The following is a 57,671-nucleotide window of genomic DNA, read 5'->3' as shown; positions in this document are numbered from 1 at the left end:
CTTGATTCTCTAGGCAAAGATAAAAGCTCTTCTGTCAGTTGTTCAATTGACCGCATAGCTCGTCGCCAAATGCTTAATTACGATCGTAATGTAACAGATTTTAGACCAATAGAAGGTCATCGATCCGGGGTTGATGTGCTTTGCGATCGCGGTGATCAAACAGTGAGCGACCAACAGTATAAAGCCTCTCAATCAGCGATCGCTATGCTCTAATTAATAAAGCATCTGTCCTTTTACCATCGGATAGACATGACCGAAAGCCTCAACCCGACAACATTACCCCCCGCCTTTCCCGATCGCACGCAACTCCCTGACTCCGACGGCACGTTTGTCAAAAACTTCCAAGAACATCCCCAGAGTATCCTACTCACCGACTCCCTGGAAACTACGCTGCAAACCCTCCACCCCGACGGACAATATGCGATCGGGCAAGATTGTGGCATTTACTGGCGCGAAACCGACCCTCCAGAAAAGGGAGCCGAAGCGCCTGACTGGTTCTACGTTCCCAACGTTCCGCCCCTAATAGATGGGGAAATTCGCCGCTCTTACGTGATTTGGCGCGAGTATATTGTGCCATTGATTGCGATCGAATTTGCAAGTGGAAATGGGGCTGAAGAACGAGATAATACTCCTTTATCTTGCTTACCAGAAGGTATCAACCAGAAACCAGGCAAGTTTTGGGTATACGAGCAGATTATTCGCATTCCTTACTATGCGATATACATCATTAAAACGAGCGAATTGGAAGTCTATAACTGGGTGAATACTCGTTATCGCCGTTTGCAACCGAACGATCGCGGACATTACCCGATCGACCTGATAGGAGTAGAGTTAGGAGTGTGGGAAGGTAGCTATCAAAATCAGCATCAGCGATGGTTGCGTTGGTGGGATAATCAGGGGAATTTGTTGTTAACTGGTAGCGAACAAGCTAGACTCGAACGTCTCCATACCGCACAGGAACGCCAACGCGCTGAGGCTGAGCGAGAGCGAGCCGATCGCGCAGAACAAACCCAACGGGATGCGATTCCCCAACTGCTGGCAATGGGTTTAACCGTAGAGCAAGTGGCTCAGGCGCTGTCGCTGTCGGTGGAAGATGTACAGAGATTCGGTTGACAGTTAACTTTGATGATTCAGAAACAAAATCTCTTTTCTCGAATTGCTGGTATTTCTGCGATCGTCCTTTGTGCAGCCGGCGGATTGTTGTACGTCAAAAAACCCGTACAATCTGTTCCCGCCGGCACCAGCACCCGCAGAAATTGTACAAGCTGCGGAAGTGCGCGAGCTCCCCGGACAACTCGACAGCATCCCCCTCTTCAACAGCGACAGTCCCGAATGGGTCAATCGATTTTAGATTTTAGATTTTAGATTTTAGATTGACCCCACGGATAAATGCTCTTTCTTGAGGATTTGAGATTTGCGAATTGGGATTGATTCCACGGATAAATCCGGGGGCTTGTAACATCAAGAAATTCGCTTGTCAAAAAAGAAGGCATTTTGCTCTCAACCTTTCCCCCAGACGGCAAAAAAGTCCCCGCAGCTCACCTGAACTTTGCCTTTCAAGGGCAATTCAACCTGTTTGCTCACCACTTTTCTCACACTCCGCTGAATTCGCGCACTTTGTATATAGGAGCTTTGTTGTACAACCCCAGTTCCGCGCCCGTGACGGTGGAAGTTTTGCAGGCAGCCAGTTACCTGATGGAACCAGACGCGCCGTTCAAACAAAAACCCGCACTAAGTGAGAATCCCAACGGCGAAATATATTCCGGCCCTGGGATTCGCGCTGTCGATAGCGTTTTGCGGGGAATGCGGCAGCCGGATTTTCCCGCAAAACTGCTCGTTGCACCGGGAGAAACCGCATTGTTGATGAATCGCCCTATTCCCGTGCGGGGTCTGGAAAAGCCGATAAATGGTCGTTCTACCTTTGTGCGGCTCAAAAGTAGCGGCAAGGTTTATGCCGCTACTTTGGCAATGTATGCACGTCAAAATGCTGATGGGGGCGAGCGCCCGCCAACTCTGGAAGAATGGCAGCAATTGCTGAATAATGGCGGTTTGGCAGGCCCCCGCGACAAAACCCCGACACCCCCCGGCGCGACTTCGGGAAGCCTGATTTACGGCCGCGCGGCAGGGGTGCAGCAAGGTTCTGGATGGGAAGCGGAATTAGTCGATCGCGATGCTAAAAATCTGGCAATTCCCCAGACTGGAAAAGCGATATCCGGCAGCGATCTCTACCTTGCGCGGGGGCACTTTGGGAACCCAACAAGTGCAAGCCGGAAAAATGCTGGCGCGCTATCGGGACACCGCTTACCAAATTTTTGGGTATAAAGCCCCGTCCTTCTAGGACGGCTTTTATGTTGCTGGAACTGTGTTATGGTTTTTATATTCAGTTCAACAACGTAAATGCTGGTATTTGAAGCCAAGTTAGAAGGAAAGAACGAGCAGTACGAGCGGCTAGACGAAGCCATTCGTACTGCTCGTTTTATTCGTAATAGCTGCATCAGGTACTGGATCGACAACAAAGGAACTGGGCGCTACGAGTTAAGTGCCTATTGTGCAATTCTTGCCAAAGAATTCCCTTGGGCAAGTAAGCTCAACTCAATGGCACGACAAGCCTCTGCTGAAAGAGCGTGGTCATCTATCGCTCGGTTCTTCGACAATTGCAAGAAGGGAAAGCCCGGAAAGAAAGGATTTCCTCGCTTCAAGAAGCATGAGACACACGGTTCTGTTGAATACAAGACTTGTGGGTGGAAGCTTTCAGAAGACAGAAGAAGTATTAACTTCAGCGATGGCTTCAAAGCAGGAAGTTTTAAGCTGTGGGGAAGTCGTGACCTGCATTTTTATCAGTTGAATCAAATCAAGCGGGTGCGAGTAGTTCGTCGAGCTGACGGATACTATGTCCAATTTTGTATTGATGCTGAACGAACCCAAAAGCGAGAACCAACCGGGAAAACAATCGGCTTAGACGTAGGGTTGACCCATTTTTATACAGACTCTGACGGAAATTCCGTTGAGAATCCACGTCATCTGAGAAAGTCTGAGAAGGCACTTAAACGACTTAATCGTAGACTTTCCCAAACCCAGAAAGGCTCTCAGAATAGAGCCAAGGCGAGGCAGCGCCTGAGTAGAAAACACCTCAAGGTAAGTAGGCGGCGTAAAGACTTTGCTGTGAAATTGGCAAGGTGCGTAGTCCAGTCCAACGACTTGGTAGCCTAGGTCGACTTGAAGGTGAAGAACATGGTTAAAAACAAAAAGCTCTCCAAGTCGATATCAGATGCGGCTTGGACAGCTTTTAGAAACTGGATAGAATACTTCGGTAAAGTATTTGGGGTGGCGACTGTTGCAGTACCTCCTCACTACACCAGCCAGAACTGCTCTAGTTGTGGGAAAGTGGCGAAGAAATCACTAAGTCAGAGAACTCACCAGTGTCCTCACTGTGGTTTTGTCTTAGACCGTGATTGGAACGCGGCTCGAAACATATTGGAGCTTGGATTGCGTACCGTGGGGCACACGGGAACCTTTAACGCCTCTGGAGACATCGACCTCTGCTTGAGTGAGGAAACTCCTTCAAGTAAGTCGAGTCGTAGAAAGAGGAAGCCCAAGAAGTAATTCTTGGAATCCCCGTGCGTTCACGCCGGGGAGAATGTCAAGATGTAACTCGCTACGTGCATTTGTGGCACCGTGTCGGTCAAGTTGTGGAACCGATGGTAAAGTTGAGGTTAGCTGCGACAGAAACGCGATCGGTAAAAGTTGATTTTATTTATCCTCCCGATTCCACGCCGCCGCAAGTATTAACAGTGAGAACCTTAGAATAGTTGATTTATTTATTTCAGTCACTACCAGACCCAAAAAATATGTGATTTAATTTCTACATTAGTATGTAGGTGACAATATGTCTTCTTCACAACCCCCGTCAGGGGAAAGAAACCCTCTAGGACTAGATGAATTGATTGCGATCTTGGTTGCCTTCGGCACGATCGGAGCAATTTTCTTTTGGGTAACAGGTAAAAATCCCGATCGATTGAATGCCAGAAATTGGCAATTTCCAGCCCTTTTCTCTCAACCTGCTGTGACGCCCGCGAGCCCGGGAATATTAACACCTGCGTCGCCGAATTCGGATTTGCGAGCGCCCGCTACAACACTGGTTCCCTCAGAACGGGATGTCGCACCTGTGGCACCTTTAGGGCCGGTTTTACCGCAAAATCCTCCGGTGGGGGCGATCGTTGTTCCTCCCAAGCCAATTGCGCGATCGACTCCCGATCCAGCAAAGACCAAACCCAAAGCAGGTAAAGCCAAAGTTGGGCCTGTTAAATTCTCAGATGTTCCTGACAAATATTGGGCGCGTCCGTTCATTGTAGCTTTAGTCGATCGGAAAATTTTTGCTGATTCCACCGACAACAAATTTCGCCCCGACGAACCGATGACGCGAGCCGAACTAGCGCGCTTAATTCAGCGAATGTCCGACGACAAAGAACCGATCCGAAAACCGATTGATTTTAAAGACGTAAAAGACAAGAACCCTGCCGCTCCTGCGATCGACCACACCGTCAAAACTGGATATCTTAAAGGATACCCAACCAATGAGTTCCTTCCCGACAAAAATATTCCCCGCGTCGAAGTCATCGCAGCATTGGCGAGCGGTTTAAACCTGAAACGGTCAGCGAAACCAAGCAAAACTTTACAGACTTATACAGACAGGACAAAAGTGCCGAAATGGGCAGTTGACAAAGTAGCAGCAGCCACGGAAGCTGGTATTGTTGTCAACCATCCGAAGCCCACACTTTTGCAGCCAAACCGAACAGCAACTCGCGCTGAAGTAGCAGCCATGATTTACCAAGCTATGGCCAAAAACGGCAAAGTACCTGCTAAGGCTTCTGAGTATGTTGTGAAGCCTTTAAAGTTGTCCAAATAGTATTTTCACCCCTGATGTAGGGTGCGCACTGCGTACCTTATTATCTAGGACGATGCACACAAATTATGTATAGCCTTTCTCAGTAACGTGAGGTGCTCATAGGGCATAGGGCATAGGGCATAGGGCATAGGACTTGCCCCCATACCTCACTTTTTTGAGAACCGCTATAGGGTGCGCAGTGCCAGCCCTGTCTGGCCTGTTAAATTTGAGCCGGACAAAAAGCATCAAACCAGTATTTCATATCATATCATGTCCGGTCGATTACCCGACCTCAGGTAGGGGCGGGTTCACCAACAATATCTGCCCACAATCGACCATCTCAAAAACCCGCCCGGCCGGGATATTACGGTCAATCGATCGGACATGATATCAAATCCGTTAGCATCGGAATAGTAAATTCGAGTTCACTGTTGACGATTGACGGTTGACGCCGTGAACAGTCAACCGTCAACCGTCAACATCATTCCGGTGTAACCGGAAATGATATCACGTTCCGATTTTTGAGACTTCAATCCAGAAAAATTGCCTGGGAGAGCTTGGGTTCAGAATCAAAACGCTGAAAGTTAATAACCTCGTTACTCACCCTTGTCAACTGGTGCCCAATGCGCTCCCTACACAGTGAACTACGAACCAGCTCGATTAATCTTGAAACACCATAATGCTGCCCGAATAGCAAGCTACCCAAACCTGATTAGTTTCCGGATCGTAAGTAATTCCGATCGGACTTGAATTAACATTCACTTTTTGCAGCACTTTCATATCGCTAGTCCTAACTTTGCTAACAGTATTCGATAAATAGTTGACTACATAAAGCAGTTTTCCATCATCAGAAATCGTCATGCTGCGAGGTGCTTTTCCCGTCAAAACTTTCTTTGCAACTTCACCCGTGTTTAGGTCAATTTTTGCCACATTTCCTTCACCGTTCAAAGTGGCATAAAGATACTTTCCCTGGGGATCTATCGTCAAATGACGCGGCGCATTGCCAATATTTCTCAGCCATTCTACCGAAAAGTCTATGAGATTCACTTTCGCAATATCGGCAGAACCCATGATGGCAACATAGGCATTTTTTGAGTCGGGAGTGACAACAATACCCCGAGGATATGCACCGAGTTTCACGCGCTGGATTTCGAGATTTTTATTGATATCAATTACGCTCAAATCCCAACTGCACCAATTGCTCGCGAGCGCCAAGCGATTGTCAGGCGAAACAGCATTGAATTTCGGAACAGCACCTACAGGAATTACCTTTTCTATTTTCAAAGTTTGGGTATTGATGCGGTACAGAAAACTTTGGTCGTGTTTTGCCGCTGGAGAGCACCTGTCGCTCCCCGGATTCCTAAACCCGGAACCGTACATTTGATAGTTGGATACGTAGGCATATTTGCCGTCAGTTGAAAAAGCAGCTTCTACGGGAGAGCCTTGATAATTGCCTTTGAATTTAGAAAAGCCGAACTTCGACAAGTTTACTGTATCGGGAATAGTCTTGACTAATTTAAAGTTCCTGTCGTAAACTGTGATTGTGTGGCTGTACATCATGTTTTGAGCAAAAAACAAACCCGCTCCCGAATAAACTATTGATTTGGGCGATATCTTGCCGTAAATAGTTTTTTTCAAAGTCATTTTCCCTTGAGTGTTTGCGGGAAGATTTACCCCTTTTTTGGGTGGTGATTCACTGTCTTGAGCCTCGGGAGTTTCTGTTTTAAATGGTGGCAAAGAGGGTTCTTGAAATACAGGTTCTTGGGGCTGAGTTTTAGTTGTATCTTCGAGTTCGTTTGTGTTTTGTGTGGGGGTAGGAGATGGCGAAGGTCGATCGACATTTGGCGATATTTTTCCCGCAGCTTCAATGCTAACCTCTTCCGGCTTACCTTTCAGCGCTGACAAGGTTTTAGGGCCGACAATTCCATCAACTTTCAGGTTGTTGTCTGCTTGGAACTTTTTCACAGCAGCCCGGGTGACAGAACCGTAAAATCCTGTAGCCTTACCGCCAAAATATCCTGCTGTTTTCAGAGTTTTCTGGAGTTGAGCAACTTCCGGGCCTGAATCACCTTTTTTGATGGCGAGTGCGGGATTGACTAAATTTAAAATTGTGAGAGCGATCGTAAAGAAAAGTAAAGGAGTAGAGGCTAAATTCAGGTGCATTTTTGAGTTGGTCGATCGATTTTGACCCGCAGCCGTTTCCCAAGTTTCAGCTAAATGTAGGTAGGCCAGTCCGTCCATAGTTTTTACCGGGTATTTTTGGTGCTATGATACACCAGTTAATACCATTTGAGATTTGAGATTTGAGATTTGAGATTTGAAATTGGGAATGACTGAGGCAATACGGGTTTGCAGCTTGCCTACAGTTGCATGCTTTTTTTAAACTTGTATAACATTGATTAAAGGGAAAATTTTATTATAATCAAACTTAGGGTAAAATATGCGAGCAGTTTTTAATGGTGCAAGCAAGTAGGAGCGATCGACAATGTTGAGTTGGGAACAAACAACCGCCGAATCAACGACAAAAGAATCCAGCCAGACTCTGCTTTCGGACGGTGACGGGGGACTTTGCCAGCGGGCTTGGGTAGAAATCGATTTAGCAGCTTTAACTCACAATGTAAAACAGCTTAAAAATCTCTTATCTCCCCACACACAACTGATGGCAGTTGTGAAAGCGGATGCTTACGGGCACGGTGCTGTTGCAGTCAGTCAAACAGCATTGCAAGCAGGTGCTAGTTGGCTGGGAGTGGCGACAATTCCTGAAGGAATAGAATTGCGAGAAGCTGGGATAGAAGCGCCGATTTTGCTGTTGGGAGCAACCCATACAGCTCAACAGGTAAAGGCGATCGCCCATTGGCACTTGCAGCCGACCATTTGTACTGCCAAACAAGCCCTAATTTTTTCTGAAGTTCTCGCCACTCTCAACCAATCTTTGCCAGTTCACGCTAAGTTGGATACGGGAATGTCTCGCTTGGGCACGCCCTGGGAGGAAGCAACAGAATTTGTGCAATTAGTCAAGCGGTTGCCCAATTTAAAATTAGCTAGCATTTACTCTCACTTGGCGACAGCCGACAGTCCCGATCGCGCAGTGATGAGAGAGCAGCACCAGCGGTTTAAACGGGCGATCGAGCAAATTAAAATAGCAGGAATTAACCCCCCTAGCCTCCACTTGGCAAACTCTGCTGCCGCCCTCGCTGACCGGGATTTGCACTACGATTTAGTGCGAGTCGGTTTAGCTACTTACGGTCTTTATCCAGCTCCTCACTTGCAGTCGAGATCCAATTTGAAGCCCGCAATGCAGGTAAAAGCTAGGGTCACGCAGGTGAAAACAATTGAAGCAGGAACCGGCGTCAGTTACGGCTATCAATTTATAGCTCAGCGGCAGACAAAGATTGCCGTAATTGGTATCGGCTATGCAGATGGTATTCCGCGCAATCTTTCTAATAAAATGCAGGTTTTAGTCAGGGGTCAATTCGTGCCGCAAGTGGGAGCCGTGACGATGGATCAGTTAATGCTCGATGTAACTGATATTCCCGATTTAGAAGTCGGTGAAGTGGTGACTTTGTTGGGTAAAAATGGGGAAAATCAAATTACGGCTGATGATTGGGCAGTAACTTTAGGAACTATTTCGTGGGAAATTCTCTGCGGTTTTAAACACCGATTGCCCCGTGTAGCAGTACACTATTAACAGTAGTCCGGCAGGAGTTTAAACAAGAGCATCATAGCAAAAGTCGGTTTTAAAAGACTCAAGAGTTTGAAGGATAAAATTATCGAATTTAGTCCTCTTTGAGAGGACTTTAGCTATGAGACAGGGGTTTTTAACCCCTGTCGGACTCTCCGACTTATGCAGAAGACTGAGACTGCGTTTACCAAGGCCCCATTCTCAATTCCCAATTCCCAATTAGATATGACAGTTATTCAGACATTTTTACCAATAAGCCAAACCTTGTATTCCCCGATAAATACAGAAAGAATACCGGCCATGGAAGTAGCCCAAGAATTCTCGAAAAAATTCGTAGAATTGGGGTTTAAAATTGTACCTCAACTGCTGTGGGCGATCGGCATTTTGTTAATTACGCGATTTGCGATCGGCGTTGTGGGGCGCGTGACTCGCCGAGCACTGAGTCGCACCGAAGCCACGCTGCGGAAATTCTTAGTTCAAGCTGCTGAAATTACGATTTTGGTAGTGGGAGTAGTCGCCACTTTGAATCAGTTGGGAATTCAAACTACCAGCGTGGTTGCGGTGGTGGGTGCAGCGGGTTTGGCGATAGGTTTGGCGTGGCAAAATACTTTGTCGCACTTTGCTGCTGGGGTAATGTTGATTAGTTTGCGGCCTTTTGAAGTCGGAGATGCGATCGAAGCTGCGGATGTTAAGGGAGTGGTGGACAGCATCGGGATTTTTTCAACAACTGTCGTGACAGACGATCGCATAAAAATTATTGTGCCCAACAATCAGTTGTTTAACGGTACACTGAAAAATACCACGGCAATGGGAACGAGGCGAGTAGACTTGAAGATTGATATTGGCGATCGGCCGATCCGTCCAACTGTAGCTGAGTTATTAGAAATTGCCCACTCTCACCCCCTGGTGTTGGAGAATCCGCCCCCGACTTGTTTAGTAGCCGAGATTACTCCAGATACAACTATTTTATCTCTCCGGCCTTGGTGCGCGTCGGTAGCCTACGAACAAGTGCGATCGCAAGTTCAACAACAGGTCAAAGAAGCAATGAACGCCCACAAAAATCAAGAACAATAGATATCAATTTAAAATATAAAATCCCAAATCGAGCCGAGGTATTTCCCATGAGCAAGTGGTATCCGCAGCAAATTTTGCAAGAACCCGGTGTCAGAATCACCGCCACCGAAAAACAAACAATTCTCAGCAAATTTCCGCCTCCCGACGAAAACGGTGAAATCTATGCCGACGGCGTTTTTGAAGGCGGCGGGGTGCGCGGAGTTGCGTTTTTAGGAGCACTCAGATGCTGCAGCGATTTGGGAATCCGCTGGCGAAAATTGGCCGGCACTTCTGCAGGTGCAATTACTGCTGCAGTATTGGCAACCGACTTGTCAATTGATGATTTAGAGGAGTTGTTAGGACAGCTAGATTACAGCATATTTTTAACTAAAAAAAACAGTCCTCTAATTTTAAACGGCGACCCCGCCGACGACTTGCAATCTCCTGCTTGGACGCTACTTTTCCTCACAGTTAGCCGTCAGATGGGAGAATATTCTGCCCAACCTTTTCGGCAGTGGCTGGAAGCAACGCTCAGTCAAGGTAAACTGCACACTTTTGCCGATGTCAAACAAATCGTCAAAGACCGGGAATTAAAAGTAGTAATATCCAACCTCAGTCGCGGTGAAATGTTGGTGATCCCCGACGACTTACACCGCCGCGACTCGACGGATTCCGATCCTTTGTACGAACAGTTGCGGCTCAAAAGTGCTGAACATTTTAGCGTGGCTGAAGCCGTTCGGTTGTCGATGAGTATTCCCCTATTTTTTGAACCGGGAAAACTGGGCGATGACTTAATTGTAGATGGCGGAATTTTGAGCAATTTCCCCCTGTGGATTTATGACAAACCAGCCGTCGGTTCGACTGCCGCTGTGCCCCGCTGGTTTACCTTTGGGTTTCGATTAGTCGATACTGGAATTGAGAATAAAGTTAAGATTGATACTCCGCTGTCGATGCTGGCGGCGATGTTCAGAACGATGATGAAAGCAAGAGACCGCTATCACCAGCGGGAAATGGATAAGGGCAGGGTTATTAATATTGATGTGACTGAAGCTGGGGTGACGACGACGGACTTTAATCTCGATGCCGATCGCAAGGCTAACCTGTACCGATTGGGATATTTGTATACTAAGAGGTTCTTTTTGAGTTCTAATTTTAGTTGGGAAAAGCACTTGAAGGCTAGGGGCTTTGGGGAAGCCGCGGGCGGTTGAGGTCGCGGATGCTCGACAGAGTAAGGGATTGAGGAATTTTTCAATTGGGGCTTGGCAAGAAGAAGATGTGTGTGCTATAGTTAGTTACTGTCATCTTGGAGAGGTGGCTGAGTGGTCGAAAGCGGCAGATTGCTAATCTGTTAAGGGTGTTAACATCCTTCGAGGGTTCAAATCCCTCCCTCTCCGTTCTAAGTTGTTATAAGTAAGCCCAGCTAAAAAAATAGAATTCCCAGAGCCCCGACTTCTCGAAGAAGTCGGGGCTCTAAAAGCGAGCTCGTTTTACCTTCGTCCTGTACTAAAACCATTACAAACCAGAAATTTTCAAGAATTCATTTTGGAAGCAACGATGAGTATCTGAATCGAAACAAACAAAAAGAATAGACCCGATCGCACTAGATGTTAAAAGAAAGCGACTGGTTTTTGCAAAAGCAATTGCTGCTGCACGATCGGGTGGAAAACCCATTGCTCCCGTTCCAATAGCTGGAAAAGCAATACTCCGCAGTGAATGCTGTAAAGCTAATTTTAAACAACTGCGGTAACATTCTGCTAAGAGGTCTTCCTCTCCCTGAGAGCCACCGCGCCAAGGGGGACAAACCGTATGAATAACCCACGGTGTCGGCAAATTATAGCCAGGAGTAATTTTCGCCTTCCCTTCCTCACAACCACCTATACGGCGACATTCTTCTAGAAGTTCTGGTCCAGCAGCTTGGTGAATTGCACTGGATATCGCACCAGAGTTGGATAGGTGGCGATCGCACGAGTTAACGATCGCATCGACTCCTAAATTTTCAGTAATATTCCCCAAGACAGGGCCTTTGCAATAAGCGTATAAAAGGCTGACATGACCGCTACTGCGAGAAACAGCCCGGGTGTAGCTTTGATGAGTTGACATTTTGCGATATGTAGTATATTGCCGCTCGTGAAGTTGTACTTCTAAGTCGCTGATTGCCTCCGCTTCTGGCGCACTCATGGGAAGATCGGGATTATTGAGCAACTGCTGTTTTGTCTCCTGCAATAGAAGGCTTGCGCGATCGTAATCCCCTCCATCTACCAGTCTGACGGCTTCTTTTTTGGCGCGTCCTGTCATCATTAAAATCGCTTGCTGTCGTACCTCAGAGTTGAAGGGAAATTCCTCTAATCGTTCCGCACTGACGGCGGGTAAGCGCAAGGAAACGCGGATTTTTTGCTCCTGTGGTTGCTCGGGGTCGTTCCAACTGAGGCGAAAATAACATAAATCTACTTCCTCTGTCATCGCTGGCACTTTCAGCCGCACGACTACATCAACTGGATTACTAATTACTAAATTAGGTAAGCGAAACCGACCATTTGGGGTGACATCGAGCTGATTGAGTACCTCAACCAATTCTACTCCAGCTTGTGGCTCAATTCCCAAGGTGACATTTGTGCCAACTGTCGCCATTAAGCCAAGTAATTCTTGTTGAAAGATACTTGGCAGTTGTTCGGGAGATTGAATGTAATAATAATTGCCATCCCCACGCCGCGCCATTGCTTCTAGCAAGTCTTCGTTGTAATCATCACCAATTCCCATTGTGGTAGTGCTGACACCTCGTTTGGTTAAACCGTTTACATCGGAGGCAATTACATCGGGATTTGTTTCGCCCACATTGGCTAGTCCATCTGATAAGAGAATGACTCGATTTAAGTGTTCTGGATTGAGGTGTTGGCTAACTTGAATTCCTCCTTGCATCCATCCGGCGTGCAGTGCCGTACTGTTTCTGGCCTGAATTTTTTTAATTTCCTGCAAAAGGTGTGATTTATCAGTAGCAAGGGTGCTAGGAACTAGGGTTTCTATCTGGTCATCGTAAATCGTGATACTAACGCGATCGCTTGGTAACAACTGTTCGATTGCGTAACTAGCTGCAAGCCGTGCGTATTCAATTTTTTGTCCCATCATAGAACCAGAGCGATCGATTACTAAACCTAAATTAAGCTGCGGTCGCTCAATTGTTTTTTCCGGTGTTGGGGGCGTAATTCTGACTAAAACATCTAGAGTCGTTGAGCGTTCGGAACAAACGGCAGCACGTAGAGGGATAAGCTGTATGTCCATATTTGACCTCTTTTATATCTCGCTATTTAAATGATACAGTAGAGTACAGGTGAATAGAGTACGCTTTAATACCAAGCACCTACGAAACTGTTTTACAAACTGCTGCCACTGTACTCCATAAACCTGCACCCTGCTGTAACTTGAAGCTCCTAATTTAGCGCTGGCATAATAGCAGGCTCCACAAAAATTTTAAGTTTTGTCAATTTACCACCTAAAGTTTAATTAAGTGCTTTCATCGCTTCGACAACTTGCCGCGAGATAAAAGGTAAAATTTCTTCATTCTTGCTATTCTCTTTCCCTTCTGTAAATACAACCAATAAATACGGCCGCAAACCCGGTACTTCAATATAAGCAGCATCGTGACGAACTTGACTTGTCAGTCCCGCTTTTGACCACAATTTTGCTGCTTCTGGCAATCCGCCGCCTAAAAAACCTGTAACTTGATTTTCAGGATCTGCTTTTAATTCTGCTGGGTCTAAACTGCGTTTCATTAAACCCATCATTTCTTGCGATGCTTGGGCAGAAACAGCTACGCCACCGATTATACTGTGCAGCAAACGCGCCGCTGCATTTGTGGTCAGCATATTTCTATTTTCCATTAATTCTCCCAAAACTGCTCGCTCGCGACCGTAGGGGCCGTCACACCAGGTTTTTTGATTGACGTTAATATTTTGTAATTCCGGCCAATCTAATGATTGAAAGTAACGGTTGACGAGGTTTCGCTGCTGTTTCCAAGTTTCAAAGGGGCCTGGTGATAATTCTGGGCCGCTGGTGGTGCCGGTGAGGGCGTCTACTACTAAACTGGTGGCGTCGTTGCTGGAATCAACTATCATATCTCGGACGGCGCGTTCTAATTCTGGCGATATTTGAATCATGCCTTTTTGCGCCCATTCCCAGATGGCAACGAGGTAGAATAATTTGACGATGCTGGCCGGATAAATTCGTTCGGAACCTCGGTTGCTAAAACCTCGCGGTTGATATTTCCAAAATTCTTCTGCACTCAGGGCGCCGCCTGTATTGACTCGCACCGGCGGATCGTAGACTATCCAGGTAATCGCTGTACGATCGCCATTTAATCCTGTAAATTCTGACAATGCGGAGTCTATAATGCTACTGCCGAGGGTTTCTAATTGTTCGTCTTTGTGGAAAAATGTCATGGTTAATGGCTGACGGTTAACGGTTAACGGCTAGCAGCTAATGGCAATCTATCGTTAAATGCGAACAATTAACAGCACACAATTAGCAATTAGCCATGGCCAATTATCAATTATCTGATGTTCTGGAGTACCGGGCGCGATCGCACATAAATATTTACGATTCCCCCAAGTGCGATCGATTAGCAACTCAAGCAGCCCTGGGGCGGCATTTGCGCGTAGTTGACCCCCCCCAGCCCTCCCTTAGGTCAGGGGGGAGAAATGGCATAGACTCGCTTGTTCAGGGGGATACAACGGCTGTGATGGTGCGGCTGTGCGAAGATGATTATCCGGGATGGCTGGATCTTCGAGATGTGGAGTTGCTCGATGTGGCAGAAAAAGTGTATCATCCTCAGGTGCTTTCGGAGGTCCACATCAAGAAAAAATTACCAATTGTAATTACTTTTGCTTGTGAGGCTATGCACCAATCCAATTATTATCTTTGGGGCGGTACAGTCGGGCCAAATTATGATTGTTCGGGCTTGATGCAAGCTGCTTTTGTGGCTGCGGGCATCTGGTTGCCGAGGGATGCTTATCAGCAGGAAGCTTTTACTAAACCTATTAGTATCACTGCTTTAGAACCGGGGGATTTAGTATTTTTTGGTACGCCGGAAAAAGCCACTCATGTAGGATTGTATCTCGGAGATAATCGCTACATTCACAGTTCGGGACAAGCACAAGGTCGCAACGGTATCGGTATCGATGTTTTGTCGGAGGATGGCGATCGAGTCAGTCAAGCTTATTACCGACAATTGCGGGGATATGGTAAAGTTGTAGCCAGTTATCAACCTAGTTAGTTGTTGACGGTTGACGGTTGACGGTTGATGGTTGACGGTTGACTGTTGACTGTTGACGGTTGGCTGTTGACGGTTGATGGTTGACTGTTGACTGTTAACTAATGACTAATGACTAATGACTAATGACTAATGACCAATGACTAATGATTACTGATGTTATCTAACAAAGAAATGGACGCTGCATTATTTTTGGAAAAATTGGCTGCACAGCAGGCGGGCGCTGAGGTTGTTCTAGACGTTTCGGTGGTGGTGCCGGTGTATAATGAGGTGGAAAGTTTGCCTCATTTGATTGAGGCGATCGCCTCTTCTATCCAACCATCTGGACTCAGCTATCAAATTATTTGTGTAGATGACGGTTCTAAGGACGGTTCTGCTGAACTTCTCCAGCAGTTAGCCAGCAGTCGCGATGACCTTTGTGCTGTAATTTTGCGCCGCAACTACGGGCAAACTGCTGCCATGTCGGCAGGTTTCGATCGCGCTCGCGGTCGTGCTATTGTTACCCTAGACGGCGATTTGCAAAATGACCCGGCTGATATTCCGCTATTGTTGGCAAAGTTAAATGAAGGCTACGATTTAGTGAGTGGCTGGCGGAAAAATAGGCAGGATAATACTATTAGTCGGTTGATTCCTTCTAAAATTGCGAACTGGTTAATTGGTCGCGTTACAGGCGTAACTTTGCACGACTACGGCTGTTCTTTAAAAGCTTATAAATCCGAGTTGGTAGCAGACTTGAATCTCTACGGGGAATTGCACCGCTTTTTGCCCGCCTTGGCGTTTATTGAAGGGGCGAGGATTGCAGAACTGCCGGTGCGGCATCACGCCCGCCGTTTCGGTCAAAGTAAGTACGGGATTTGGCGGACTTTTCGCGTGTTGATGGATTTGTTAACTATTTCTTTTATGAAAAAGTTCCTGACTCGACCGATGCACGTTTTTGGACTTTTGGGACTGGGTTCTATGACGTTGGGAACGGTTTTAGGAATTTATTTGTCTTTCCTGAAATTGGCTTTTGGTCAAAGTATCGGGAACCGTCCTTTGCTGATTTTGGCTGTGGTTTTGCTGTTAACTGGCGTGCAGTTATTTTGTTTTGGTTTGTTGGCGGAAGTGATGATGCGGACTTATCACGAGTCGCAGGGAAAGCCGATTTATCGAGTGCGCGAGGTATTTGGTTCTAAATAAGGGGTCGATCCGAATTATACTCAGTGATAAACAGAGGAAAAGTTTTGAGTTTTAAGTTAAATCATTTAAAACTTAAAACTCAAAACTACTTCCTAATCTTCAATTCTCCCATCTAAAATCTAAAATCTAAAATCTAAAATTGATTGACTTTTTGAGCTTGTCGGAGAGATTGAATAGTTGCGATCGCGTGTTGGGAAACTGCATCTATTTCTGCTGCGGTATTGAACCGGCCAATACCAAACCGAATTGAAGCATAAGCTAATTTGTCCGATCGCCCGATCGCTGCTAAAACATGAGATGGAGATATTTTCGCCGAAGTGCAAGCAGATCCCGAAGAAACTGCCGCCGCAGATTGCAAACCCAACATCAACGCTTGACCGTCAACGCCACCTACACTAATATTGAGATTCCCCGGCAATCTCTTAGTCGCGTGACCGTTGAGAACAACATCGCCCAATTCACTCAAATTTTCCCACAAACGCTGCCGCAAATTAACCACTCGTTGTGTTTCCGAATCCATTTCGGCAATTGCCAATTCTACTGCTTTGGCAAATCCGACTATTTGCGGTGGGTAGAGAGTTCCCGATCGCATTCCCCGTTCGTGGCCTCCTCCGTGCATTTGCGGCGCTAGCTGCACTCTCGGTTTGTTGCGGCGCACGTAGAGAGCACCGATGCCTTTTGGCCCGTAAATTTTGTGGGCTGTCAAGGACATTAGATCGATATTCATCTCCTCTACGTCGAGGGGAATTTTGCCGATCGCCTGTGCCGCATCTGTGTGGAAAAGAATGTCATTTCCCCGACAAATTGCTGCAATTTCTGCGATCGGCTGAATGACGCCAATTTCGTTGTTAGCCGTCATCACTGAAACTAAAATTGTCTCGGCCCGAATCGCTTTTATCAAATCGCCTATATCAATCAGCCCGTCGCTTTTCACCGGTAAAACAGTAATGTCAAACCCTAATTTTTGCAAATATGTACAGGGGTCAAGAATTGCATTGTGTTCGGTTTTTACTGTGATAATGTGCTTTCCTTTGCTGAAATAAGCTTCGGCGATACCTTTAATCGCTAAGTTATTTGCTTCGGTTGCACCGCTGGTAAAAACAATTTCTTCGGGGGAAGCATTTATCGCTTCTGCTAAAATTTGTCGTGACTGTTTAACCGCTGCTTCTGCTTCCCAGCCGTAGACGTGGCTGATGCTGGCTGCGTTGCCGAACTGTTCAGTGAAATACGGCAGCATCGCCTCAAGTACACGTTGGTCTACGGGGGTTGTGGCGTGGTTGTCGAGGTATATAGGACGTGCGGACATAGTCGAGTTTTGGTTGAAAAAAGTGCTAGGTTTATTGTAGACGAGCCCCTTGTTCTACTACAAAACTTTATAATTAACAAATATTTGTCAAGATTTATGCGAGCTGACATTCAGGGATTAGAAATTACAGTCGGTGAACTCAAGCACCTGACCGGCGTGGGGCCCGATCGCGTATATCGGCCGCCGACAGCGGCTAAGTTTGCCCGCGAAGCTTTGAAAACAGTTGGTTTAATTGTTTTGGTTCTAATCAGTTGTTGGCTGCTAGTTGCCATATTTCCTAGAGCTTATTTGTTGTGGTTCGCCCTCCACTTCGGTGCGATAGTCGGTTTAATCTTTGAGGATGCGTGGAAAATTCAGTGCAGCCGCCAAAACCAACATTTAATCAATCTTTTTGATGATGTCGATCGCTATAATGGTATAATCGAAGCGATCGAAATTAACGATCGGATAGAAGATGCGGGCAATGCGGCAGTCAAAATAGGCGATCGAGCAAAAGTCATTCAAGCCTTGCAGCTAATCAGAGAGGATTTAGTTAGAGCTTTGAAAACCGAGAGGATTCTCAGGGAAAACAAAAAATTTGTCGCTACTAACTCCGAATTGTTTGCCAATAATTTGAGAACTTTGAATTCCCTGCAAATTAGCGATCGAGCCACCGAACAAGGGCGATTGCTCAACGAAGCTTTGCAGGTAGCCGTGGGAGTTCAAGCAGAAATGAAAAAGTTGCAAGATCGAAACGCTGCTAATTAAAAAAATTGCAAAAGTTAGTAGCGTACACGCCTGAGCGCGCATCTTACCCCGTAGCAACACGCACCTTACTGAACCGCTCGAACTCAAAGACATTTTTAAAATTATGAGTGAGGAGAATTGTTAAAAAAATATCATAATTATTGTAAATTTTTTCCTGTTACGTAACAGGTAAGGATATCTTGGAAAAGTGACGTTAACAACCAGGTCAGTATGTCTTCTGCCAAACCCAAGATTATAGTTCTCGACGACGATCCGACAGGTTCTCAAACCGTGCACAGTTGCTTGCTGCTGACACGTTGGGACGAAGACACCCTGCGTTTGGGGCTGCAGGACAAGTGCCCAATTTTCTTCATACTGACAAATACTCGATCGCTAACTCCGGAAAAAGCAGCCAGTGTCACCCGGGAAGTGTGCCAAAATCTCAAAAAGGCGATCGCCAGCGAAAAAATCGCAGACTTCATAATAGTTAGCCGTTCCGATTCTACCCTGCGCGGTCACTATCCCATCGAAACCGACGCGATCGCCGAAGAACTCGGCCCCTTCGACGCCCATTTTCTAATTCCCGCCTTTTTTGAAGGAGGCAGAATTACCCGCCACAGCGTGCACTACCTAATAGTTAACAGCGTCCCGACACCAGTACACGAAACCGAATTTGCCAAAGATTCAGTCTTCGGCTACAGTCACAGTTACCTGCCAGACTATGTAGAAGAAAAAACCAAAGGTCGCATCAAAGCTGAGGAAGTCGAGCGCATTTTAGTCGCAGACATCCGCTACGGAAGTATAGATCGATTCATGCAGATGACAGACAACCAATGTGCAGTTGTTGACGGCCAAAGCCAAGGCGATTTAGACCTATTTGCCAAACTCATTCTCGAAGCAGTCAGTCAAGGCAAAAAGTTTTTATTCCGCAGTGCAGCAAGTATTTTAACATCCTTAGCTGACCTCGGCCCCCAGCCAATCGCAGCCGACAATATGGCCAAATACGTCAGGGACGGCAAACCCGGTGCAGTAATAGTTGGTTCCCACGTTAAGAAAACTACTGAACAATTGGAACAATTGTTAAAAGAACCCAATATAGTTAGCATTGAAATAGATGTATCTCACTTGCTAGAAGATTCACCAGAGTATCGCACCCAAATGCTCGATGAAATTCTCGAAAAAGTCCGCACTGCTCATAGCGATGGCAAAACGCCTGTAATTTATACCAGCCGCAAAGAACTCGAATTTGACAATGCGGAAATCCGGTTAAAATTTGGAGAAGCGGTTTCTGCTTTATTGATGGATATCGTGCGGGGACTGCCTGCAGATATCGGGTTTTTGATTAGCAAGGGCGGCATTACTTCTAATGATGTTTTGAGTACAGGTTTGTCGCTGAAAAGTGTCAGGCAAATCGGTCAAATTATCGCAGGTTGTTCGGTGGTAAAAACCGAAGCCGACCATCCTCTGTTTCCCAATTTACCTGTGGTTTTGTTTCCGGGAAATGTGGGGGATAGCAATGCTTTGGCTACGGTTTACAAGCGGCTGAGCAAGTAATCAGCAGACAAATCTAAAAAAACAGAACACCCAGAACCCCGACTTCTCTAAGAAGTCGGGGTTCTAACATCGATCGCATTGCAACCATTACTAAAATATGATTTCTCCACGCTTTGCTATTTACCAACACTTGCACAGCAATTTTATCTTTAATTATATCACTATCTTACTTATTGGGACGGCAATATTACAAACAATTAATTCCCGCTCTTGCGCTCGGCTTAGTGGCAATTAGTGCGATGACTTTTACGAGACCTCTGGAGGGGAATCGGGTATCTGTTGCACAAGTAATGTCGAGCCGATCGCCTTTGTGGGAAATTGCTGTGCGCGGGATTCAAAAACGGCCTCTCTTTGGCTGGGGTTTTAACGGATTTGGCATCGCATATCCTTTCGTCGCCAATCCCAATAAGGTTCCTGAAATTGTGAATTTAGGTCAATTTTCTTATGATTGTATTGCCCCAAACGGACAGGTTAGCACTGAAATAATACCGAGTTATAAAGCTCACAATTGGATTTTAGATACTGCTATTTCTACAGGCATTCTGGGTGCGATCGCAATTTTTGCTTTGTGGGGATATTGCTTGCACAGTGCGATCGTGTCCCTAAATACCGACCTATCAGCAGTGGCGATCGGCTATTTAACTTTCATTCTGCCGTGGTTTGAGTGCGCTCAATACGCGCAGGTGCAATGGTTAGCGCTAGATGGCTCCGAATCGAGTTTTCCGAGTCCAAAACTCTCAATCCTGCAATAATAGTCGGCTTTTATCTTGCACCCACCCCTAACAAATGATATTATTATAAGTCTGCCTGCAATTAAAACCTCAGCCAAAAATTAAAAAGCGTACTCGTAACAAAAACTCTTAAAAAAATTAGATTGCCAAAAAAGTCATGCTCGATACTCCACATCTAGGGCTGACCCCCCAAGTCCCACTCCTATCGGTAGCGTTTTGATACTGGTACCTGGCTGAGTCGGAAAACTCAGGACAAATTTTTGCCTCGTAATTTTTAGGTGAAAGGATTAACATATAAGGGTGACAGAACATTATCATCCCCTAAACTCATTAAAAGGTGGCCATTGGTTCAAGCTGATCTGTGGGGCGAGCTTTCAGCACCTACCGGCTGTACGGAATCTCACCTTGGCTTACACCTTAGCAGGCGCTGACTGTATCGATGTCGCGGCAGATCCCGCCGCCGTCGCAGCAGCGAAAGAAGCCCTACAAGTGGCCAGCGAATTACAGGCAAGAACTCAAAACCGCAGGTTTGGCGGCAAAGGGTTGCCGTTGCTGATGGTGAGTTTAAATGATGGGGAAGACCCGCATTTTCGCAAAGCCGAATTCAACCCAGCCGATTGTCCGGCGGACTGCTGGCGGCCGTGCGAAAAAATATGTCCAGCCGAAGCAATAGTTTTTCAGAGGGCTGGCAGTGGTTTTTCCGGGGTGATAGACCAGCAGTGCTATGGCTGCGGTCGCTGTCTGCCGATTTGTCCGAGCCAACTGATTTATACTCGTTCTTACGTGTCTGCTCCCGCCGCGATCGCACCTTTAATCTTGCAATCCGGTGCCGACGCCCTAGAAATCCACACGCAAGTAGGCAGAGAGGCAGATTTTGGGCGACTTTGGTCGAGCATAGCTCCCTGGGTCGGTCAACTCAAGGTAATAGCAATTAGTTGCCCCGATGGAGACGGTTTGATTGATTATTTGCGGACACTATATCAAATAATTTCCCCCCTTCCTTGTCCCCTAATTTGGCAAACCGACGGTAGGCCAATGAGCGGAGATATCGGAACAGGAACTACTAGAGCCGCGGTCAAACTCGGTCAAAAAGTTTTGGCTGCCCAGTTGCCGGGATACGTGCAACTTGCAGGCGGCACTAATGCTCACACTGTCAGCAAGCTCAGAGCCGAGGGACTGATGAAGGATGGCGGGAAAAATTTGTCAGTTCCCCCTGTTCCATACATTGCAGGTGTAGCTTACGGCAGCTATGCCAGGGTATTGCTATCGCCAATTTTAGAACAATTAGAAACAATGCAGACCGATCGAGCCTATGCCGTTCCGGTGGCAGCCGCGCGGTCAAAAGCCGGAGTTCAAACATCTCGGCTACCTCAGCTCGAAGCCGTCCCAGAACTTCTCTCGGAGGCCGTGAGTTTAGCTTGTTCTTTAGTTTCCCAGCTCAAAGAATTTTAGTCATTGGGAATTCGGAATTGGGCATTGGCCAAACAGGCCCGCGCAGGGCATTGGGCATGGGTACTAATGACTAATGACTAATGACTAATGACTAATGACTAATGACTAAAAAGTTGAAAAAGTCACCGAACACATCGAGGCGAATGCAGATTACAGACGACCTCAACAGATTATTAGACATCGTGCCAGATGAGATCCGGCAGCCCTTAGAGCAGCACCCGCAGCGCAACAATCTCATTGAGATTGTCATGGATTTGGGCCGTCAACCTGAAGCTCGTTTTCCATCCTTGGCCGAACCTCTTTCCCAAACGCCGATTTCCAAGGCACACCTCAACTATTGCATCGAGCGAGTCGGCCACTTCGGCGGCGACAACCGAGCCGGTATCGAGCAAACCCTGCACCGAATTAGCGCCCTACGCAACCGCAGCGGCGAGATAATCGGCTTGACTTTGAGGGTAGGCCGCGCTGTGTTCGGGACGATCGGCATTATCCGCGATTTGGTGGAAACCGGTCAGTCAATTTTGATGCTCGGCCGCCCCGGAGTCGGAAAAACCACGGCCCTGCGCGAAATCGCCCGGGTACTCGCCGATGACTTAGAAAAACGGGTGGTAATCATCGACACCTCCAACGAAATTGCTGGAGATGGAGATATTCCCCACCCAGCCATCGGCAGAGCACGCAGAATGCAAGTTTCCCGTCCCGAACTCCAGCACCAAGTCATGATCGAAGCAGTGGAAAACCATATGCCTCAAGTGATCGTGATTGACGAAATCGGCACGGAACTCGAAGCTTTGGCGGCTCGGACGATCGCCGAAAGGGGCGTGCAGTTGGTCGGTACCGCCCACGGGAACCGGCTCGAAAACTTGATGAAAAACCCGACTCTGGCAGATTTAATTGGGGGCATCCAAGCGGTGACGCTGGGAGATGACGAAGCAAGGCGCCGCGGTTCTCAAAAGACGGTTTTGGAGCGCAAAGCACCGCCAACTTTTGAAATTGCCGTCGAAATGCTGGAACGCCAGCGCTGGGTAATACACGAGCGAGTGGCAGATTCGATCGACACTCTGCTGCGGGGACGCGAACCGCACCAGCAAATCAGAAGTGTCAGCGAGACTGGAGAAGTAATCATCGAGCGCGAGTCGCCCGCTCCCCCCGCCCGGTTTCCGGGGATGGCAGCTTCCAGCGGCCAGGCTGCTGTATCGCCAATCCGGCCCGTCACACCGATCTCAGGGTGGCGCAGTGCTGGCAAAATGGTGCCGATGCCCGCTCCAGGCGAGAACTTCCCTGCCAAGAGCGCGCCGGTTTCTGAGACTCGGTATTTCGAGCAACTGCTCGAAGAATCCCTGGCCATCGAACCCGTAGCCCAGGCCGGACGTTTTTCCCAGAATGTCGGCCCTAACGGCGAAGATTTGCCCCTCCACGTTTATCCTTACGGCATAGCTCGCCACCAGCTCGAACAGGTGATTTCTACCCTGAACCTGCCGGTGCTGCTGACGAAGGATATTGAGAGTGCTGACGTGGTTTTGGCTTTGCGATCGAACGTTCGGAACCAGTCGAAATTGAGGCACTTGGCCAAAACTCGCCAAGTTCCCCTGCACACAATTAAGGCCGGCACTATTCCCCACGTAGCGAGAGCTTTGCGGCGCCTGTTGGACATGGATGACCCGGGCACCCCGGAAGTGGCAGACCTCGCCTTATTCGCCCGCAGCGGTTCTTCTGACGAGCTCGAAGCTCTCGAAGAAACCCGCTTGGCAGTAGAGCAAATTGTCATTCCCAAGGGACAGCCGGTGGAACTCCTGCCCCGTTCTCCTAACGTCCGCAAAATGCAGCACGAACTTGTGGAACACTATCACCTGAAATCCCACAGTTTTGGGGAAGAACCAAATCGCCGCCTGCGCATTTATCCAGCTTAAAGTTGCAGATTTGTCTCTTTGAAGGCAGAAGGTAGAAAGCAAACGGCAGAATTTTTTCCTGGCTTCTGTTTTCTACCTTTGGCCTTTGAGATCGTGTCGGCTAAATTCACGATAATTTTTGTCGGGGGGTTGACGCCCGATCTATTAACAAGGGCAGCAGCTAAGCGTCAACCCCCCCCGGCATGAATTTTGGCGTCGATCGAGCGGACATGAGATTATTTGCGTTAGTATATTTTTTATGAGTGCGATCTACTCCCAGGTTTAGCCAATCCCCTATTACCAATTCCAGATAACAGCAGATTATACCTAAATACATTGACGAAAGTTAATATGAATGATGCACAAATTCAGCAATTTATTCAATTAATTGCGACTCACATGGGTTTACAAATTCGCCCGCAAGATCGCTCGGCTTTATCTCAAAAACTTTTGACTCGGATGAAAGCTGTAAAAATAGCCTTGCCCGAGAAGTATTATCAAATGTTAGCCGCTCCCGGTCGGGAGAGTCAAACCGAATGGCGCGAACTTGCGTTGCTGCTGACAACCAACGAAAGTTATTTCATGCGGGACAAAGGACAGTTTTCGCTCCTGGAAAAAGTTATTTTCCCTGAATTGATCGCTCACAAAAGAAAATTGCACGAGACATCCGGAATAAAGCCAACACTGCGAATCTGGAGTGCCGGCTGCTCGACGGGTGAAGAACCTTATTCTTTAGCTATTATTTTAAAACAGCTAATTCCTGATTGGGAAAACTGGCAAATTTTAGTTTTAGGTACTGATATCAATCAAGAAGTAATAGAAAAAGCGCAGCGAGGAATTTACAGCATGTGGTCGTTTCGCTTGGTTGACCCGGAACTGCAAAGGCGGTATTTTGAAAAGGGTAAAATAGAGTGGAAGATCGACAGAAATTTGCGCAAATTAGTCACCTTTAGCTGTGTAAATTTAGTGACAGATAATTACCCGAATGATTCCACAGATATTAATAACATGGATTTGATAGTGTGCAGAAATGTTTTTGTTTATTTTGAACATCAATACATTTCACAGGTATTGAAAAAGTTTGCCAAGACCCTGAGACCTGGAGGATATTTAATGACTGGTCACGCTGAAGTTCACAATCACGTGATGCAAGATTTTCAAGCAAGGGTTTTCCCGGAGTCAGTTGTTTATCAAGCCAAGAATGTCTCAGGCGAGGAACCAGTTAAAAGAGAGTCTTTGATTGCATCAGCATCCAAGCCCTCCGGGACGTTTCGGGAATCAGGAAAGGGAGGGTCCGTTGACTGCGACAGCCGTCAGTTGCTACCGAGGCGAACCGTGCTAGCTAGTTTTGCTAAGAGCAATTTGGCGGATAGGGGGTCGCGGTTAACACCAGATACTGGGTTGGTCAAGATGGTGGGAACTCGCTATGTGGAGGGAGATTGGACGGGTAAAGATGGCTCATTTTCAAATTCCATACCCGAAGAAAAAAAAGAGCCAACAACTTATTTAATGCTAATTTTAGAAGCAAAAAAATGCTTGAAGAATAAAGACTATATTGAGGCGATTGACAAGGCACAACAGGCGCTATCCCTCGAAAGTCAGACTTTTGAAGCTAATTATTTGTTGGCGCAAATTTATGCAAATTTAGGTAAGTATTCTCAGGCGATCGAACACTGCAAGCGAGCTAGCAAAGCAGATGCTATGTCAGTATTTCCTTATTATTTGAAAGCTCAGATAGCCGAAGAACAGGGTGACTTGGAAAGAGCTAAATTTTTCTTGAGAAAAGCTATTTATGTCGATCCGTATTTTGTTTCAGCTTATCTAGAACTCGCGAATATATACCATAAAGAAGGTAAGCTAAATATAGCTATAAAAATGTACAACTCATCTTGCGATATTCTCAAAAAACTACCGCCAAATAGTCCGATCGGGCAGGAGGGAAAAATGACAGCGAGTGAAGTATTGATGGATGTGAAAAACAAATTGGTAAAATTATCTAGCTAACAAAAGTGACGCCCAGAAGCTAAAAGCCCGGTTTCTTTGTAGATGCCTCGCCGCCCAATACGATCGTAGAAACCGGATTTTTTTTCGCAACTCCTAGTAAATAAAGTGTTAGGGTAAATATGGAAACTAAGCCGTATCTTATATTTAAACAGAACGGTTTTCTCTGGGGTGTAGAAGCCTGCTACGTTAGGGAAATTTTCTTTCTGCCGGAGTTGACAGCAATTGCAGAAGCACCTCAAGATATTGTTGGGGCGATCGACCTTCGGGGCGAAGTTCTGCCCGTGATGGATCTGAATCTCCGTTTTGGATACGTTTGGCACGAGTATGCTGTCACAGATAGTACGATCGTCATAGAATGGCAAGAAATTCGAGTTGCCATCATTGTCAATGAAGTTAGCGAAGTTAAGCATATCCCCGCAGACGCGATAACTCCGCAGCTATCTTACGGGCGAGACAAGCCAGAGGCGTCGCATCAATTTTTAGCGGGATTTGCCCGCTGTGAAGCCGATATTATCATGCTGCTCAATCTCGATCGTTTAATTCGATATTCTCCCGACAAAACAGAGGCAGAAATGCTAGTTTCTGCAAGCGGTGCAGGCTCTTGGGCGTCAGCCGGTCAGGTAGATGGCAAAAATTTGCAGTTAGAGAGAGAGCCAAAATTGTTAGCGGAAGATGCTAAAAATTTGAGCCAGCCTCACGTTTTTTGTCCGAATGCTACGCCGGAACAAAAGGCAATTTTTCGAGAGCGAGCTGAGAATTTGAGGCTAGTGGGCGAGCGCGAAAATTCTGCAGCTAATATGTCGCTGGCGGTGGTTGTTTTGAACGGCGAATACTTTGGCATCAATCTAGACGTAGTGCGCGAATTTACTCACATTCGCCAAGTAACTCCCGTTCCTTGCACTCCCGATCGCATTATTGGAAATATGAATTTGCGCGGCGAGATTCTGACGCTAGTGGATATTCGGAATGTTTTAAATATGTCGGCGGATACAAAATCTCTCTCTCAAGCGATCGTTGTTGAAATTGAAGATTTGGTCGTTGGTATAGTTGTTGAGGAAATCTTAAATATTATATATTTAAATGTGGCAGAGCTTGCGGCTATTCCTGCTGCACTAAATTCTGCAAACCGCGAATATCTGCAGGCTACCGCTTTTTACGAAGAAAAAATTATCGCTGTTCTCAACTTGCAGAAAATCCTGACAAAAGGGGGAGTTGTTGTTGATGAGGAGGTTTGAAAAAAGATGTTATACTAAATCAGCTTTTAAACTTACGCCCATATCACCAATGTTATACCATTTTAGACCTTGCTCAAAATGGTGCAAAATATCAGTTTAAAACGAGATTTTTTTAGCTCCGATCCGGCAAATTACTTATAATTTGTCATGGCGTTTCATGTCGCGCAGTCAAACGCAACGCAGTGAAGTCAAGCAATCATTTTTGTCTGAGACGGCTTTTCTGTCCTGTTGCAACCGCGGCGCTGCAGAGAAGTATTTAGACGGACATGATTTTAGCGCCGAATCGGGGTCGCACCTGCACAAACGATGTCCGCGCCGCCCGAAGCTAAAGAAAAGAGGGTAATAGAACAGAATTTGCTATGATACTATTTTCTATTGTTACTGCAGGGCATCGATCGCAAAAGTCGCCGGTTCATTTGAGTTGCCAACGCGGGACTCCCAACCACTATCGCAGGGTCAAAACATTAATAAAGGAAATGCTATCTTAAATTCAGGAAAAAAAGATGTTTGCTAAACTCAAAAATTTAAACATTAGAAACAAAATGCTGCTCGGATATCTAGCGCCAGCAGCTATATACTTAGGGTTTCCCGTAGTAGTTAGTGCTACTACACATGAGGTGTTGAAAACTTTCCAAGAAACGGAAAGGGTACAGCACGTACTCGGAGAAACAACTAATATATCCCTAGGTGCCGAGCAAATGATACGGGGGCTACGTGGGTATTTAATTAATAAAAATCAGGACTTTTTAACGGATTTTAACACAGGTGCAGAGTTGGCTCTGCAGTCGGCGGATAATGTAGCGCCGAACGTTAAAGATCCCGAACAGAGAATTCGTTTGCAGAGGATGCGAGAGCTAGTCAAGCAATATTATGATGGTTCTAACGAAGACATTGTTCGCTTAGTGCTGCAAAATCAGACAGCGACAGCCATCGCTGTATTTAATACAAACAAGTACAAAAATGTAGTAAATGACTTTTTAAAAGTGAACCAGGAATTTCGGGAAAGAGAATTAAGTCTGGTTAACCAAAAAACGAAAATGACGAAGGAAGCTTTAACCTTTTTGGTATCGACCCTGCTGGTTGGTTCGGTGCTGTTAGTGCTGTTTGGTGCGGGTATGGCTTGGCTGATCTCGTCAGGAATTGTTGCAACTATCGATCGCGCAATTAGTTCGATCGCCAGTTCTTCCACTGAGATTGCAGCAACAGTTGAAGAACAGGAACGCATGGCAAGCCAGCAAGCAGCTTCAGTTAATCAAACTACTACGACGATGGACGAATTGGGCGCATCTTCTAGGGCGACTTCCGAGCAGATAGAAACTGCCGCATCTCAAGCAATGCAAGCTTTAAATTTAGCTGGCGTAGGTACAAAAGCTGTCGAAGAAACTTTAAAAGCAATGGCAACGCTGAAAACTAAAGTGGAAGATATGCAAGGGCAAATTATGCAGTTGAGCGAGCAAACCGATCGCATTGGCAATATCTCATCTCTAGTTAGCGATTTGGCAAATCAAACTAATATGTTAGCGCTAAATGCTGCGGTGGAAGCAGTACGGGCGGGCGAACACGGCAAGGGGTTCGGCGTTGTGGCATCAGAAATTCGCAAACTTTCCGATCGCAGTAAAAAATCTGCTACCCAAATTAATCAGTTAGTTGCTGATATTCAGAAAGCGATTAATTCAACGGTAATGGTGACAGACGAAGGAACTAAAACTGTGGAATCTGGGGTGAATATTGCATCAGAAACCGCTGCGGCATTTGCCGGAGTGGCTAATGCAATTAACAACGTGGTTTTGAGCTCTCAGCAAGTTTCGCTGAATGCCAAACAGCAAGCGGTTGCGATCGAACAAGTGGTGGATGCTATGAACTCTCTCAACCAAGCAGCGGCACAAACAGCTTCCGGTATCACTCAAACTAAAGTCGGCACTCAAAAATTGAATGAAGCTGCTTTAGATTTAAAAGCAATTATTTAGAAGAGCGAGCAGATCTGATAGTTTCAAAAAAGAATGCAACTGTAAGCCCGCGATCCAAACCCCAATACTCATTACTCATTCCCCATGATTCAACTCTTTAATCTCAAATCTCAAATCTCAAATGGTATGAGCGCTCAGTTAGAATTTTAATTAGTAGTGGAAAATTAAAGCGATTGTTTTGGCGATCGCGATTCAGGATGTAGTTGAAGCCGTCAACTATCTCAACCTAGTAAGTCAGGAAACTGCCATCGACATTTCTCAAGTAAAAGTCGGCACCGAATACCTAAATCAAGCAGCCCAAAATCTCAAATCAGCAGTGTAGGAATAAGCAAGATTAATTACTAATTCCCAATCATCCATTATTCATTATCAATTTTTAATGACGGATATATTTTTCAAAAAAATTAAACACCGACTACTGCTGCTCATAATTTTAAGTACCTTGATTCCAGTATCTCTTGTAGGCTGGTAGGGAATTTTTTCTTCTGCAGCAGCACTGCAAACCTTAGCATTGAGTCACCTTGGTGAAAGTGTCGCCTCCAGCCGTAACAGTTTGAAAAATATCAGTGACCATATTTTGTGCCTCCGCAAATATCCCCCTTTTCATGAAATGATTAGATGTAGAGAGAGAAATAAAGTAAACCCAGAAACTAATTCAACTTATAAAATAGGGGTTGAGCGAATGCAAACCATATTTTCATCAATGATAGGAGTCAAGCCATATTATATGCAGGGGCGTTACATAAAGGAGAAAGGTAACGAGCGAATGCGCTTAGATTATGGCCGGACAAATATAAAAAATATTCCTGATTGCCAACTGCAAAACCAAGCTCGTAGGGGTTAGTTTTAATTAACTATAAAGCTCAAACCTGGATAAATCTACAGCATATCCCATGTAAATGTGGTACACTAAACTAAGTAGCTCAGCGCCAAAAAATGAAAGCTTATTCGATCGAGTTTCGTGAAAAAATAGTTAAAGCTTATGAACAAGGTGATACATCGATTCGGAAAATAGCTGCCCAATTTGATGTGAGTAAAGGCTTTGTCCAGAAACTATTGAAACAAAAACAATTTACTGGTCATGTTCAACCCAAAAAACAAGGTGGAAGCCTTAAAAGTGTGTTACACTCGCACACAACTCAATTGACCGAGATGGTGGAAAAATATCCTGATAGCACATTGTCAGAATATTGTGAATATTGGCTATCGACGCACAACCAGTCTGTCAGCCCTAGTATGATGTGTCGCGAACTCAAAAAACAAAATTTGACCAGAAAAAAAAACAATACGCAGTAGTCAGTCTGGCGAGGGAACGATTGCAAATTGTGAGGTGCTCCTGATTGGGATTAGGTGAAAAACATCGACCAGAACAATCTCATATTTTTGGATGAAATGGGCATTTTGTTGGGTTAACACGAACCCATGCAGGTTCAAAATATGGTAGTATAGTCTCGGATTTAAAACCATTGTATCCGGGTGCAAAAGTCATAGTTGTCCGAGCAACAGGGTTCATCAGAGGCTCGGGTTTGACAAAGCAACAGGCACCTGCAGGCCCAAAACGCCACACTGCAGTTGATAGCTTCGGCAAGCGTGCTGTGGTGGTCACAGCAGCAAGTGTTCCTGAATGTCTAGCGAGCAAACAGGTTGTCTCTTTGCGTCTACCCGATGGGACAAAGGGTTCCGCGGCTGTATTCGATCGCTTGTCAATCGAAGTGAGGGCCGCTCACGGTTTCTCAAATCGATGATGGATAGCTTGGGATCGATTATTCAGGTGGTTTTACCACCGCAACAAATCCAAGGCTTGGTTTTACGGAAAAAAAGATCGGTGGTTGAACAAAGTTTTAGTTGGCTCAATTAATATCGACGGTTGAGCTAGTACGATCGGCTCTATGATTCGGCCTATGGTCAAGCGATTAGCCTAAAGTGGTTTCCTTTGCCACTTTGGATACAGCCTCTTAGACACTTTGGGCATATTTTCTGAGCAAGCAGCCGAGCAACCTGAGGCTGTTGCCGCCGCAGCTCGCCTAGCTTTAAATCTCGCGGCAGAAGGCACTCAAATGGTTGAGCAAACTCTCAATCAAATGCTGGGTTTGAGAGAAGCTGTGGTGGCAATTTCTCAGCCAAATCAGCAACTTTATGACAGTACAAGTCAGATTGACAATATCTCGACTTTAGCAAGTTTGGTTAGCGGTTTAGCCAGCCAGACGAATATCCAGGCTGTCAACACCGCCGTCGAAGCAGTCAGAGCTGGTGAGTACGGCAAAAATTTGGCGGTGGTAGCAAGCGAAATTCGCTTTCTTACCCGATGAAAGCCAAGAAGCGGCGCAAAAGATTAATGGTATTATTCCAGAGATTAAACGTGCGATCGACTCGAGTGTGAAAGCAACAGAAGAGGTACACAAAATAGCAGCAGGGGTGAAAACAGCACGAGAGACGGCAGCAGCTTTTACGGGTGTTAGGGAAGCTTGCAATCGGGTGCTTGCTAGCAACCAACAAATTTATTTTAATATTCAACAGCAGGCGATCGCTATTCAGCAAGTAGGTGATGCCATGAATTCTCTCAACCAAGCCGCATTTCAAACAGTCAGGGGCATTACTCAAGTCAAAATCGGCACTCAAAAACTTAACGAAGCTGCATTAAATCTCACGTCTGTATTGTAATAAGCAAGTTCGGCAACGAGGAGTGTAGGGGATTTAACGAACTTAATAGATTTAATGGATGGATGTTGAGGGAAGAGGAAAGTTCCGCAACTAGGGGTGTATGGGATTTAATGGATGTAACGGATTTAATCGATAGAAGGAAGAATTAGCGATTACCAATTACCGCTGACCAGTTACCGATGACCAGTTACCGATGACCAGTTACCGATGACCCCTTACCGAAAGATATATATGATTGAAGATGAAGAACTCCGAAATGTATTTAAAATCGCTAGTCAAGAGCACTTGCAGAAACTAGACGATGGATTGCTGTACTTGGAACAACACCCGAGCGACTTAGCTAAGTTAGAAGAATTGCTGCGGGAAACCCATTCTCTTAAAGGCGATGCTGGGATGCTGGAAGTAAAAAATGTAGCATCTTTAGCTCATCAAATAGAGCATATTTTGGGAGGTGTCAAGCGGGGAGAAACTCAACTAGATACAGATATTAGGGATCGACTTTCGCAAGGTTTAGACGCCCTCCGCAAACTCGTTGACGAAGCCGTCACCGGCCAAGATTCCGGCGTCAATACATTTTACGTGCTCGCTACCATGATGGGTGCTTCTAACGAGCCCCAGCCAGTCGCCCCGACGGCAGAGCCAGAATCTGCACAAGTACCAGAAGAAGAATTAGTAAAAACGCAATTTACTGATTCGGAAACGCCGCTACCTGAAACAAACAGTGAAACTTCTTTGGTGACCGATTTATATAATAATTCCTCTTTGTTGACGCTACCATCCGAGCAAGAATTGCTGCGGGAATCTCAAAAATTGCCAGCCGCGTCTGGCTCCGCTGCTGTATCTGCTACTCAACCCACTGTTAACGGTTCTTTGAGTTCGTCTTACCGAATCGAAACAATTCGCGTTGCTACCCAAAATTTAGACGATTTAATGACTCAAGCAGGGGAACTTACTGTTACCAAAACTCGGGTAGTACACCGACTTGCAGCTCTCGAAAAACTCACAACTTTGTGGGAAGATTGGAGCAGAGAAGCTTTGATAAATCGGTTGGCTCTTCATCAGATAGAAAATGAGAAAACCGGGTCTCAACGAAACGCGATAGTCATGCAGTTACAGAATTATTACCAGCGGACTGAAGAACATTTAAAAAGTTTGGGAACTCTAGTAAATCGCTTGAACAATCGAGTTGATGAAGATACTGCCAGACTCGAATTAATTGCAGAGGAATTAGGCTCAGGAATTCGCACTCTCAGACTGCTACCTTTGTCTACTATTTTTAATCTATTTCCCAGAGCAGTTAGAGACTTGGCGAAGCGGGAAAAAAAAGAAGTTGAATTAGTCATAGAAGGTGGGGAAATCCGAGTTGATAAACGCATTTTAGAAGAAATGAAAGACCCTTTAATGCACATGATTCGGAATGCGATCGACCACGGCATCGAAACTGCCGTTGAACGCGAAAAGCTCGGCAAATCTCCCGTCGCTACTCTCCGGATTAAAGGCTACCATACTGCTAGCAATATTGTCATTGAAGTTGCTGATGATGGCCAGGGGCTGAATCTCGATCGCATTAAACAAAGTGCTGTCAAGCGCAAAATTTGCACGCAGGAAGCACTCGCTACCATGACAGAAAGCCAAATTCAATCGCTGATTTTTTCTCCTGGTTTTTCCACCAGAACATTTGTTACTGAAGTCTCTGGTCGGGGAGTGGGTTTAGATGTAGTTCGGACTAATGTTGAAGCACTAAAAGGCAGCATTCAAGTTGAATCTGTCTCAGGCAAAGGATGCAGTTTGCGACTGCTACTCAGCACGTCTATAGCTACTGCAAATGTATTAATTGTAGCTGTAGAAAGTCTTACTTACGCGCTACCAGTTGAGTTTGTTGACACTGCAAAACAGGTTGCTGTTTCTGATATTTTTACTGTGGAATGTAAGGCAACTATACTTGCCGATGGTCAGCCACTATCAGTTGCTTACTTGGCAGATGTACTAGAATTAAATAAGAAACAATGGCTGCCGAAAAATCGGGAATGGAGGCAGGAAAGTGGGAGAGAGCTCAACAGGAAGATGGAGGGAGAATCCCTGAATCCAAATTCTCGGAAAATGTCTTGTATTGTTCTGAAAGTCGGGGATGAAAGAGTGGGATTATTTGTAGATGCTTTGATGGAGGCACAGGATGTGGTGATTAAACCTCAAAGTCAATTGCTGAAACGGGTGCGAAATGTTTCAGGTGCCACGATTCTCGGGACGGGGGAAGTTTGTATGGTACTCAATCCCCACGATTTGATAAAATCTGTACGCCAGCAAGTTTCCTCGGGTGGGGTTTCTGGTGGGCGATCGCCCATGGAGACGGTCAGCAGAAAACAAGTTATACTTTTAGCAGAAGACTCGATCGCCACCCGCACTCAAGAAAAGCGCATCCTGGAAGGTGCGGGTTACGAAGTTGTGACAGCGGTAGACGGATTGGATGCTTTCCATAAATTGAAAACTCGCGATTTTGATGCAGTGATTTCTGACGTACAAATGCCAAATTTGGATGGTTTGGCGCTGACTGTTAAGATTCGGCAGCAAAAAGAATACAGTGATTTGCCAATAATTTTAGTGACATCTTTGGCGTCGGATGAAGATAAAAAAAGAGGAGCTGATGCCGGGGCAAATGCTTATATTCCTAAAGGTACTTTCAATCAAGATGTGCTGGTAGAGACACTAAAAAGGTTAGTTTAGTCATTAGTCATTAGTCATTAGTTATTAGCGATTTCTTATTTACTACCAATTAGCAAGGCCCAAGGCAAGCGTGTCCAGTGCAAAATTTCCAGTGCCTCGATGCCCAATTTCCCATTCCCAATTTCCTATTCCCAATTTCCCCACAAACTGATGTTATCGCCTATTAAACTATTGTTAGTTGAAGATTCTCCAGTAGTTACGCTCATCCTCAAACGAATTTTTGAGTCGTCGCCAGAAATCCAAGTGGTAGGAACCGCTGGCAACGGATTAGAAGCACTAGAATTAATCCCGAAACTTCACCCAGAAGTAATCTGTACGGATTTGAACATGGCACCAATGAACGGGTTAGAATTCACGCAAGAAGTAATGAAGAAATTTCCGCTACCAATTTTAGTAATTAGTGCTTCAGTGCAAGTGGAGGATACTCAGAAGGTATTTCAACTGTTAAAGGCTGGTGCATTGGATGTTTTTCCGAAACCGATTGGCGGGTTGGTATCAGATTACGATCGCCTGGCAAATCAATTAATAGCTAAAATTAAAATACTTTCAGGAGTGAAAGTATTTACACGCCGTCAAAAAATGGTGCAAACAGAAGATAATAACACTGTTATAAAAATCAACCAAGAACCACTGCCTAATTACAAATTTTCTAACGAAAATGTTAAATCTCCAACTATTAAAGTATTGGCAATAGGGGCTTCTACAGGGGGGCCTCAAGCACTGTACGCGATTATTTCTAAGCTTCCGGCTAATTTCCCAGTGCCTGTAATTTGCGTCCAGCACATCAGCGAAGGATTTTTGCAGGGATTGGTTAAGTGGTTGGCTTGTGAATCTAAACTGCAGGTAAAAATAGCTGGTTTGGGGGAATTGCCGCAAGCTGGTATTGTTTATTTACCCCCAGAAAAACGTCATTTAGAATTGGATTCTCAAGGGCGATTTATTTATTCTCAAGCTGATAAATTCACGGGACACTGCCCCTCAATAACGGTAACATTTAAGTCAGTTGCTAAATTTTACGGTCGGACGGCGGCGGGAGTTTTACTAACAGGAATGGGCCGAGACGGTGCTGACGGAATGTTGGCCATCGCCCAAGTCGGGGGGTTGACAATAGCGCAAGACCAAGCTACTTGCGTTGTTTTCGGAATGCCCAAAGAAGCGATCGCCCTGGGTGCGGCCGAATATGTTCTACCCGTCAGTGCGATCGCTCCCCTACTCCTGGCCAAATTAAAAATTTAGGACTTACCCCGCAAATAGTGCAGAATACCCAGTCCCCCGACTTGTTAATGAAGTCGGGGTTCCCGGCGGGCGAGATAAACTTTTTAGTTCATTAATTACTCAAAACCGAACTTTTTTTCTAAGTCCGATTATTTGATTTTGATAAACTTACCAATTACCTCGCGCAACTTATCAGCATCAAACGGCTTAGTTAAATACTCCGTTGCTCCCGCCAAACGCCCCTGTACCTTATCAAAGGCTCCATCTCGCGCTGTCAGCATTATGATCGGCAAGTTTTGAAACTGAGGCAAGCTGCGCACCGTGCGACAGAGTTCCAATCCGTCAATACCAGGCATCGAAACATCGAGCAACAAAACCGAAATTTGTTCGTGATAAATCGTTGACAAAGCATCCACTGCATTGTCGGTCACGAGAACTCGAAACTCTTTGCTTAAGGCCTGTTTGACAAGTCCTTGCATCACGACGCTATCATCTACTGCCAAAATAGTTGGTACTTGACTGCTACTTGCAGACATATTCTTCTCCCTGTTTATTTATAGTTCTAGAAAATACAAAACATAATTCCCGCCGTCATTTTTTGAGAGTTGCCCCTGTGCAATAATTGCCAACCCCCTGGGAGCGTTAGTAGAAATTTTACCCCTGTTTTTTTACCTCAAGCTCGAAAAAAGTGATTGCCAGAGGGGTCGATCGGCGATTACAACAGTTGCCAAATCTGTCTCCGGGCCCAGGAACCCTAGACGGTCGAGTTCGATCAACTATTGTTACAAAGTTTAACATTTGGGCAATGTTTTGTAGTTAATCTCTTAACAGTAGTTGAACCGCAGGCTGCGGCACAGATTCGGTAAAGGACACTGGTATTGTGACACAAACCCATGATTTAAATCTACCAGCAAGCCAGCTACCCATGATTAGACAAGTCTGTTAAAATAAAATTAAACTGATTAAAAAATTCCAGGTAAGCAATCGCCATATATTTGGGAATGGTGCTTCCTCCCAACAGAGGCTCCTAGATTTAGAGAGCCGGAGGTATTCAAAAGCATAGTCAACTAGAAGTAGAATTTATACAGTCTTAGATCAGGGTGATCTAACTCCCATAACTCAAAAGTTTCCCTGTCAGTCAAGAGGTTAGTCTGAGTTCGGCGCAATCCGCCTGCGCGGAACTTGCGATGTGGGCCTCAAGACACAAAATTCATAGCTGGCTTTTCTCGAAAGTATTGAGAAGGGCTGTTGCCAGCCACTAAACGGGCAGTTACAGATGATGAAATCACCCTTGTATCTTGGTAAAAAAGTGTTCAAGCTCCATAATATAGACTTATATCAGCTTCTCGGCTCTGCTCCAGAGGTTTGCTTAGACAATTTGGTCGGCTTGGCAGCTCTGATCGGCCGAACTCCTATTGCTTTCTTGAGCTTGATTGACGGTAACCGCCACTGGTTGAAGTCGCAGTTAGGTATGGATCAAACTTTGGCCCATCGTTACCTGAATTTTTGCGCTCGCGCCCTCGACCAAACTCCCGAAGAGTTCGCCGTTGGCTCAAACTCAAACTCGGAATTTGACCGGGCAACTCCCCTGCAAAAACCGCCAGTTGCTCCCGAATCTGCGATCGAACTCCCTGCAAATTCCTTCAAGGAACGGCCCGCCGCCATTGTCCGAGACGCTTCCACAGACGTGGGATTTGCCGAGCATCCGCTGACTGTTTCCTACCCCTTCGTGAAATTTTACGCCGGAATTCCAGTCGTCACCTCAGGCGGGCAGATGCTGGGAGTGCTATCCCTAATGGACTCCGTGCCCAGAGATTTGACAAAAGAAACGATAGAAGCTCTTGAAGGTTTGGCTCGGCAAGTTGCGAGTTTGGTGGAGCTGCGGTGGCAATTAGTCAAAGCCCAAAAACAGTTGCCAGAGGTAGAAGATATCACCTCCGACAGCGAGCAAATCTCAGAGTTAGTTCGTGGCTCGAACCGATCGAGCTTGTGTTCCGAACAGACGCCACAGAGCGGCACGAGAATATACCGAAGAAAAAAGCTCCCGACGCTCGGGGAAACCGGCAAATCTCAATATTTGTGGGAAAATTCAGGGGGCATCCGGCAGGCTCGCGATACCAAACCAATCCGAGAAATCGTTGCCGGCTCCCGGGACACCTCCGAGCACCAACTAACGGCAGCGTCGCTACAAGAGCTGACGCGCTTGGGATCCCTGCAAGCTAAAATCGGTGCAGCCCTCGGACAAGGCGGGAAAATATCGGCCATCCTCAACCGCTGCACCGAGGCTCTGGTAGATTACCTCGACGCCACAGGGGCGACGATCTGGACGTTCAACCCGCAGACAGAGCGGTTAGAATTGCAGGCAAATTCAGGATTCAGCAGCCAAGAGTGGGAACGGGAAATAGAATATTGGGTGCGGCCAGAACCGGGAAAACTCCAAACGGCTCCTGTGTGCCTCATGTCGAACCCGTCTCTGTGCGCCATTGCCTATCCGCTGATTGTGGAGGAGCGGCTGGTGGGAGTGATGGCTCTGTGTACTAGGTCTTTGGCAAGCGAGGGAGCGCTAGAAGTTCTCGGCTGCATGGCTAACGCCATCGCCGTGGCGATCGATCGCCACGCGGCCCGAGAAGAATTGTTGAGCCGCCGGGAAGGGCTGCTGTTGGGCATCGCCAGCCAGATGCGGAATTCCCTCGACCTCGACAAAATTTTAGATACGGCTGTCAATGAAATTCGCAGCTTGTTGCAGGTTGACCAGTGCTACTTTTTGTGGTACTCGGTCTCGCGGCACGGGCAGCCAAGCTTTGCGATCACCCACGAGGCGGCAAATCCCGAACTGAAAGAGCGGCTCACAGAATACCCGATCAAACAAGTAACGCTGCTGGCCGAGAAAATTAGTAACCGCCAAACGCTCCGGATCGGCGACGCGGCAACAGCAGTCTGCATAGAACCGACCACGCGAGCTTTTTTGACCAGTCTCGGGATTGTTTCTAACCTGCTGCTGCCGCTCAAGACTCGCTCGGGTCAAATGGGTGCTGTAGTTTGCAACCATTACAGCAGCCGCCGTTCCTGGGCGACGAGCGAAGTGGAATTGCTACAAGCGGTGGTGGATCAACTGGCGATCGCGATCGACCAAGCCGAACTTTACGCCCAAACCCGGGCGGCAGCCTTAGCCGCTCAAACTCAAGCCCGCCAACTAACGGAAACTTTGCAGTGTTTGCAGCAGAAAGAAGCTCAGCTCATCCAAAACGAAAAAATGTCCTCTCTCGGTCAAATGGTCGCCGGCGTCGCCCACGAAATTAACAATCCGGTTAATTTTATTTACGGCAACTTGACTTATTGTAAGGAGTACGTGAAAGATGTGGTGGATTTGCTGAACTTGTATCAAAAGCATTACCCCGAGCCTTGCGACGAAATTATCCGCAAAAGGGAAGAAATCGATGTTGATTTCATAGTCCCTGATTTGCTGAAAATTCTGTCTTCAATAGAGATGGGAGCCGAACGCATCCGCAAAATTGTCCTGTCTCTGCGGAACTTCGCGCGACACGACGAAGCCGATATGAAGCCGGTAGACATTCACGAAGGGATTGACAGCACGCTGCTGATTTTGCAAAGCCGCTTGAAGCCAAACGGGTTAATACCCGGAATTGAGGTAATTAAAGACTACGGCGACTTGCCGAAGGTAGAGTGCTATCCCGGACAGCTCAACCAAGTATTTATGAATATTTTGGGGAATGCGATCGACTCTTTGGAAAATCAGCCCGTACCCAAGACGATCAAAATCTCGACGGCGGTGGTGCCCCGAGACTCGGAGGCTGGTGAGTCAGGAAAGTCGAGCCCTCAAGTTGTGCTGATTCGGATTCGCGACAGCGGGCCGGGATTGGCGGAAAAAGCTAAATGTCGCTTGTTTGACCCTTTCTTTACCACTAAGCCTGTGGGCAAGGGTACTGGGCTCGGCTTGTCTATCAGCTACCAGATTGTGGTGGAAAAACATGGAGGAAGCTTGAAGTGTATCTCCCAAGCCGGACAGGGAGCAGAGTTCTGGATTGAGATCCCGCTGCGTCGCCCGGATGCTGTCAAACAATAAACCAGGGGGCGATCGGTTTCAAAAAGATTTTTTAAATTTTATTCTCAAAAGGCTTGACAGATTCCCGTGTCAGGGTGTTACTATAATAAAGGTTGAGACGTTGGGGCGTCGCCAAGTGGTAAGGCAGCTGGTTTTGGTCCAGCCATTCAGAGGTTCGAATCCTTTCGCCCCAGTTAAATTGGGCCCGGTGCGATCAATTATTTCCTAATTGTTTTGCCTCCGGGCTTTGCAGGGGAGAGATCGGGAAAGTTCGATCGTCCGGCTCGCACTGCGGTATCCTTCTGATGAACCAGATTTGACATGAGATGAGTCCTAATACGAACAGAGTCCATCGATTCTACTCGATAACCTGTTGTACATTTAAATTGTATAAGCTGCTGTGCATCTAATTTGACAGTCAATTTTTCTACAATTATTGTGCAACGGGCACTCCTAGCACGTCTATGCATTCAATAGACCTCTTGCAAAAGTCAAAAACTCACCCCCCAAGCTTTGGGGGGAAGCCTGAAAAATTAGGCTTCCGAACCGCGACTTCGGGGAGGGTTGGGGAGGCGTCTGGTGCATTTTTGCAAGAGGTCTAATTTAGATCCGTAGCAGCTTATTTCAATTCCCTATTGTCCACCCCTCGAAGCTTCTCCCCCTAGAACATAACAGACAATCTAGATGTGCAACAGCTTAATTGCTGGGCCCGCGAGCATTTAGCCGATCGAAAACGTATCGGGAAATTGCCGGAAATGCTGTTTCGTCCTTGGCATAAGCCGGATTGTCTGCGAAAACGACTAAGATGTAAATCGCGCGATCGTCTAAAGTTCTGACAAATGCCGCTTCGCTGCGGGATTTGGAAGTATAGCCAACTTTGGAACCAAAATAAATATTAGGTGGTAAAGATTCTCCCAAAAATCCTTGTATCGAGTTGAGAGGGTCTTTTTTCCACGCCTTGGGGTCTAAGTCTCTCGTTAGCAAGTAAGCCATTTTGCGGCTGGCGACGCTAGAAACCGCTTGTCTAGTATAGATTTCATATATTAATCTGGCGGCTTGGTCGGTAGTTACTTGATTGCGAATCGGCTGGGAAGCACCGCCCCGCAATTGCAAGTCGCGACCGATTGGCCCTTCTTGTCTTAAATAGTATATGGGATAATTTTTGGTGCTTATACGAATATCATTGTAGCCTGCTGACTGGAAAAATGTGTTAATTTGAGTGCGCTTTTTCAGCCATGTTTGCAACTCTTCTCCTGCCAGCCGTCCGCCGGATTTTGTATCTGTGATTTTGTCTAAAAGCCTGCTGGCAGCATCGTTGTTGGAGACGCGAATCATTTGTTCTAGGTCGTCTTTAAAGGCTGATTCTCTTTGGGTAATTAGGCCTTTTTCTATGGCTGAGTAAAAGGCTGCCATCCAAAATAACTTGGCAACGCTAGCGGGAAATCTGAGAGTTTGATTTTGATATCCGGCGAAGGTGTGAGTTTGGGAATTGCTGACATCCATTAAGGTAATTGATAGCGATTCTGCGGGCAGCCCTTTGCTGGTCGCAATGTTCACAGCTTCATCAACAATCCCTTGCAATTCTTGAGAGTAAACTGGATTGGGAGGTGTTTTGATATTGTAGCTGAAGGTAGGCTCGCTTTGACGATCGGCTAAATTTTCCGATGTTTGAATTGTCGGCGGCGAGAGTGCTTCTTGAGGCAAGATGGCCTGTTGAGGCAAGATGACTGGCGGTTCTGGGGGACGGCGAATTCTGAAGGGCATTGTGACGAGCCAAAAAAACGCGATCGCCCCGCCAATTAAACACAAAATGTTACGGTATTTTAGCCGAGAAAATTTCGTCCTCACTCGGCGACGAGATGGGACTGGGCCTGGGCTGCTTTGGCGACGGGGCGCGACTAGGCGCTGGCTGCTTGGGCGTCGGGATTGGATTATACCTCTTGCATGAATCTTTGCTCGATCGGTCAACCGCAGATACAAGGCAGATGAACGCAGATTAACGCCGATAATTTCCAGAATTGAGAGCGACTTTTGCAACAAGTCTATTGGGCGTCGGGTCCCGATTGGGCGACGAGATGGGACCCGACGCTCCCTGCTTTGGCGACGAGATGGGACCCGACGCTCGCTGCTTTGGCGTCGGGGCTGGATTGGGCGTTGGGGCCCGATGGGGCGGCGTCGGCGTTCTACTTGCATTACAGTGTTGTGGTATCAAACTCGCACGATCAGTTTATAATAGGGCGGCGTCTAAATGACAAGCGTGTCGATCGAGTCCGCTGTTGCCAATTTTATCTGTCTGCTAGGCTGATTTATACTTCTAAAAATTGTAAAAATTTCAGGATAGCACTCAGTGGAAGCAAAATCCTTGGAAAAACATGAGAAATTTTTGGAGTCTGGCTGTTTTGGGATTTGCGATCGCCGGAGGGAATTATTTTTTGAGCCCTGATGTTTGGGCATTTCAGTCTCAACCTGCTGGGGGAAATCTTGTCTCGCGACAAGCAGAAGGACAGGGCGTGGATATAGTGCCCGAGTTGACAGGAGAAAGGGCAAATGGGGAAGTAACAAACAAGCAAACTGTGTCCAGTTTCCCGAGTATGTTTTGGGACTTCAACAATTTACCGAAAATTTCCTATTCCGAATTGCTATCGGTGCTGGCTAGACGACCAGACTCAAGTAATACAGAGAGAGAAACCGCTGCACAAGCTGAAGACCTAGCACGTTTTAAACAGATTGTACAGTATGCAAAAAAACAAAATTTGCACGATCGCTCGATCGGAGAAATCGTCCAGGCGATCGCCGATAATTTCCAAGGATTGCCCTACGCCGAGGGTTTGCTGGACAAATCCGGCGAAGAAAAGTTGATTGTAACGTTGAATAAATTTGATTGCGTTTTGTTTGTAGAAACCGTTTTGGCGATCGCCAGGGGCGTAGCAGCAAAAGATTACGACTATCAAAGTTTTGTAAATCGCCTAGAAGAACAGCGGTATTTAAACGGTAAAATCAACGGTTATTGTAGCAGATTGCATTATTTTTCCGAATGGATTAACGACAATCAAAAACGGCAAACATTGGAAAACATTACTGCTGAATTAGGCGGAGTACCCATGAATAAAACACTAAATTTCATGAGCCAGCACCGCAGCAGTTACCCGCAAATGGTCAAAGACGAAGCAACTTATCAGTGCATTGTCAGCCAAGAAGCAGACTTAGCCAAAACTACTGTTAATTACATCCCGACAAATCAAATAAAAAGTCTTTATTCTCAGTTAAAACCGGGGGATATTGTAGCGGTAGCGACGGATGTTAAAGGATTGGATGTCACCCACACCGGTTTAGTATACCGCAATGCTGACGGCAATATGGGTTTAATTCACGCTTCGCCGGCTGGGGAGGTGACAGTTGCTTACGACTTGCACAGATATATTAGCAGAGTCAAAAGTGCGATCGGGATTGTAGTCGCTAGGGTGAAAACACCTCATTAAATTGGTTTGTACTCGTAGGGTGCATCAGCTTGGATTATTTTAGCTGCAAATTCAAAATTTCTGTGCTGACGCACCCTAGCAACTAAAGCAATCGGGTTTTTTGCCTTCTTTGCGGGTTGCAAGGCGTCTTTTTGTAAAAAAAACCGGTTTCTGGACCCCCATGCGTAAGCCTAAAATCAATTGACAATTTCACTGCGAGATACCTTACTATTTCTAGCAGGATTTGGCGTTAATTCCGGCGGCGAAACTTGAACACTTCCCCACTCATTCAAAAAGCTTTTCAGCAAAAGCTCTTGCTGAGTGCGAAATGTCTCGACATTTTCCCCGCGATTCATAATCACAAACCACACTGTTTTTTGTTTTTGAGTTGGTAGCGCTCCGCCCAAAGCGCTAACATTATCCAAGGTGCCCGATTTGACCACTGCTAATTTGGGAAGCGGTCGTTCTGACAGTATTCCTTTATCTTTCCCAACTACAGTTAAGACATCAGCAACTGTCATGCTGTAAGGTTCAAGATAGCGTTCTAAAGCTATAAACAACGCGCAAGCAGCCCGCGGAGAAATGAGATTTTCTTCGCTCAATCCCGAACCGTTGACGAGTTGAATTTCTGCGGGAGGAACTCCGGTTGCTGCTGCTGCTTTTTGGGCGACTATTTTGGCGCCCCCGACATTATCAGCTAGCATATCTGCCATCAGATTGTTGCTGTACTGATTCATTTTTTTGATCAGTTCGGCAAGGGGCAAAGAATAATGTTTGACTAAAGGCTGCACGTCATTGGGAGGTGCTGACAAAACTTTGACAGTACCCTCAATTGTTATTTGGGGTTTCGGCGTATTTGGAGGCAGTGTTTGATACTGGGCGGCGGCTTCGCTGGGCCAGATTTCACTGTTCAATCCTTGTTGCAGCAATTCTCCAGATTTGAGGGGATTTAATTCAAAATTCATGTAAAACTTATCGACAATTATCAAATTACCGGTCACTCGCTTGATGCCTTTTTGATGTAAGGCGTTGCCGAGGGCGATGGCCTCTTCCCAAACAAACAACGGATCGGCGCTTCCCTGAACAATTAAGGATCCTTTTAATACGCCGTTTTCTATTTTCCCAGTTGTACCAATTAAAGTAATAAATTGATGTTCCGGCCCGAATTGTTGCAGCGCTACGAGAGATGTTGCTACTTTGGTAATAGAAGCGGCTGACAGAGGAACTGTACCTTGATGATTGGCTAGCAAAGTATTGCCAGATTGCACCCAGACGCCTTGGTTTTCTTTGGCAAAACCTTGTGCTGTCAACCCGTTGAGATATTGCTGGATTTTGGAATTTGTGGGGGTTTCGGGATTGTTAACAGAGACTGTTAAGGGCTGACTTGGTTTAACAGGCGGCGGGTTCGATGCAGCGAGAGGAGAGGGAGATGCAAGTTGGGGTGATTCAGTAGCGGCGCAGCCGGTAATAATTGTGAGAAGGGCGATCGAACTCGCAGCAGTTAAGTAGCGGTTTTTCAGCATTACTTTAATTTTTTCCATCAAATTTACGATCGTCTGTCAGCACGCCCGATGGAAAGTTTAGCACTAGCCAGCGCGTTGTGGAGCCTCCGCATCTGCGTTACCAGACTCCCGAACCGCTGACATTACCTCTCTTCTTCTCCATCTTCCTCCGCGTTCTAGCGCTAACGCGCCGCTTCGCTAACGCGTCGAAAGCGGTTCGTTAAATAGATATTCTTTAAATGCTTCGGGATTTTATCTTCAGCGCCTGGGGCCTTCACCCCAGGCCGATCGCTCTCACAAATTTTCGATAAACTGGTTTATCCAGCCATACTCCCCATACTCAGCGGCACCATCTCACCGTGCATCGTCAGGCCTAATAACATCGGCCCGCCTGGTCGTATCAACTCTCCTGTAAGCGCGCAGCGTTCCTCCTGCTGTGCTGTGGCATTAATGCTAGCTCGAATATCCGATCGAGAAAACATCTGGCGATACTCTCCAGACTTCTGCTGCACGTAATTCCAGAGCAAATCTCGAATCAAAGCTTGATAGCCTTGATTGCCTGCGAGTTCTTTGAGTCTCTCTTTGAGTTCTCTTTCGAGTCGAATGCTGGTGACTTCCATTTCGGTGGTTGAGGTTCTAGGTAGGGTATGCATAATTTTTCTCCGTGACGGGGTGGACATATGTGTAATATCAGTGTAGTATGTTTAAAGCTAGATTTAAAGCTCTCTTACCACTTTCTGCCTGCTGTGAAATTTCTCCCCACCTACTCCACCTATCAACTGAAGTGCGATCGCCCCAGGGGTCGCTCCGAGTCGTTATGGCACGTCTTTAGCACGGGTTTTGCGACAGCCACACCGACCTCGTGGGCGGGCTCTGGCCTAATTAAACCCGGTTATAGTGAATTAGGAGAAATGGCAGAAATAAATTACCACGAGGTAGACCAGGAGGGTCAGCGATTGGCACAGCCACATGGAGATACGCGAAGCGGGAGGTACAGCTAAACGACTGTACCAAGACAGGATGAAAATTTGCATGAACGCAGTTTTTCTAGCCCCCGCTTCTCTGGTAACAGAAGCGGGGGCATTTGATTGGATATTTGAGAAATTCCCAAAGGCTTGGGGAACTCGCAAAAACTAGATATAGCCAATGCAGGCGTTGCACCGAAAATTCCAAATCCCAAATCCCAAATCTAAAATCTAAAATCCAAAATCCAAATGAGGAGGAGCAAGCCATGACCGTAGTAACTGATGTATTGAGGCAATCTGTGGTGGTGTTTTCTCAGAATTACCTACCGATGAGCCGTGTCAACATCAAACGGGCGATCGTACTTTTGGTAACAGGCAAGGCTGAACCTCTGGATTTTAGCATCGGCAACGGCTGGCTGGTGCGATCGCCCAGCACCAGCATCCACGTACCCGAACAAATCCGCTTGACTTTTGGTAACAGGGAACGCCTGTGGAAAGTTCCCCCGGTCAATCGCCGGGAAGTTCTGCGCCGCGACGCTCATTCTTGCCAATACTGCGGTAGCAACCGACATTTGACGCTGGATCACGTCATGCCTCGAGCGAAGGGCGGCCAGCATACTTGGGACAACGTGGTGACTGCTTGCGAACGGTGCAACTCTCGTAAGGGCTCACGAACTCCCATAGAAGCTGGAATGTCTCTGCGAACTAAGCCGAAGGCTCCTATACACCCCACTGTTGCTTTTGCCGAACTTTTTTGGCACGAATACCAAATTGGGGAATAGGGTATGGGGAATAGGGCATGGGCCAAACAGGTAATTGGTAATTGGTAATAGCTAATAGTTAATAGCTAATTCAGTCCTGTAATTGAAAAGGATTTTAGGTCCCAATAGCAAACTTTTCATTCCGACCTATCCGATGCCCAATTCCCACTTCCCGATGCCCTATTTGGCCGATGCCCAATTCCCAATTCCCGATTTCCAATTTTTAACTTTCAATTCCAAATTTAGGGCTGTCAATATGCTGAAGTTGACTTACACTGAAACGGGCTTTAACCTCGAGCGTTTGGCTCAATCTCCCGAACAGTTAGTGGCGCTGCGAGTTGTGCTGGCTATGCGAGTTGGTCAAAGCATCAGCGTCGAACCGAGCAATGCGGCATTTTTGCTGCCCGCGAATTTGGCTGCGCTGTCTCTATTGGAATCTGAGGTGCGCCGAGACGACAACGATGCGATCGACCTTTGTGTTGCTGATGCTGACTTTGTAGAAGTGACTCTGCGCGGTACGTGGATTTCTGGCGCGTCCTCCGGGGCCCACGGCGTGTTTGCGACTGTGTTGGGCGATCGGGCAGAGCTCTTGCTGCTCAAACTCTGGCTCGAAACTCAAGCTGCTGCGGAGGTTGTCGGAGAAGTCGGCGATTAATATCGGATGTTGAACAAGGAAGAGGTTCGAGGGAAGAAGCCAGAGGGAAGAAGCAAGAAAGAAATATTTTCTTCATTTTTCACTGGGACACTCTCTCCCTCGGACCATCTCCCCTCTGCTATAACAGACAATTTATATGCGTAGCATCCCGGCAGATCGCTCATTCTAGGGCGTATAAATTATGTTGAAGTAAATGCCGTTATCTTGCAGATTGTCGCCCCGATCGCTAATTCTCACCAAAGGAAAAGCGTAATCTACGCGCAGGTTCAGCCGCTGTATCGGTTCCCAGATTACCCCCAAACCCACACCTGCTAAAAATGTCTGATTGGTTAATTTATTAGGATTGTTGGGAACATTCCAGACCGTACCCGCCTCCAAAAAGGGAGCCAATTGAAGTTTGGGATTTCCCGAAGCATCGCGCTGCAAAGTAATCCGATCCTCGACCGAAACTCTCAAGCCGTTATCACCAGAACGGGCATTTTGGCGGTAGCCGCGCAAAGATTGCCCGCCGCCTATTACAAATTGCTGTGAAGGCAACAAACTATTAGCTGACAACTGCAAGTCGGACTGCAAAATTAATAAATGTTTGTCATTCAATCGCTGTACTCGCTGCACTTGACCCAGCCAGCTAAAAAATTGTCCGTCTGGATCAGAACCTTCGTATTGAGTAGCATCAAACAAGCTAGTGCCGATCGTAAATTGCGATCGCACGGCCCAAGCACCCTGCGGGTCGCGCCGAATGTAGTCCTGTCCCAGCTTAATTGCGCTCGTAGTGGTGACACCCTTGGACTCCTCGCGGATGCCAAAAGAAAACGGTTCGCCAGCGAGAAAAGTTCTGCCTGTCTGATAAGTAAAACCCGCAGATAAGGCAAATTCTTCGATCGGCGTTCTCCGCAGCGGCTGGCGGTAACTAACTTCAAATAAATGCGATTTTCCCGAAATATCAAACCTGTTAAAAGGTGCTTGTACGATACTGTTGCGATTCGGCGCCGCCCTCAATTGCAAAGTGCCGTTCATCGCATTTAGCGGCAGGCGATAGCTGAAATCGAACACGTCTGAATCGCCGAGCGAGCGGTAATAAGCCGCCCCAAGTTCGTCGCCATTTCCTGTTATATTGCGGTGCCGCAAACTAACTGCCACTCTTTCGGAACCGACGCTGGGAGGCGAGTAATTGTCAATGCTGAAAATAGGTTGAAACGGATTAGCTTCCGAGACTCGGACGATCAGAATGCTCTCGCCTTCTTTATCCCCAGCCCGCAGGCTGGCTTCTACATTGTCAAATAAAGGATCGACTCGCAGCAGCCGGAGTTGGTCTTCTAAGGAAGCTGTGCTTAAAGGCATTCGGGCCCCGAGTCGAAGCCGGCTGCGGATGTAACTTGGATGCAATCTTTTAGTTCCTTCTACCTCAATTCGGGCCAGCTTGCCTTCGATCACTTGAACTTGGACTACCCCTGCGGTGATAGTTTGGGGCGGCAAGACTGCTCTGGAAGTGATGTAGCCTCGATTGAGGTAAATTTCGGTAATTTTGTCGGCGATTTGTTTGAGTTCTTCTAGGGTGGCAGAACGGCCCTCTAACGGCTTGACTAAGGCATTAATTTCGTCTTGGCTTAAAATTGTGCTGCCAACAACTTGAATTTTCTGCACCTCAATTGCTGCATTCGGCAGTGTTGGGGGAACTGGCGAGGGGGGTTGGGGCGATACTGTTGGCGGTACTTGGGGAGGTTCTGGGGAAGGCTGCGGGACGGGTTGCAGAAATCGATCGCGATTTGGATCTGGCACAGGCGGCAGCGGAGGCAGGTTGGGAGGCGGCGAGGGTTGGTTCTGGGCTAAAACAGGATTGCAATGTAGCTGGTTCTGACATTTGGGATCGTTATCAACCAGATTTTTTGCTGCGGGTTCTTGCCCCTGACCGCAATCCGTTTGATTAATTGTGGAACACGCCTCAGCGCTTTTGTCAACCCGATTTTTTGCTGCGGGTTCCAAACCCGTACCACAATCCGTTTGATTAATTGTGGAACAGGTATCGGGCTGGTTCCCGTGAGCGTTGCTTTCTGAAAAATCGGGGATTTGATTTAAGTTTGTTGGAGTTACATCCTGCTTGATTTCCAGTTTTTGCAGTGCTAATACTGCGTTGCCCGTATCTGCTGAGTTGTCAGCGGCGACGGGCAACTGAGAAATATCGTCCGTTTGGGATATAGCTTTATGGGGGTAAAAGCAAGCCATCGGGAGCGCAGTTAGAAGTGAAATCCCCAACCGAAATATTGCAATATTTGCATTCGGGCGCATAATTAATAATTTCTCTAAAATAAGTTGGTCGGCTGCTTGACTATGCCAGTTTATCATTTAGGATTATGCGAAATTTGACCATCAAAATTTCCACAGTCCGGCTTTCAAGATGCCAGGAGCCCGAAGTGCTCATTAGCACAATAATTTTAATTTATTTAGGACGATCGACAAAAAAACCCCCAACACCCAAAAATCATCTGTGGCGCTGCCAAACACCGCGCTCTAAACCGAGTTTTTCCTACTTGCTACAAAAGTTATACCATTTTAGATTTTAGATTTTAGATTTTAGATTTTAGATTTTAGATTTGGCAATGACTTATGGCAATCAGGCTTTGGGGCTTGCCTACTGTTGCATTCTTTTTTGAAACGGGTGTCGAATTATTTTTTTCTTAGAGGTGTTAACTCACTTGGGACTAATGGTTCTTGAGCGATTTTGCCGAGTTGGACAGAGTTCAACACTGCTGACCACTCGTGAGCTAAACTGGCATCGCTGGGAGACTCCATGCGTAATAGAGCTAGAGTTGCCAGGTAGTCGTACCAGAGACCTTGTTGGGCGAAGATGCTGAGCTTGGCGCGTGAGGGCGATCGATCCAACTCTGTTTTCACGTTTGGGGCGAGTGCGGTGCGGTTGATCCACCCGGAAACGAGAGCTTCATCTGTTGTATGGTTTTTTGCGTTGCATTTGATAGTAAAGTACCATTGATAGTTTTTGCCAACCTCCAGGGCTGGCGAGTTGTCGTCGGAGTCGAGGCTGACCCTAACGACACCTGCACGGCTAGTTACCATGCGAAAACTTTTTTTGTATAGTGTTTTGTCCGTTTCGTCTGCTAACTCAAACTCAACTGTTTTGTCGAGGGCTTGGGGAAGGTAGTAGAAAAATGTCGGCTTTGCTGATATGGTTTGCCCCATAGTTGATTGGGGAATCAAGGCAGTTAAGGCAGTTGGGGCGGTGGAGCATTCTAAGCCACGGGTTCCTCCCCCTTCCCGCCTTCCCGGTACTCCCTGCTGCGGCGGTTGAAAGCTATTCCACGAGGCCCCCAATTGCTGGCTGTTCGATCTGCTTCCGCTGGCTTGGGCGGGTAGAACTGTTTGCCAGGTGAGGGGTAGCTGCGGTGGTGAGCGGCGGTGGACGCTGTTGGCGGGGCTGTTGAGAGCCTCTGCTGGTCTTAAGAAACTACCAACGGCAAATGCCTCTAAAGACAGAATTAAGGAAATGGCACCGATATTGAGAGCGTACTTCCAAGCCATGACGAACCTGCCTTCTGATGAACCTAGGAACTTTACCGCACGGTTTTATTCTACCCAAGGTTTTGACGGATTTAGTAATCTGTTGTACTTAATTTATATCTTCAGGCAGATACGATTAGTTTGGTTCCTCCGATCGACATGGAATTCTCTGTAAGGTTTGTCAGTGGTAGCTTAGTAGTTATACTTACTTGCATTCACATCAGCAAGTTCGGTTGAGCTTGTTAAACCCAGCTTTGACCGAAAAGCCAGACGCAAGCCCCGGGCTACCGACATGGAAGTCGGCAGCGGTTTCAACCGCCTGTAGAGTTGAACAAAGCTTTATTAGTTCTCAGGCATTTGCTCAACTTGATGCTATAAATAAAATACAGGAGGTGATATAAAAATGCTTTTAAGTTACCCGTACAAATTCAGACACTGCAATCAACAATTTGAGAAAATATCGGGCTGGTTAGATAGGCTTAGGGCTACCTATAATTGGTGTTTGCGTGATAGAATCGAAGGTGGGCATCAGGAGTTTATTCAGGTACATTGTTGTGACTTAAAAACACGGGTGGAAATTACGCGGTTAACTGGCAGCTTAGTCCGAGGTAATCGACTCTACAACCCCTGGAGAATAGGGGAAGGCACAGCTAAAAAAGAAGGTGAAAAAGACCAATCACCCCAACGGTCTGCGTCATTAATGCCAGATGCAAACTTAATAAATTTAAAAGCTAGTCGCCCTTGGGATCGAAATATTGATGCTGCTGTTTGGCAGTCAACACCAGCCAGGGTTAACGAGTCATTTAATAAGTTCTTTAACGCGGGATTCCCTAAATTCAAGGGTCGCCAGGATTTCAAATCATTTAGCTACAAGCCGGGTTATGTTAAAATTAAGGGTAGCAAAATCTACCTACCTAAAATTTGGTGGATGCGTTTCTCTAACTCGCCTTCTATCCCAGATGGGTTTGATATTAGGATGGTGACAGTTAAGCAGAAAGCCGATGGTTGGTACGTTTCTGTAAGAATTGAAAACAAAACAGTGCCAGATTTTCCCATAATTCCAGACAGTGAGTTCAAAACTATCACTGGATGTGACATGGGGTTGACTAAACGGGTGTACCTATCTGATGGTAGTGCGATCGATCGCCCGGGATTTGCTACTAACAAAAAGACTAAATGTTTAATGCGAGTTAGGCAACAAAAAGTTAGCTGCCAACAAAAAGAAAGTAAAAACGGCAGTAAAGCTCAACTAAAAGTAACGGCTTTGCACAATAAAATTCAACAAAAACGCGAGGCTTACCAGTGGTGGGTTGCCAATAAGCTCATTAAAAAGTATGATGCTGTCGCAGCCGAAGACTTGCCGATCGAGAATATGATGAAACGGTGCCAGCCTATTAAATCGAATACTGGTAGGTTTTTGCCAAATAAGCAATCAGCTAAAAGCGGGTTGAACCGTTCTCTCTCAGACGCTAGTTGGTATGATTTAACCAAAAAACTTGAGTATCTGGCGGCAAAGTCAGGAAAAAGACTTGATAAAGTTAATCCACAATATACCAGCCAAACTTGTAGCAAATGCAGTCACGTCGATCGATATAGCCACAATGGGAAAAAGTTTATTTGTACTAATTGCGGACACATTGATGATGCAAATCGGCAAGCTGCAAGAAACGTGGAAACTAAAGCAAGAGAGGCTTACGGGCTAACTATTGTCAAGGAAATTAGATCGAAAATGGTACGGGTGGACTGCTCGAAACCAGTACAATTCAATCTTTTTGAGATTGAGTTGTGCGAAGGCTTGCCAGATAATACGCTGCCTGAAAAAGGGTCTCGTGGCGTGTGGGCGGGAACCCAGAGGGCATTCAATTGTCTCTCTGGGATGTTGAGAAAGTAATTTCTTAAGAATCTCAGCGTCTTGAGCTCTGAGAGTTTCAAAAATTAGGTTTTCTGTACAATACCGGCAAGAAATTTAGCATGAATCTCGATTCACCTGTTCTCTCGGACAAACAGCCTTCGGGGCTGCGGATGGTAAGACCGATCGGAGTCTTGACACTGCACGGCATTGCTTTTTTAGGAAATAAGTTGTTCGCTGTCGATCGCGCCGAAGGGCTGCTATTGGAGATCGATCCAGAAACTGACAACACTACTGTTTTGAATCCTTATCAAACGGCTAAGTTTGCGGGCGCAACTGGGCTGGCTATTTCGGAAGATACTGTCTGGTTTGCGCGGGATGAGGATATTTGTTGCTGTCGGGGCGCAATTCGGGACGGGGCGATAACTGAACTCAAGCCGGAACATTTTGTTTCACTTTCTTATCCTGCTGACGGGATTGCTGTGTGGAAATCTACGCTTTATGTGACTTGCCAGAGATTAGCCGCGATTCTGGTTTTTGACATGAAAAATGGTCGGGAAATTACTCGGTTTTACGCTCCCGGTATTGGGGTAGAAAATATTACTGTCCGGGATGAGGAACTTTGGGTTTGCGACAAGACTGAGCAAACTGTTTACTGTTTGGAACGGGCAACTGGGGAGATTAAATTTAGCGTGTTGACTCCCTTTGAGTCGCCTTCGGGTTTGGCTTTTCACAAGGATTCCGAAACGGGGGAGGAGATTCTGTACGTGGCTTATGCCGGGGATGAACTTTACATCCGGGATGACCCGAATTCGGAAGATCCTTTTCAGTTGACGAAGCGCGATCGCACTTTTATTCACCCTTTGTATTTTCACTACAATGAAGCCGAGCGCTACGCTCTGTCAAACGGTTTTTTGATGGAAATGTCTTATGTGGAGGAACTGTCTCCTCTCGATGAGGTAGAAATCGAAAATTTGGAGTGGCGGATTGCTTTGCCTTCGGAAACTCACCGGCAAAAGGTCAGGAAAATTACGCCCATCGGAATGCCTTTTACTGAGGAAATTCAGGAAGGGGAACGGGTGGCGGTGTTTAAGTTCGATCGGCTGCACCCCGGGGAACGCCGAATTTTTGGCTGGAAGGCTTTGTTAGAAGTTCGATCGATTAAGTATCAGTTGTCGCCTCGGGATGTCGAAAAGATTCCGAAGCTGTCGCCGGAGTTTGCAGCTAAGTATTTGGTGGATAATGACAATTTGGCGATGGATACGGAGATTGTGCGATCGGCTGCTGTGGCTGCCATTGGCTCGGAAACTAATATTCTGAGGCAGTTACTGAGCATTCGCAATTTTGTTTACGACCAACTTTCTTACGGGATTAGGCCTCACATTGACACTCCCGATATTGTGCTGCGCCGCGGCATCGGTTCTTGCGGCGAGTACGTGGGGTTGTTGTTGGCTTTGGCTAGGTTGAACGGGATTGCTTGCCGCACGATCGGCCGCTACAAGTGCCCGGCTTTTGCTGACAGAAAAGGTGTGGCGCTGGAACCGGATTTCAATCACGTTTGGCTGGAATTTTACATTCCGGGTTTTGGCTGGGTGCCGATGGAATCTAATCCTGATGATATTCAAGACAGAGGCCCTTATCCTTTGCGATTTTTTATGGGTTTGGCTTGGTATCACGTAGAAATTGGCAAGGGAATTCGGTTTCAAAGTCTCAGCAGCGGGGGTCTTCCTTTAAATAAGGAGGATGTTTCCGTGGGGAGTCTGGCAATTAATCATGTGAGGTTTACAATTTTGGAAGAGTTGCCAGCAGTTTGAATCGAGTGTTAACAATTAACCGTTGACGGTCAACACTCAACTGTTAATTGTTAACATTTTTCATCTAAAATCGAAAGTAGAAAATGTAAAATCAGAGGAAGAGGGGTTGTGGAATTTGCGATTGCTAATGTTCTGGTTTTAGTGGCCTTTGTACTGCTGCTGACGGTGACTGGCGGGGTAGCTTATTTGACTTCGGTTGAGTGGCGCGATCGCAGGCGGTTAGATAAGGCTAAACGGAAAAAAAAGTAGCTCTTTGCTGTTGACAAAGTGCATATTTTATGATAATCAACAAGGCAACCAAACCAGGTCGCCTTGTTTTTTGATTTGAAGTATAGCAGAAGTCCGATGTCCGTCGGAAGAAGCCCGATGAAATGTGCAACAATCGCAATGGTTTCAGCAATTTAAAATGTCCTAACCGGCTTGGCGGTTGCTATATTTTCACCGCAGATAAAAGCAAGTTCGGCAACATAAACGTTGTAGGTTTGTAGTGAGGACTTGAGTCCTAGTAGTTTTATGAGGACTTTAGTCCTCACTACATAACACTTTGATTGCAGTCGTTCGATCGCACATAAGATGATTCACGGGCTGGAGACCCGCGCCACAACAAACACACCACAATAAACACAGAGGAAAAAGGGGATTTTGGATTGGGGAGTTTAAGTCCACTGTCTGAAAAATGTATTTTCTTGCCAAGCGGTGGCGGTGCGTTTTTCAAGTGCTGCCATTTCTGTTTGGTTCAGGGGTTGGAATGCTTGGGCGACTTGGAAGTTTTCTTGTAATTGCTTTACGGAGTTCGCGGCGATGACGCAGCAGTGCACGCCGGGAAGTGAAAGCGTATAGCCCATTGCTTGGTGCATTCCATCTAAAACACCGTTCTGAAATAATTGGCCGTAAGCTGGTACTTTCATGGCTATGACGCCGATGTTTTTGGCTTTGGCAACTGGTAAAGCGGTGGTAACAAAGGAGCGCGGATGGTGTTTTTCGGCGGCGTTGAGGCAGATTAATGTTGTGTCAAAAGGATAGCGCTCCAAGCCCGCGACAATGATGGCTGGTTCGTGGTGTCCGGTGATGCCGGCCAAACGAATTATTTTTTGCTCTTTGGCTTCTTCGATCGCCTTTATTGCTCCTTTGTCACTGAAAATTTGGTCTAATTCTGGTTGCAATGAGACGTGGTGCAGTTGCCACAAGTCGAGCCGATCGGTTTTCAATCTTTTGAGCGATTGCTCTAAGTCTCTCCACGCGCCGTCTCTGTCTCTGGCGGAGGTTTTTGTGGCTAGGAATAGGCGATCTCGATATGGTGGCAAAACTTTGCCTAAGTTTTCTTCGCTGGGCCCGTACTCGGCGGCCGTGTCAAAATAGCTAATGCCTAGTTCGATCGCGCGTTCAATTTGCACCGCAGCTTCTGCTTCTCTTCCCGGCTGCGACAGAGGTGTTTGTCCGCCCCCCCCCAAACCGAAAATCGGCACTTTCACGCCGGTGTTGCCTAACAGTCGTTCTGGCATTATTACTGTGGTCGCTGCCTTGTTATTGGGTGCGGCTGCGACTTCCCCTTCCTGCTGTTCGATCGCCTTAGCGCCTGCAAGGCCGCTGGCAACAGCTATACTGCTCAATATAAAATTGCGGCGAGTCTTTTTGCTGGTCATGGTTTCGGTATCCTCAGAATATGTGAGTATAAATTAACCGCCTTTATGTTCGCACGATACATAGACTTTTACCCCTAATCGGATAATTTTCCCCCTATCCGAGGGAGGAGAGGGCTGGGGGAAAATTATCTATGTGCCGATCGACTATTGGTCAATTATCCATGCGCGAATCAGTTCGTTTACCTGTTCTGGTACTTCGTCGTGAGGACAGTGACCAGCTTTGATAAAGTGTTCTGTCAACCCAGGATAGTGTTTGCGAAATTTGGCGCTTCTTTCTGTGGAATTCATCCACGGATCGCCTTCTCCCCACAGCATTAGCAACCGGCATTTTAATTGACTCAGCAATACGTCGATTTTTTCGCCTTGGGGTGTTCGGAATACGGAGGCGAATACTTTGGGGGCACCGGGATCGCAGGAGGGAAGGTAAATTTCTTCTACTAATTGGTCTGTGACGGCGCTTTGGTCGAGATAAACTTTTTCTAGGGTTTTCCGAATTGTCGATCGCTGGCGCACGTACTGGAACAGCAGAAAACTTGCCCAATCTTGCTGAAATAAGGTTTTAGCTACTGCAGATATGGCTTTTTGCAAAGGCGGGGCTTCGGGTGCCGGCTGCGGTTCGCTGAAGGGGCCGGCGCTGTTGATTAATATCAGTCCGGCTGCTGATTCGGGGCGCTGGGCTGCTACACACAAGGCGGCGTAGCCTCCGAGGGAGTTGCCGGCCAGTACGGCGGGCCGGCCGATGATGTTGGTGATAAAGTCGTGGAGTTGGTCGCGCCAGAGCTCGCCGCTGTACTGCAATTCTGGTTTTGCCGATCGCCCAAATCCGATCAGGTCGATCGCCCACACTTCAAAGTCTTTGCTCAGCCCGCTGATATTTTTGCGCCAGTGGTCTGTCGAGGCTCCAAAACCGTGAATTAACAGTAGGGGAGGGCGTTCTGGATGCCGATCGCTGGATCGAACGTAGTACACTGAATGCCCCCGCCACTGCCAGTAAGTGCCGGCTATGGGGGCGGAGGTCATGGCTGGGGTTGCTTGCATAATGTAAAGAAATAATTATTTACTTTAACTATTGTATCGCGACGCTCAGATTTCTAAAATTTGGCAAACGCCCCGGGGCTTGGGCGAGCAAAGGATCAGTCTAGTTGGGCGAGTTGGGTTCTGGCGATCGCCCGCACTCAGAATAAATAAGTTTTGTAACGAATATTGATTTTGTGGAACTCGCAGCAATCCGAGATATTTTGCCCGATCGCATTTTGGAAAATTATCGGGCTTTGGCTACAACACACCTAGGTATGATGATTTTTCTGTGTAGCGGCATGAGCAAGTTGTGGGCAAGGGTCGATCGCCCAGCGGCTGGGAGGGCCGAACCTGATGGGTGAGGGTGAAGGGATCGACTTTTTTATAGTTATTTGCGACCTTTTCAATATGGGGATCGTTTGTGAGGGAGTTGTTGACGGCTTGGGGGAGGCAGCGGATCTCAGCGTTGCGAGGAAAGCAAAAGCCGAAATCAAAAATCTGGCTGCTGGTAGAAGTTATAAGTAAAATTACTGAGGGTTCAGGGCAGAAGTTTCTCAGAATCCCTGAATATTTTGTGACGTTGTTTGCTGTTCTTAATTGCTTCGATACTCTAAGATATAAGTAGAGCTGCGCCGCTCAATTAATTAGCATTTTGAATACTAGGGAGCCAACTATGCAGGGTGTGAACTTTATCCACCTGAAAGTTAGGGAGTTTTCTGAGTGATTGCTATTTCAGCCCGTCCCGCCGGACGCAATTGGATTACGATTAGCTTCGCTTCTACTCTATACCTTTGTCCTATTTTGGATCTGCTCCTAGCAGAGGTGCCAGATTACTGGCAAGCGGAATTGCGGTTGGGGCTTCAAGAAGCTTTGGTAAATGCTGCTAAACATGGAAACAAATTAGACCC

Annotated in this window: 48 protein-coding genes, 2 tRNA genes and 2 pseudogenes (2 of these 52 cut by a window edge); 39 read left to right on the top strand and 13 right to left on the bottom strand. The window is 46.6% G+C overall.

Annotated elements, in window-relative coordinates; genetic code table 11:
• Positions 1 to 56, bottom strand: partial view of an addiction module protein gene (locus tag QUB56_RS08900; RefSeq protein ID WP_332954782.1) — the 5' end (the start) only. It extends 175 nt beyond the left edge of the window; the window shows 56 of its 231 coding nt (coding positions 1–56); the start codon lies at positions 54 to 56; its stop codon lies beyond the left edge, outside the window.
• 193 nt (positions 57 to 249) lie between these two features.
• On the opposite strand from QUB56_RS08900, the gene QUB56_RS08895 reads away from it, so the two are divergent.
• The 7 genes and pseudogenes from QUB56_RS08895 (at position 250) to QUB56_RS08865 (ending at position 4,906) form a co-directional block, all read left to right on the top strand.
• Positions 250 to 1,113, top strand: a complete 864-nt coding sequence (locus tag QUB56_RS08895; RefSeq protein WP_332954781.1) for a Uma2 family endonuclease — start codon at positions 250 to 252, stop codon at positions 1,111 to 1,113.
• A 70-nt stretch (positions 1,114 to 1,183) separates the two neighbouring features.
• Positions 1,184 to 1,351 carry a DUF3370 family protein gene (locus QUB56_RS08890; RefSeq protein WP_332954802.1) on the top strand — a complete coding sequence of 56 codons (168 nt, stop codon included), beginning with the start codon at positions 1,184 to 1,186 and terminating at the stop codon, positions 1,349 to 1,351.
• Between the two features lie 143 nt (positions 1,352 to 1,494).
• Positions 1,495 to 2,193: pseudogene (locus QUB56_RS08885) on the top strand (DUF3370 family protein); the annotation flags it as partial.
• Positions 2,171 to 2,338, top strand: a complete 168-nt coding sequence (locus tag QUB56_RS08880) for a DUF3370 family protein (RefSeq protein WP_332954780.1) — start codon at positions 2,171 to 2,173, stop codon at positions 2,336 to 2,338. The pseudogene QUB56_RS08885 and the gene QUB56_RS08880, both read left to right, overlap by 23 nt.
• 59 nt (positions 2,339 to 2,397) lie before the next feature.
• A pseudogene (locus QUB56_RS08875) lies at positions 2,398 to 3,603 on the top strand (RNA-guided endonuclease InsQ/TnpB family protein).
• Positions 3,603 to 3,809 (top strand): DUF3370 family protein, encoded by a 207-nt coding sequence (locus tag QUB56_RS08870; RefSeq protein WP_332954801.1) that lies wholly within the window; start codon positions 3,603 to 3,605, stop codon positions 3,807 to 3,809. Before QUB56_RS08875 ends, QUB56_RS08870 begins: the two are co-directional and overlap by 1 nt.
• 77 nt (positions 3,810 to 3,886) lie before the next feature.
• Positions 3,887 to 4,906: an S-layer homology domain-containing protein gene (locus QUB56_RS08865; RefSeq protein ID WP_332954779.1), complete on the top strand. Its 1,020-nt coding sequence runs from the start codon at positions 3,887 to 3,889 to the stop codon at positions 4,904 to 4,906.
• A 639-nt stretch (positions 4,907 to 5,545) separates the two neighbouring features.
• Here the strand turns inward: QUB56_RS08865 and QUB56_RS08860 are convergent.
• Complete coding sequence (locus QUB56_RS08860) at positions 5,546 to 7,126, bottom strand: peptidoglycan-binding protein (RefSeq protein WP_332954778.1); 1,581 nt, start codon at positions 7,124 to 7,126, stop codon at positions 5,546 to 5,548.
• A gap of 244 nt (positions 7,127 to 7,370) precedes the next feature.
• On the opposite strand from QUB56_RS08860, the gene alr reads away from it, so the two are divergent.
• The 4 genes from alr to QUB56_RS08840 all read left to right on the top strand — a co-directional run bounded on the left by alr (position 7,371) and on the right by QUB56_RS08840 (position 11,014).
• Positions 7,371 to 8,573 carry an alanine racemase gene (gene alr, locus QUB56_RS08855; protein WP_332954777.1) on the top strand — a complete coding sequence of 401 codons (1,203 nt, stop codon included), beginning with the start codon at positions 7,371 to 7,373 and terminating at the stop codon, positions 8,571 to 8,573.
• A 219-nt stretch (positions 8,574 to 8,792) separates the two neighbouring features.
• Positions 8,793 to 9,641, top strand: coding sequence for a mechanosensitive ion channel family protein (locus QUB56_RS08850; protein ID WP_332954776.1), 849 nt, complete (start codon positions 8,793 to 8,795; stop codon positions 9,639 to 9,641).
• 47 nt (positions 9,642 to 9,688) lie between these two features.
• On the top strand, positions 9,689 to 10,828 hold the full coding sequence (locus tag QUB56_RS08845; RefSeq protein ID WP_332954775.1) for a patatin-like phospholipase family protein: 1,140 nt from the start codon (positions 9,689 to 9,691) through the stop codon (positions 10,826 to 10,828).
• Between the two features lie 97 nt (positions 10,829 to 10,925).
• Positions 10,926 to 11,014, top strand: a tRNA-Ser gene (locus tag QUB56_RS08840).
• Between the two features lie 118 nt (positions 11,015 to 11,132).
• On the opposite strand, the gene QUB56_RS08835 is transcribed toward QUB56_RS08840, so the two are convergent.
• Entirely contained in the window at positions 11,133 to 12,896 is a 1,764-nt protein-coding gene (locus tag QUB56_RS08835) for a macro domain-containing protein (protein ID WP_332954774.1), read from the bottom strand.
• A gap of 218 nt (positions 12,897 to 13,114) precedes the next feature.
• The gene (locus QUB56_RS08830) at positions 13,115 to 14,053 is read right to left on the bottom strand and encodes a serine hydrolase (RefSeq protein ID WP_332954773.1); all 939 of its coding nucleotides are present in this window, start codon (positions 14,051 to 14,053) and stop codon (positions 13,115 to 13,117) included.
• Between the two features lie 95 nt (positions 14,054 to 14,148).
• On the opposite strand from QUB56_RS08830, the gene QUB56_RS08825 reads away from it, so the two are divergent.
• Positions 14,149 to 14,886, top strand: a complete 738-nt coding sequence (locus tag QUB56_RS08825) for a C40 family peptidase (protein ID WP_332954772.1) — start codon at positions 14,149 to 14,151, stop codon at positions 14,884 to 14,886.
• Positions 14,887 to 15,039: 153 nt separating this feature from the next.
• A complete protein-coding gene (locus tag QUB56_RS08820) occupies positions 15,040 to 16,062 on the top strand; it encodes a glycosyltransferase family 2 protein (RefSeq protein WP_445243321.1) in 1,023 nt (340 codons plus the stop codon).
• A 133-nt stretch (positions 16,063 to 16,195) separates the two neighbouring features.
• Here QUB56_RS08820 and QUB56_RS08815 read toward each other — a convergent pair whose 3' ends face one another.
• Positions 16,196 to 17,368, bottom strand: coding sequence for an IscS subfamily cysteine desulfurase (locus QUB56_RS08815; RefSeq protein WP_332954771.1), 1,173 nt, complete (start codon positions 17,366 to 17,368; stop codon positions 16,196 to 16,198).
• 96 nt (positions 17,369 to 17,464) lie between these two features.
• Between QUB56_RS08815 and QUB56_RS08810 the strand changes: the two genes are divergently transcribed.
• From QUB56_RS08810 to cheB, 15 genes are all read left to right on the top strand, one after another.
• On the top strand, positions 17,465 to 18,115 hold the full coding sequence (locus QUB56_RS08810) for a hypothetical protein (RefSeq protein WP_332954770.1): 651 nt from the start codon (positions 17,465 to 17,467) through the stop codon (positions 18,113 to 18,115).
• A gap of 210 nt (positions 18,116 to 18,325) precedes the next feature.
• Positions 18,326 to 19,648, top strand: a complete 1,323-nt coding sequence (locus QUB56_RS08805; protein ID WP_332954769.1) for a four-carbon acid sugar kinase family protein — start codon at positions 18,326 to 18,328, stop codon at positions 19,646 to 19,648.
• Between the two features lie 113 nt (positions 19,649 to 19,761).
• Positions 19,762 to 20,400, top strand: a complete 639-nt coding sequence (locus tag QUB56_RS08800; RefSeq protein ID WP_332954768.1) for an O-antigen ligase family protein — start codon at positions 19,762 to 19,764, stop codon at positions 20,398 to 20,400.
• A 279-nt stretch (positions 20,401 to 20,679) separates the two neighbouring features.
• A complete protein-coding gene (gene ldpA, locus QUB56_RS08795) occupies positions 20,680 to 21,831 on the top strand; it encodes a circadian clock protein LdpA (protein ID WP_332954767.1) in 1,152 nt (383 codons plus the stop codon).
• A gap of 143 nt (positions 21,832 to 21,974) precedes the next feature.
• On the top strand, positions 21,975 to 23,741 hold the full coding sequence (locus QUB56_RS08790; RefSeq protein ID WP_332954799.1) for a R3H domain-containing nucleic acid-binding protein: 1,767 nt from the start codon (positions 21,975 to 21,977) through the stop codon (positions 23,739 to 23,741).
• Between the two features lie 315 nt (positions 23,742 to 24,056).
• Complete coding sequence (locus tag QUB56_RS08785) at positions 24,057 to 25,724, top strand: CheR family methyltransferase (protein ID WP_332954766.1); 1,668 nt, start codon at positions 24,057 to 24,059, stop codon at positions 25,722 to 25,724.
• A 119-nt stretch (positions 25,725 to 25,843) separates the two neighbouring features.
• Complete coding sequence (locus QUB56_RS08780) at positions 25,844 to 26,959, top strand: chemotaxis protein CheW (protein ID WP_332954765.1); 1,116 nt, start codon at positions 25,844 to 25,846, stop codon at positions 26,957 to 26,959.
• Between the two features lie 503 nt (positions 26,960 to 27,462).
• Positions 27,463 to 28,926, top strand: a complete 1,464-nt coding sequence (locus QUB56_RS08775) for a methyl-accepting chemotaxis protein (RefSeq protein ID WP_332954764.1) — start codon at positions 27,463 to 27,465, stop codon at positions 28,924 to 28,926.
• 178 nt (positions 28,927 to 29,104) lie between these two features.
• Entirely contained in the window at positions 29,105 to 29,248 is a 144-nt protein-coding gene (locus QUB56_RS08770; RefSeq protein WP_332954763.1) for a hypothetical protein, read from the top strand.
• A 614-nt stretch (positions 29,249 to 29,862) separates the two neighbouring features.
• Positions 29,863 to 30,222, top strand: a complete 360-nt coding sequence (locus QUB56_RS08765) for an IS630 transposase-related protein (RefSeq protein WP_332954762.1) — start codon at positions 29,863 to 29,865, stop codon at positions 30,220 to 30,222.
• 230 nt (positions 30,223 to 30,452) lie between these two features.
• Positions 30,453 to 30,671 (top strand): hypothetical protein, encoded by a 219-nt coding sequence (locus tag QUB56_RS08760; protein WP_332954761.1) that lies wholly within the window; start codon positions 30,453 to 30,455, stop codon positions 30,669 to 30,671.
• Positions 30,672 to 30,890: 219 nt separating this feature from the next.
• Positions 30,891 to 31,235 (top strand): methyl-accepting chemotaxis protein, encoded by a 345-nt coding sequence (locus tag QUB56_RS08755; RefSeq protein ID WP_332954760.1) that lies wholly within the window; start codon positions 30,891 to 30,893, stop codon positions 31,233 to 31,235.
• A 22-nt stretch (positions 31,236 to 31,257) separates the two neighbouring features.
• The gene (locus QUB56_RS08750; RefSeq protein WP_332954798.1) at positions 31,258 to 31,587 is read left to right on the top strand and encodes a hypothetical protein; all 330 of its coding nucleotides are present in this window, start codon (positions 31,258 to 31,260) and stop codon (positions 31,585 to 31,587) included.
• Between the two features lie 231 nt (positions 31,588 to 31,818).
• Positions 31,819 to 34,308: a hybrid sensor histidine kinase/response regulator gene (locus QUB56_RS08745; RefSeq protein WP_332954759.1), complete on the top strand. Its 2,490-nt coding sequence runs from the start codon at positions 31,819 to 31,821 to the stop codon at positions 34,306 to 34,308.
• A 150-nt stretch (positions 34,309 to 34,458) separates the two neighbouring features.
• Positions 34,459 to 35,544, top strand: a complete 1,086-nt coding sequence (cheB, locus tag QUB56_RS08740) for a chemotaxis-specific protein-glutamate methyltransferase CheB (protein ID WP_332954758.1) — start codon at positions 34,459 to 34,461, stop codon at positions 35,542 to 35,544.
• 128 nt (positions 35,545 to 35,672) lie between these two features.
• On the opposite strand, the gene QUB56_RS08735 is transcribed toward cheB, so the two are convergent.
• Positions 35,673 to 36,059: a response regulator gene (locus tag QUB56_RS08735; RefSeq protein ID WP_242717200.1), complete on the bottom strand. Its 387-nt coding sequence runs from the start codon at positions 36,057 to 36,059 to the stop codon at positions 35,673 to 35,675.
• A gap of 740 nt (positions 36,060 to 36,799) precedes the next feature.
• Between QUB56_RS08735 and QUB56_RS08730 the strand changes: the two genes are divergently transcribed.
• A complete protein-coding gene (locus tag QUB56_RS08730; RefSeq protein ID WP_332954757.1) occupies positions 36,800 to 39,607 on the top strand; it encodes a GAF domain-containing protein in 2,808 nt (935 codons plus the stop codon).
• Positions 39,608 to 39,708: 101 nt separating this feature from the next.
• Positions 39,709 to 39,780, top strand: a tRNA-Gln gene (locus QUB56_RS08725).
• Positions 39,781 to 40,282: 502 nt separating this feature from the next.
• On the opposite strand, the gene QUB56_RS08720 is transcribed toward QUB56_RS08725, so the two are convergent.
• A complete protein-coding gene (locus QUB56_RS08720) occupies positions 40,283 to 41,395 on the bottom strand; it encodes a serine hydrolase (protein ID WP_332954756.1) in 1,113 nt (370 codons plus the stop codon).
• Positions 41,396 to 41,958: 563 nt separating this feature from the next.
• On the opposite strand from QUB56_RS08720, the gene QUB56_RS08715 reads away from it, so the two are divergent.
• Positions 41,959 to 43,065 (top strand): N-acetylmuramoyl-L-alanine amidase-like domain-containing protein, encoded by a 1,107-nt coding sequence (locus tag QUB56_RS08715; protein WP_332954755.1) that lies wholly within the window; start codon positions 41,959 to 41,961, stop codon positions 43,063 to 43,065.
• 176 nt (positions 43,066 to 43,241) lie between these two features.
• Here QUB56_RS08715 and QUB56_RS08710 read toward each other — a convergent pair whose 3' ends face one another.
• Complete coding sequence (locus tag QUB56_RS08710; RefSeq protein WP_332954754.1) at positions 43,242 to 44,585, bottom strand: D-alanyl-D-alanine carboxypeptidase; 1,344 nt, start codon at positions 44,583 to 44,585, stop codon at positions 43,242 to 43,244.
• A gap of 278 nt (positions 44,586 to 44,863) precedes the next feature.
• Positions 44,864 to 45,199 (bottom strand): ribbon-helix-helix domain-containing protein, encoded by a 336-nt coding sequence (locus QUB56_RS08705; protein WP_332954753.1) that lies wholly within the window; start codon positions 45,197 to 45,199, stop codon positions 44,864 to 44,866.
• A 93-nt stretch (positions 45,200 to 45,292) separates the two neighbouring features.
• On the opposite strand from QUB56_RS08705, the gene QUB56_RS08700 reads away from it, so the two are divergent.
• The 3 genes from QUB56_RS08700 to QUB56_RS08690 all read left to right on the top strand — a co-directional run bounded on the left by QUB56_RS08700 (position 45,293) and on the right by QUB56_RS08690 (position 46,927).
• Positions 45,293 to 45,547 (top strand): hypothetical protein, encoded by a 255-nt coding sequence (locus QUB56_RS08700; RefSeq protein ID WP_332954752.1) that lies wholly within the window; start codon positions 45,293 to 45,295, stop codon positions 45,545 to 45,547.
• Positions 45,548 to 45,777: 230 nt separating this feature from the next.
• Positions 45,778 to 46,293 (top strand): HNH endonuclease, encoded by a 516-nt coding sequence (locus tag QUB56_RS08695; protein ID WP_332954751.1) that lies wholly within the window; start codon positions 45,778 to 45,780, stop codon positions 46,291 to 46,293.
• Positions 46,294 to 46,528: 235 nt separating this feature from the next.
• Positions 46,529 to 46,927, top strand: a complete 399-nt coding sequence (locus tag QUB56_RS08690) for an alr0857 family protein (protein WP_445243322.1) — start codon at positions 46,529 to 46,531, stop codon at positions 46,925 to 46,927.
• 165 nt (positions 46,928 to 47,092) lie between these two features.
• Here the strand turns inward: QUB56_RS08690 and QUB56_RS08685 are convergent, their stop codons facing one another.
• The gene (locus tag QUB56_RS08685; protein WP_332954749.1) at positions 47,093 to 49,270 is read right to left on the bottom strand and encodes a ShlB/FhaC/HecB family hemolysin secretion/activation protein; all 2,178 of its coding nucleotides are present in this window, start codon (positions 49,268 to 49,270) and stop codon (positions 47,093 to 47,095) included.
• Between the two features lie 321 nt (positions 49,271 to 49,591).
• Complete coding sequence (locus tag QUB56_RS08680; RefSeq protein ID WP_332954748.1) at positions 49,592 to 50,461, bottom strand: DUF928 domain-containing protein; 870 nt, start codon at positions 50,459 to 50,461, stop codon at positions 49,592 to 49,594.
• Between the two features lie 382 nt (positions 50,462 to 50,843).
• Between QUB56_RS08680 and QUB56_RS08675 the strand changes: the two genes are divergently transcribed.
• From QUB56_RS08675 to QUB56_RS08665, 3 genes are all read left to right on the top strand, one after another.
• Positions 50,844 to 52,331, top strand: a complete 1,488-nt coding sequence (locus QUB56_RS08675; protein WP_332954747.1) for a transposase — start codon at positions 50,844 to 50,846, stop codon at positions 52,329 to 52,331.
• Between the two features lie 80 nt (positions 52,332 to 52,411).
• Positions 52,412 to 54,103, top strand: coding sequence for a transglutaminase domain-containing protein (locus QUB56_RS08670; protein WP_332954746.1), 1,692 nt, complete (start codon positions 52,412 to 52,414; stop codon positions 54,101 to 54,103).
• 108 nt (positions 54,104 to 54,211) lie between these two features.
• The gene (locus QUB56_RS08665) at positions 54,212 to 54,352 is read left to right on the top strand and encodes a hypothetical protein (RefSeq protein WP_332954745.1); all 141 of its coding nucleotides are present in this window, start codon (positions 54,212 to 54,214) and stop codon (positions 54,350 to 54,352) included.
• Between the two features lie 407 nt (positions 54,353 to 54,759).
• On the opposite strand, the gene QUB56_RS08660 is transcribed toward QUB56_RS08665, so the two are convergent.
• On the bottom strand, positions 54,760 to 55,746 hold the full coding sequence (locus tag QUB56_RS08660) for an aldo/keto reductase (RefSeq protein ID WP_332954744.1): 987 nt from the start codon (positions 55,744 to 55,746) through the stop codon (positions 54,760 to 54,762).
• 144 nt (positions 55,747 to 55,890) lie between these two features.
• Positions 55,891 to 56,784, bottom strand: a complete 894-nt coding sequence (locus tag QUB56_RS08655) for an alpha/beta fold hydrolase (RefSeq protein ID WP_332954743.1) — start codon at positions 56,782 to 56,784, stop codon at positions 55,891 to 55,893.
• A 173-nt stretch (positions 56,785 to 56,957) separates the two neighbouring features.
• Here QUB56_RS08655 and QUB56_RS08650 point away from each other — a divergent pair, with 173 nt between their 5' ends.
• On the top strand, positions 56,958 to 57,125 hold the full coding sequence (locus QUB56_RS08650; RefSeq protein ID WP_332954742.1) for a hypothetical protein: 168 nt from the start codon (positions 56,958 to 56,960) through the stop codon (positions 57,123 to 57,125).
• Between the two features lie 358 nt (positions 57,126 to 57,483).
• Positions 57,484 to 57,671, top strand: the start of a protein-coding gene (locus QUB56_RS08645; protein WP_332954741.1) for an anti-sigma regulatory factor. Its footprint extends 301 nt past the window's final position; 188 of the gene's 489 nt are visible here — the first part of the coding sequence; the start codon lies at positions 57,484 to 57,486; its stop codon lies beyond the right edge, outside the window.

Origin of the sequence: Microcoleus sp. AR_TQ3_B6 (genome assembly GCF_036702785.1) — a bacterium.
In the GTDB taxonomy this organism is placed as follows: Bacteria; Cyanobacteriota; Cyanobacteriia; order Cyanobacteriales; family Microcoleaceae; genus Microcoleus.
Note: the sequence above shows the minus strand (reverse complement) of the source record. Positions and strands in the feature narration are given on the sequence as shown.

Excerpts from the sequence above, each read along its gene's own strand:
- QUB56_RS08825 (WP_332954772.1), top strand. The coding sequence starts at position 14,149 with ATGGCCAATTATCAATTATCTGATGTTCTGGAGTACCGGGCGCGATCG.
- alr (WP_332954777.1), top strand. The coding sequence starts at position 7,371 with ATGTTGAGTTGGGAACAAACAACCGCCGAATCAACGACAAAAGAATCC.
- cheB (WP_332954758.1), top strand. The coding sequence starts at position 34,459 with ATGTTATCGCCTATTAAACTATTGTTAGTTGAAGATTCTCCAGTAGTT.
- QUB56_RS08865 (WP_332954779.1), top strand. The coding sequence starts at position 3,887 with ATGTCTTCTTCACAACCCCCGTCAGGGGAAAGAAACCCTCTAGGACTA.
- QUB56_RS08805 (WP_332954769.1), top strand. The coding sequence starts at position 18,326 with ATGTCTTCTGCCAAACCCAAGATTATAGTTCTCGACGACGATCCGACA.
- QUB56_RS08745 (WP_332954759.1), top strand. The coding sequence starts at position 31,819 with ATGATTGAAGATGAAGAACTCCGAAATGTATTTAAAATCGCTAGTCAA.
- QUB56_RS08780 (WP_332954765.1), top strand. The coding sequence starts at position 25,844 with ATGGAAACTAAGCCGTATCTTATATTTAAACAGAACGGTTTTCTCTGG.
- QUB56_RS08790 (WP_332954799.1), top strand. The coding sequence starts at position 21,975 with ATGCAGATTACAGACGACCTCAACAGATTATTAGACATCGTGCCAGAT.
- QUB56_RS08695 (WP_332954751.1), top strand. The coding sequence starts at position 45,778 with ATGACCGTAGTAACTGATGTATTGAGGCAATCTGTGGTGGTGTTTTCT.
- QUB56_RS08835 (WP_332954774.1), bottom strand. The coding sequence starts at position 12,896 with ATGGACATACAGCTTATCCCTCTACGTGCTGCCGTTTGTTCCGAACGC.
- QUB56_RS08820 (WP_445243321.1), top strand. The coding sequence starts at position 15,040 with ATGTTATCTAACAAAGAAATGGACGCTGCATTATTTTTGGAAAAATTG.
- QUB56_RS08775 (WP_332954764.1), top strand. The coding sequence starts at position 27,463 with ATGTTTGCTAAACTCAAAAATTTAAACATTAGAAACAAAATGCTGCTC.
- QUB56_RS08705 (WP_332954753.1), bottom strand. The coding sequence starts at position 45,199 with ATGCATACCCTACCTAGAACCTCAACCACCGAAATGGAAGTCACCAGC.
- QUB56_RS08815 (WP_332954771.1), bottom strand. The coding sequence starts at position 17,368 with ATGTCCGCACGTCCTATATACCTCGACAACCACGCCACAACCCCCGTA.
- QUB56_RS08670 (WP_332954746.1), top strand. The coding sequence starts at position 52,412 with ATGAATCTCGATTCACCTGTTCTCTCGGACAAACAGCCTTCGGGGCTG.
- QUB56_RS08860 (WP_332954778.1), bottom strand. The coding sequence starts at position 7,126 with ATGGACGGACTGGCCTACCTACATTTAGCTGAAACTTGGGAAACGGCT.
- QUB56_RS08675 (WP_332954747.1), top strand. The coding sequence starts at position 50,844 with ATGCTTTTAAGTTACCCGTACAAATTCAGACACTGCAATCAACAATTT.
- QUB56_RS08715 (WP_332954755.1), top strand. The coding sequence starts at position 41,959 with ATGAGAAATTTTTGGAGTCTGGCTGTTTTGGGATTTGCGATCGCCGGA.
- QUB56_RS08810 (WP_332954770.1), top strand. The coding sequence starts at position 17,465 with ATGCGAGCTGACATTCAGGGATTAGAAATTACAGTCGGTGAACTCAAG.
- QUB56_RS08880 (WP_332954780.1), top strand. The coding sequence starts at position 2,171 with ATGCTAAAAATCTGGCAATTCCCCAGACTGGAAAAGCGATATCCGGCA.
- QUB56_RS08830 (WP_332954773.1), bottom strand. The coding sequence starts at position 14,053 with ATGACATTTTTCCACAAAGACGAACAATTAGAAACCCTCGGCAGTAGC.
- QUB56_RS08895 (WP_332954781.1), top strand. The coding sequence starts at position 250 with ATGACCGAAAGCCTCAACCCGACAACATTACCCCCCGCCTTTCCCGAT.
- QUB56_RS08660 (WP_332954744.1), bottom strand. The coding sequence starts at position 55,746 with ATGACCAGCAAAAAGACTCGCCGCAATTTTATATTGAGCAGTATAGCT.
- QUB56_RS08655 (WP_332954743.1), bottom strand. The coding sequence starts at position 56,784 with ATGCAAGCAACCCCAGCCATGACCTCCGCCCCCATAGCCGGCACTTAC.
- QUB56_RS08710 (WP_332954754.1), bottom strand. The coding sequence starts at position 44,585 with ATGGAAAAAATTAAAGTAATGCTGAAAAACCGCTACTTAACTGCTGCG.
- QUB56_RS08845 (WP_332954775.1), top strand. The coding sequence starts at position 9,689 with ATGAGCAAGTGGTATCCGCAGCAAATTTTGCAAGAACCCGGTGTCAGA.
- QUB56_RS08850 (WP_332954776.1), top strand. The coding sequence starts at position 8,793 with ATGACAGTTATTCAGACATTTTTACCAATAAGCCAAACCTTGTATTCC.
- QUB56_RS08685 (WP_332954749.1), bottom strand. The coding sequence starts at position 49,270 with ATGATAAACTGGCATAGTCAAGCAGCCGACCAACTTATTTTAGAGAAA.
- QUB56_RS08765 (WP_332954762.1), top strand. The coding sequence starts at position 29,863 with ATGAAAGCTTATTCGATCGAGTTTCGTGAAAAAATAGTTAAAGCTTAT.
- QUB56_RS08690 (WP_445243322.1), top strand. The coding sequence starts at position 46,529 with ATGCTGAAGTTGACTTACACTGAAACGGGCTTTAACCTCGAGCGTTTG.
- QUB56_RS08730 (WP_332954757.1), top strand. The coding sequence starts at position 36,800 with ATGATGAAATCACCCTTGTATCTTGGTAAAAAAGTGTTCAAGCTCCAT.
- QUB56_RS08735 (WP_242717200.1), bottom strand. The coding sequence starts at position 36,059 with ATGTCTGCAAGTAGCAGTCAAGTACCAACTATTTTGGCAGTAGATGAT.
- QUB56_RS08680 (WP_332954748.1), bottom strand. The coding sequence starts at position 50,461 with ATGGCTTGGAAGTACGCTCTCAATATCGGTGCCATTTCCTTAATTCTG.